General features: G+C 67.7%; 41 protein-coding genes and 2 pseudogenes (1 of these 43 running past the window's edge). 29 read left to right on the top strand and 14 right to left on the bottom strand.

From position 1 onward, the window contains the following. The 13 genes from HY699_00610 to HY699_00550 form a co-directional block, all read left to right on the top strand. Positions 1-1,361 carry the 3' portion of an AMP-binding protein gene (locus tag HY699_00610; protein MBI4514306.1) on the top strand. The gene continues 127 nt to the left of window position 1, outside the view, so only the last 1,361 of its 1,488 coding nucleotides appear in the window; its start codon lies beyond the left edge, outside the window; its stop codon occupies positions 1,359-1,361. A gap of 4 nt (positions 1,362-1,365) precedes the next feature. Then, positions 1,366-2,484, top strand: a complete 1,119-nt coding sequence (locus HY699_00605; GenBank protein ID MBI4514305.1) for an acyl-CoA/acyl-ACP dehydrogenase — start codon at positions 1,366-1,368, stop codon at positions 2,482-2,484. Between the two features lie 5 nt (positions 2,485-2,489). Continuing rightward, on the top strand, positions 2,490-3,641 hold the full coding sequence (locus HY699_00600; GenBank protein MBI4514304.1) for an acyl-CoA dehydrogenase family protein: 1,152 nt from the start codon (positions 2,490-2,492) through the stop codon (positions 3,639-3,641). A gap of 27 nt (positions 3,642-3,668) precedes the next feature. Continuing rightward, positions 3,669-4,217, top strand: coding sequence for an adenine phosphoribosyltransferase (locus tag HY699_00595; GenBank protein MBI4514303.1), 549 nt, complete (start codon positions 3,669-3,671; stop codon positions 4,215-4,217). Between the two features lie 85 nt (positions 4,218-4,302). After that, a complete protein-coding gene (gene lsrF / locus HY699_00590) occupies positions 4,303-5,088 on the top strand; it encodes a 3-hydroxy-5-phosphonooxypentane-2,4-dione thiolase (GenBank protein MBI4514302.1) in 786 nt (261 codons plus the stop codon). A gap of 68 nt (positions 5,089-5,156) precedes the next feature. Beyond that, entirely contained in the window at positions 5,157-7,256 is a 2,100-nt protein-coding gene (locus HY699_00585; GenBank protein MBI4514301.1) for a bifunctional aldolase/short-chain dehydrogenase, read from the top strand. Positions 7,257-7,329: 73 nt separating this feature from the next. Next, positions 7,330-8,280 carry a hypothetical protein gene (locus tag HY699_00580; GenBank protein MBI4514300.1) on the top strand — a complete coding sequence of 317 codons (951 nt, stop codon included), beginning with the start codon at positions 7,330-7,332 and terminating at the stop codon, positions 8,278-8,280. Positions 8,281-8,290: 10 nt separating this feature from the next. Then, positions 8,291-9,091, top strand: coding sequence for an SDR family oxidoreductase (locus HY699_00575; protein ID MBI4514299.1), 801 nt, complete (start codon positions 8,291-8,293; stop codon positions 9,089-9,091). 23 nt (positions 9,092-9,114) lie between these two features. Further along, complete coding sequence (locus tag HY699_00570) at positions 9,115-10,962, top strand: transketolase (protein ID MBI4514298.1); 1,848 nt, start codon at positions 9,115-9,117, stop codon at positions 10,960-10,962. A gap of 16 nt (positions 10,963-10,978) precedes the next feature. Continuing rightward, a complete protein-coding gene (locus tag HY699_00565; GenBank protein ID MBI4514297.1) occupies positions 10,979-11,758 on the top strand; it encodes an SDR family oxidoreductase in 780 nt (259 codons plus the stop codon). A gap of 186 nt (positions 11,759-11,944) precedes the next feature. Further along, positions 11,945-13,621, top strand: coding sequence for a hypothetical protein (locus tag HY699_00560; GenBank protein MBI4514296.1), 1,677 nt, complete (start codon positions 11,945-11,947; stop codon positions 13,619-13,621). Between the two features lie 19 nt (positions 13,622-13,640). Further along, positions 13,641-14,675, top strand: a complete 1,035-nt coding sequence (locus HY699_00555) for an alpha/beta fold hydrolase (GenBank protein ID MBI4514295.1) — start codon at positions 13,641-13,643, stop codon at positions 14,673-14,675. A gap of 3 nt (positions 14,676-14,678) precedes the next feature. Next, a complete protein-coding gene (locus HY699_00550) occupies positions 14,679-15,617 on the top strand; it encodes an LLM class F420-dependent oxidoreductase (GenBank protein MBI4514294.1) in 939 nt (312 codons plus the stop codon). Positions 15,618-15,626: 9 nt separating this feature from the next. Here HY699_00550 and HY699_00545 read toward each other — a convergent pair whose 3' ends face one another. Next, positions 15,627-16,262 (bottom strand): hypothetical protein, encoded by a 636-nt coding sequence (locus tag HY699_00545; GenBank protein ID MBI4514293.1) that lies wholly within the window; start codon positions 16,260-16,262, stop codon positions 15,627-15,629. Between the two features lie 274 nt (positions 16,263-16,536). Here HY699_00545 and HY699_00540 point away from each other — a divergent pair, with 274 nt between their 5' ends. The 9 genes from HY699_00540 to HY699_00500 all read left to right on the top strand — a co-directional run bounded on the left by HY699_00540 (position 16,537) and on the right by HY699_00500 (position 32,169). Further along, positions 16,537-18,624, top strand: coding sequence for a hydantoinase/oxoprolinase family protein (locus HY699_00540; GenBank protein ID MBI4514292.1), 2,088 nt, complete (start codon positions 16,537-16,539; stop codon positions 18,622-18,624). After that, positions 18,624-20,387 carry a hydantoinase B/oxoprolinase family protein gene (locus HY699_00535; GenBank protein ID MBI4514291.1) on the top strand — a complete coding sequence of 588 codons (1,764 nt, stop codon included), beginning with the start codon at positions 18,624-18,626 and terminating at the stop codon, positions 20,385-20,387. Before HY699_00540 ends, HY699_00535 begins: the two co-directional genes overlap by 1 nt. 161 nt (positions 20,388-20,548) lie before the next feature. Then, positions 20,549-22,627 carry an anaerobic glycerol-3-phosphate dehydrogenase subunit C gene (locus HY699_00530; protein MBI4514290.1) on the top strand — a complete coding sequence of 693 codons (2,079 nt, stop codon included), beginning with the start codon at positions 20,549-20,551 and terminating at the stop codon, positions 22,625-22,627. Beyond that, positions 22,624-23,091 (top strand): 4Fe-4S dicluster domain-containing protein, encoded by a 468-nt coding sequence (locus HY699_00525; GenBank protein MBI4514289.1) that lies wholly within the window; start codon positions 22,624-22,626, stop codon positions 23,089-23,091. Before HY699_00530 ends, HY699_00525 begins: the two co-directional genes overlap by 4 nt. Then, the gene (locus tag HY699_00520) at positions 23,088-25,046 is read left to right on the top strand and encodes a hypothetical protein (GenBank protein MBI4514288.1); all 1,959 of its coding nucleotides are present in this window, start codon (positions 23,088-23,090) and stop codon (positions 25,044-25,046) included. Before HY699_00525 ends, HY699_00520 begins: the two co-directional genes overlap by 4 nt. A 10-nt stretch (positions 25,047-25,056) precedes the next feature. After that, positions 25,057-26,196 carry a nitronate monooxygenase gene (locus HY699_00515; GenBank protein MBI4514287.1) on the top strand — a complete coding sequence of 380 codons (1,140 nt, stop codon included), beginning with the start codon at positions 25,057-25,059 and terminating at the stop codon, positions 26,194-26,196. A 91-nt stretch (positions 26,197-26,287) separates the two neighbouring features. Next, positions 26,288-26,833: a pyridoxamine 5'-phosphate oxidase family protein gene (locus tag HY699_00510; protein ID MBI4514286.1), complete on the top strand. Its 546-nt coding sequence runs from the start codon at positions 26,288-26,290 to the stop codon at positions 26,831-26,833. A gap of 19 nt (positions 26,834-26,852) precedes the next feature. Further along, positions 26,853-29,279 (top strand): CoA transferase, encoded by a 2,427-nt coding sequence (locus tag HY699_00505; GenBank protein MBI4514285.1) that lies wholly within the window; start codon positions 26,853-26,855, stop codon positions 29,277-29,279. Between the two features lie 10 nt (positions 29,280-29,289). After that, positions 29,290-32,169, top strand: a complete 2,880-nt coding sequence (locus HY699_00500; protein ID MBI4514284.1) for a molybdopterin-dependent oxidoreductase — start codon at positions 29,290-29,292, stop codon at positions 32,167-32,169. 158 nt (positions 32,170-32,327) lie between these two features. Here HY699_00500 and rlmD read toward each other — a convergent pair whose 3' ends face one another. Further along, positions 32,328-33,485, bottom strand: a complete 1,158-nt coding sequence (rlmD, locus tag HY699_00495; GenBank protein MBI4514283.1) for a 23S rRNA (uracil(1939)-C(5))-methyltransferase RlmD — start codon at positions 33,483-33,485, stop codon at positions 32,328-32,330. A gap of 124 nt (positions 33,486-33,609) precedes the next feature. On the opposite strand from rlmD, the gene amrB reads away from it, so the two are divergent. Both amrB and HY699_00485 read left to right on the top strand, forming a co-directional pair. Continuing rightward, positions 33,610-34,986 carry an AmmeMemoRadiSam system protein B gene (amrB, locus tag HY699_00490; GenBank protein MBI4514282.1) on the top strand — a complete coding sequence of 459 codons (1,377 nt, stop codon included), beginning with the start codon at positions 33,610-33,612 and terminating at the stop codon, positions 34,984-34,986. Positions 34,987-35,172: 186 nt separating this feature from the next. Beyond that, positions 35,173-37,269, top strand: coding sequence for a right-handed parallel beta-helix repeat-containing protein (locus tag HY699_00485; GenBank protein MBI4514281.1), 2,097 nt, complete (start codon positions 35,173-35,175; stop codon positions 37,267-37,269). A 12-nt stretch (positions 37,270-37,281) separates the two neighbouring features. Here the strand turns inward: HY699_00485 and HY699_00480 are convergent, their stop codons facing one another. The 11 genes and pseudogenes from HY699_00480 to mutS form a co-directional block, all read right to left on the bottom strand. Continuing rightward, complete coding sequence (locus HY699_00480) at positions 37,282-38,049, bottom strand: enoyl-CoA hydratase/isomerase family protein (protein ID MBI4514280.1); 768 nt, start codon at positions 38,047-38,049, stop codon at positions 37,282-37,284. Between the two features lie 55 nt (positions 38,050-38,104). Beyond that, a complete protein-coding gene (locus HY699_00475) occupies positions 38,105-38,908 on the bottom strand; it encodes an rRNA pseudouridine synthase (GenBank protein MBI4514279.1) in 804 nt (267 codons plus the stop codon). Between the two features lie 10 nt (positions 38,909-38,918). Then, a pseudogene (gene scpB / locus HY699_00470) lies at positions 38,919-39,518 on the bottom strand (SMC-Scp complex subunit ScpB). Then, positions 39,499-40,488, bottom strand: coding sequence for a segregation/condensation protein A (locus HY699_00465; GenBank protein MBI4514278.1), 990 nt, complete (start codon positions 40,486-40,488; stop codon positions 39,499-39,501). Before HY699_00465 ends, scpB begins: the two are co-directional and overlap by 20 nt. 16 nt (positions 40,489-40,504) lie before the next feature. Further along, entirely contained in the window at positions 40,505-41,512 is a 1,008-nt protein-coding gene (trpS, locus tag HY699_00460; GenBank protein MBI4514277.1) for a tryptophan--tRNA ligase, read from the bottom strand. A gap of 79 nt (positions 41,513-41,591) precedes the next feature. Beyond that, positions 41,592-42,254 carry a site-2 protease family protein gene (locus tag HY699_00455; protein ID MBI4514276.1) on the bottom strand — a complete coding sequence of 221 codons (663 nt, stop codon included), beginning with the start codon at positions 42,252-42,254 and terminating at the stop codon, positions 41,592-41,594. 104 nt (positions 42,255-42,358) lie between these two features. Further along, entirely contained in the window at positions 42,359-43,285 is a 927-nt protein-coding gene (locus tag HY699_00450) for a TIGR03619 family F420-dependent LLM class oxidoreductase (protein MBI4514275.1), read from the bottom strand. A 111-nt stretch (positions 43,286-43,396) separates the two neighbouring features. Next, positions 43,397-44,335, bottom strand: coding sequence for a site-specific tyrosine recombinase XerD (xerD, locus tag HY699_00445; GenBank protein MBI4514274.1), 939 nt, complete (start codon positions 44,333-44,335; stop codon positions 43,397-43,399). A gap of 3 nt (positions 44,336-44,338) precedes the next feature. Next, positions 44,339-47,029 (bottom strand): [protein-PII] uridylyltransferase, encoded by a 2,691-nt coding sequence (glnD, locus tag HY699_00440; protein MBI4514273.1) that lies wholly within the window; start codon positions 47,027-47,029, stop codon positions 44,339-44,341. An 11-nt stretch (positions 47,030-47,040) separates the two neighbouring features. Beyond that, positions 47,041-48,273: an N-acetylmuramoyl-L-alanine amidase gene (locus tag HY699_00435; GenBank protein ID MBI4514272.1), complete on the bottom strand. Its 1,233-nt coding sequence runs from the start codon at positions 48,271-48,273 to the stop codon at positions 47,041-47,043. Further along, a complete protein-coding gene (gene mutS / locus HY699_00430) occupies positions 48,270-50,858 on the bottom strand; it encodes a DNA mismatch repair protein MutS (protein MBI4514271.1) in 2,589 nt (862 codons plus the stop codon). Before mutS ends, HY699_00435 begins: the two co-directional genes overlap by 4 nt. A gap of 238 nt (positions 50,859-51,096) precedes the next feature. Here mutS and HY699_00425 point away from each other — a divergent pair, with 238 nt between their 5' ends. From HY699_00425 to HY699_00405, 5 genes are all read left to right on the top strand, one after another. Next, positions 51,097-52,497, top strand: coding sequence for a hypothetical protein (locus tag HY699_00425; GenBank protein MBI4514270.1), 1,401 nt, complete (start codon positions 51,097-51,099; stop codon positions 52,495-52,497). 182 nt (positions 52,498-52,679) lie between these two features. Further along, positions 52,680-53,348: an NADPH-dependent F420 reductase gene (gene npdG / locus HY699_00420; GenBank protein MBI4514269.1), complete on the top strand. Its 669-nt coding sequence runs from the start codon at positions 52,680-52,682 to the stop codon at positions 53,346-53,348. An 83-nt stretch (positions 53,349-53,431) separates the two neighbouring features. Beyond that, entirely contained in the window at positions 53,432-53,842 is a 411-nt protein-coding gene (locus tag HY699_00415) for a hypothetical protein (GenBank protein MBI4514268.1), read from the top strand. 84 nt (positions 53,843-53,926) lie between these two features. Then, complete coding sequence (locus HY699_00410) at positions 53,927-54,226, top strand: antibiotic biosynthesis monooxygenase (GenBank protein MBI4514267.1); 300 nt, start codon at positions 53,927-53,929, stop codon at positions 54,224-54,226. Beyond that, positions 54,226-55,059 (top strand): SDR family oxidoreductase, encoded by an 834-nt coding sequence (locus HY699_00405; protein ID MBI4514266.1) that lies wholly within the window; start codon positions 54,226-54,228, stop codon positions 55,057-55,059. The genes HY699_00410 and HY699_00405 overlap by 1 nt, the downstream gene beginning before the upstream one ends. A gap of 1,371 nt (positions 55,060-56,430) precedes the next feature. On the opposite strand, the pseudogene HY699_00400 reads toward HY699_00405, so the two are convergent. After that, positions 56,431-57,671 (bottom strand): annotated as a pseudogene (locus HY699_00400) (thrombospondin type 3 repeat-containing protein).

The following is a 57,671-nucleotide window of genomic DNA, read 5'->3' as shown; positions in this document are numbered from 1 at the left end:
TGGCGCAAGCACTGCGGGCACGCGGCTTCGGCAACGGCGACCGCGCCGGTATTCTCGCCGGCAATTCACCCGCCTGGATCGAAGCCTTTCTCGGCGTCCTCAAGGCCGGCGGCGTTGCCGTGCCCCTCAATCCGCGCCTGGCCCCGGCCGAGCACTCACGCCTGCTCGAAGATGCCGGCGCCGGCGTGCTGATCGCCGAGCCTCAATTGGCCGCGGATACTGGCTTCGCCGGCCAGGTGGTGCCGGTGGGCGAAATCGTCCCCCTCCCGGCAGCTGCGGCAGCCACCACCATCGCGCCCGACGACCTGGCCGTGGTCGCTTACACCAGCGGCACCACCGGACAGCCGAAGGGCGTGATGTGGTCGCACCGCACGCTCTTCGCCAGCGCGCGTGGCAACCCGTTCTCCGCCGAGCTGGCGGCGGGTAAACGCATCCTGCTGGTCACCCCGCTTGGCGTTGGCGGCTCGGTGGTGATGTTCGCCAACGCCCTCGCCGTCGGGGCCACGCTGGTGATCGCCCAGTTCAACCCGCAGACGGTCTTGCACCTGCTGGCCCACGACCACATCGAATTCACCGGCCTGGTGCCGACAATGATCGCCATGCTGGTCGACGCCGCACCGGCGGGCTACCGCGCCCGCTCCCTGCGGCGCATTTACTACGGCGCCGGCACCATGCGCCCGCAACTCTTCACCCGCGCCCGCCAGGTCTTCGGCTGTGAGTTCCAGCAGGGCTACGGCATGACCGAGACTTGTATCTTCGGTACCCGGCTCGACCCCGCCGATCACTCGCTGTTCACACCCGAACGGCTGGCGTCGGCGGGCGTGCCGATGCCCGGGGTCGAGATCAAGATCGTTGGCGATGACGGCGCCGAGGTGGCACCCAACACGCCTGGAGAAATCTGTATCCGCAGCCCGGGCAACATGCTGGGGTACTGGCAGCGGGAGGAGGAAACACGCCAGGCGCTCAGCGACGGCTGGTATCGCACCCGCGACATCGGCCGCTGTGACCGCGACGGTTATCTCCACCTGCTCGACCGTAAGGACGACATGCTGAAATCGGGCGGCTTGAACGTATCGCCGGGCGAGGTCGAAGGCGTGCTGGCCAGCCACCCCGACGTCGAAGAAGCCGTCGTGTTCGGCCTTCCCGATGAGCGCTGGGGCCAGCGCGTGACTGCCGTCGTCCGTAAGTCCGCGGGGGCTGACGTCGACGAGACCGAGTTGTTGGCGTTCTGCCGCGGTCAACTCGCCGGCTTCAAGATCCCACGCGCGCTCTTCTTCACCGACACGCCGCTGCCACGCAACGCGCTCGGGAAGGTCCTACGTCAAGCGTTGCGCGCGCAGTACGCCACGCGCCCCAGCTAGATGGATGATGGACCTCGAGTTGACACCGCGCCAAGACGCCCTGCGCCAGCAGCTCAAGGAATTAGTGACACGTCACTGCCCGCCGGCAGTGGCGCGCGAGCTGGATGAGCGGGGCCGCTTTCCCCACGAGTTCTTTGCGCAACTCGAAAGCGCCGGCCTGTGCGGTCTGCTCGTCCCTGCCGAGCATGGCGGTGCGGGCGCTGGGCTACCGGAGCTGGCGATCGCCTGCGAGGAACTGGCGCACGCCTCGGCGGCGATAGCGGTAGCTTACGGGACATCGGCGCTTAGCGGCGGCTGGGCCCCGGCCCGCTTCGGCACCGCCGGGCAACCGCGGGCGCTGGCCGCGGGCGGCCGCTACTTCGCCCTGGCCGCGCCCGACGAGCACGGCGGCACGACTGCCGCCGCACAGTGTGGTGAGAACCGCTACCGCCTGCGGGCCACGCAGCTGCAGGTTCCCGGGGCCGACGCCGCTGATCAGCTGCTGGTCGTCGCTCGCAGTGATGCGGGCGAACGGGGCGGCGAAGGGCTGTCCCTCTTTTATGTCCCGCGCGTTAGCGCGGGGGTGCGGGTAACTGCGGTGGCGCAAATGGGCGGACGCGCCGTGTCGCTGTGCGAGGTGGATCTTGACGATGTCGTCGTAACGCCCGAGTCCTTGCTGGGGCCGTTGCACCGCGGCGGTCCGATCCTCGATCAGCTGATGGATGCCTACCGCTTGGTGGTTGCTGCTGCCAGCGTCGGTCTGGCGCAAGAGACCTTTGAAAGCGCGCTGGCGCATGCCCGCCAGCCGCGCAACAGCGGGCCGCCGCCGGCCGCCCGCCAGGCGGTGCAGCACGCGCTGGCGGCGCTGCACACCCGCATCGAGGCCGCCCGCCTGCTGGTCTACCACGCGGCCTGGTGCGCCGAGTCGGGCAGCGACGCCAGCGCACAGGTCGGCCTGGCCAAGGGCTACGCCACCGCCGCCGCCAATCAGGCGGTCGAGGTCGGCATGCGCATCGCCGGGCCGGCGGCTAATCGGCTGGACTGTGACATGCAACGCTACTTCCGCGACGCCAGGCCGCTGGAAACACTCGCCGGCAGCCCCGAGGCCGACAAGGACCGCGTCGCCGGTAGTCTCGGCCTGTAGCCGTCATGGAATACACCCTGACCCCCGAGCAGGAGCTGATGGTCGACACGGTGCGGGCATTTCTGCGCCGCGAGTGCACGCGCGAGTACGTCCGCGGCATCGAAGAACGCGAGGAGTTCCCCTGGGAGCTTTACCGCAAGTTCGCCGCCCTCGGCATGATGGGCCTGCAGTTCCCGCCCGCATACGGCGGCGCCGGGCGCAGCTGGGTGGACTTGTTTCTGGTCGCCACCGAACTGGCCAAGATCAGCGGCTCGGTTTACATGGCACTGTATCAAACCCCGGTGTTCGCCGGCGAGGCCCTGCTGGTCGCCGGCAGCGAAGCGCAGAAGCGCTGGTTCTTGCCTCGGATCACGCGCGGTGAAGCGGTGATCGCTTTTAGTCTTACGGAAGCCAACGCGGGCTCGGACGCCACCGCGATTCGCACCACCGCCACCGCCGACGGCGATCACTTTGTCGTTTGCGGCACCAAGATGTTCGCCAGCGCCGCCGACGTGGCCGAGCGCGTCATCGTCGTCACCCGCAGTGATCCAGCGGCGCCGCCGCAGCACGGCTTTACGGTGTTCCTGGTTGATCCGGCCACGCCCGGCATCACCATCAAACCGATCAAGAAGCTCGGGCATCATGCCGTGCACACCTGCGAGATCGTCTTTGACGACGCCCGTGTGCCCACCGCCGATATCCTCGGCGAACGCAACCGCGGCTGGCAAGTCGCCCGCGCCATTCTCGATGCCGAACGCATCTGGGCCGGCGCCACCGGCTTGGGCGCGGCGTTGGGGGCCTTCGAGTTGGCGCTCGATTACGCCAAGCAACGCCAGCAGTTCGGCCGCCCGATCGGCAAGTTCCAGGCGATCGCCCACATGCTCGTCGACATGCGCGCCGAGATCGAAGCCGTGCGCCAACTGGCCCTGCTCGCCGCTTGCAAGAAGGACCGCGGCCTGCCTTGCTCGAAAGAGGCCGCGATGGCCAAATACGTCGCCGCCGAAACCGCTCAACGCGTCGCCACCCGCGGCATGCAGATCCTCGGCGGCTACGGCTACACCATGGAGTACGACATGCAGCGCTATTATCGCGAGAGTAAACTGATGGAGGTGGCCGGCGGCGCCACCGAGATTCAGAAAACGATCATCGCCGGCTACCTCGGCCTCGGCCGAGCCTAGCCCGCCTAACTAGAGTCGGAGCACACCATGGCAGAACCCACCGGCAACGCGCCCGTCGTCGAAGACTTGCGCACCGCGATTCGCGAAATCCCGGATTTCCCGAAACAGGGCATCCTCTTCTACGACGTCACCACGCTGCTGAAGGATGCGCGCTGCTTTCAGCGCGCGATCGACATCCTCGCCACCCCGCACATCGGCGAGCCGATCGACTACATCGTCGGCATCGACGCCCGCGGCTTCATCCTCGGCGCCGCGCTCGCCTACAAGCTCTGCAAAGGGCTGGTGGTGGTGCGCAAGAAGGGCAAGTTGCCGGCGCGCACCCGCACCGCCAGCTACGCGCTCGAATACGGCGTCGATGAAATCGAAATGCACCACGACGCCTTGCCGGCCGGCGCCCGCGTCATCGTCGTCGACGATCTGCTCGCCACCGGCGGCACGGCGGCGGCCGCCTGCCAGCTGGTGCGCGACTCCGGCGCCACCGTGGTCGAATGCGCTTTCTTGATCGAGCTGGAGTCGCTCAAGGGCCGCCAGCGCCTCGACGGCACCCGGGTGGTGTCGTTGCTGCGCTATCCCTAGGCGGCGGCGCTTCAGCGCCGGGAGCGGATGTACTAGAAGCGGTTCCAACCCTCGCCCTCAGGGCGAGGAGAAACAGGAGGCAAATATGGATTGGGGCATGCAGCACCGTTTGGCAGGAATCATCGTGCCGCAGACCGGCCGCGCCGTGATGTTGGCCGTCGATCATGGTTACTTCCTGGGACCCACCAGCGGATTGGAGCAGCCGCGCCGGACGATCGCGCCGCTGCTGCCGTACGCCGACTCGCTGATGTTGACCCGCGGCGTGCTGCGCCGGTGCGTGGACCCGGCTAGCCGCACGCCCATCGTCCTGCGGGTCTCGGGCGGCACCAGCATCCTCACCGAGCTGTCCAACGAAGAGATCACGGTGTCGATGGAGGACGCCATCCGGCTCGGCGTCTCGGCGGTGGCGCTGTCGATCTTCGTCGGCAGCGAGAACGAGCGCCGCACGCTCGCCAACCTGGCCAAGCTCGTCGATGCCGGCGAGCAGTACGGCATTCCCGTGCTGGCGGTCACGGCCGTGGGCAAGGACATGGCGCGCGATGCCCGTTACCTCGGCTTGTGTTGCCGCATCGCCGCCGAGTTGGGTGCCCACATCGTCAAGACTTACTACTGCGAGGGCTTCGAGGAAGTCGTCGGCAGCTGCCCGGCGCCGATCGTGATCGCCGGCGGCAAGAAGATCGAGGAGCGCGCCGCCCTCGAACTTTCTTACAACGCCGTCAAGCGCGGCGCCGTCGGCGTCGATATGGGCCGCAACATCTTCCAGTCCGACAACCCGGTCGGGATGATTCAGGCAGTGCGCAAAGTGGTGCATGAGAACAAGACCGCCGATGAGGCGTTCAAGTTCCTCACAGGCCTGCGCAGCGCCGCTTGAGCGCTCGCTGCCGATGATCCAAGCGCCGTTGAGCTGCCGCGCGCCCGGGTGCTGAAAGCCGTTGCCACATGCTCAGCCGCTGGAACCAAGCCGACGCCGCTGCCGCCATTGCGCGCTGGGCCGGATTGTACGGGTGTGACCTGGCGCTACTCAGCTACAGCTCGCGGCTCATCGGCGCCGACCACAGCCTGGTGCTCCACGGCGGCGGCAACACCTCGCTCAAGGCGCCGCTGCAGACGCTGGCCGGCGACCGCCTCACCGCCCTCTACGTCAAAGGCTCGGGCACCGATATGGAACGGATCGAGCCCGGCGGTTTCGCCGTGCTCAACTGGGCACCGCTGCTGGGGCTGCAACGGCTGGCCACGCTCTCCGAAGCCGACATGACCGTGCAGCTGCGCATCAATCAGCTCGATCCGTCGCGCCCGGCGCCGTCGGTCGAGACGTTGCTGCACGCCTTCTTGCCCCAGCGCTTCATCAACCACTCGCACCCCGACGTTTTGCTCTGCCTCAGCAACCAGCGCGAGGGCGAGCAACTGCTGCGCGCGGCGGTGGGTGAACGGGTGCCCATCCTGCCCTACATCACCGCCGGCTTTCCGTTGGCCAAGGCCGTGCTGCAGGCTTACGAGCAGCAGCCGGACGCCAGCGCCATCATCGTCGCGCGCCACGGCTTGTTCACTTTCGGTGATGACGCCCGCCGGGTCTACGAGCAACACCTCGAGATCGTCGATGCCTGTGCGCGCCTGCTGGCAGCGCGGCGGCCGCGCCAGCTGCTGACGCCGCAGTATCGTGGCACCGCGGCGCCGGCCGAGTTGGCGGCCCAAGCCGCCCCGCTGCTGCGCGGCCTGCTCGCCGAACCTAGCGGCAACGAAGATCAACCCTATCGCCGCTGGCTACTCGATTGGCGCGCCGACGACGACACCTTGGCGTTCGTCAACAGCGCCGAGGCCGAAGCGCTGGCGGCGGCCGGTCCGCTGACCCCGGATCACGTCATCCGCACCAAACCGTTCGCACTCTACCTCGCCGAGCCGGCTTGGGATGACGCCGCCAAGCTGCGCCAGCAGTTGCAGCAAGCCGTCGCCGACTTCGTGGCGCGCTACCAAGCCTACGTCAGCCGCTATACCGGCGGCGCCGGTAACCTCGACCCGCTGCCGCGGGTAGTGTTCCTGCCCGGGGCGGGGGCGTTCTGTTTCGGCCGCAGCAAGCGCGAGGCGCGCATCGCCGCGGACATCACGGTCCAAGGCCTCCAGATCAAGGCGCTGGCGCACGCCCTCGGCGGTTATGAATCGGCCTCGCCGCAACACCTCTGCGAAATGGAATACTGGAGCTTGCAGCAGGCCAAGCTCGGAAGCGCCGCCGCGCAGCCGCTCGAACGCCAGGTGGTGCTCATCACCGGCGGCGCCGGCGCCATAGGCTATGGCATAGCCAAAGTGTGCGCCGAGGCCGGCGCCCATGTCGTGCTCACCGACATCGACGAGGGGCGCCTGGCCCATGTGGTGGCGCGCCTGGAAGAGGCGCACGGGAGCGGCAGTGCCACCGGCATCACCATGAACGTGAGCGATCCGGCCTCAGTGCGGGCCGGATTCGATGAAGCCTGCCGCCGCTACGGCGGCATCGACGTTGTCGTGCCCAACGCCGGCGTCGCCCACGTGGCGGCAGTGGCGGAGCTGAAAGCGAACGACCTGGCGCGGGTGATGGCGGTCAACTTCACCGGCACCTTTCTTACTATCCAGGAAGGCATTCGCGTGCTGCGCGCGCAGGGCTTGGGCGGCAACATCGTCGTCAACGCCTCGAAGAACGTGTTCGGCCCGGGCAAGGACTTCGGCGCCTACAGTGCCTCCAAGGCCGCTGGACATCAGCTCGGGAAAGTGTCGGCGATCGAACTGGCGGCTGAAGGCATCCGCGTCAACATGATCAACGCCGACGCGATCTTCTCCGAGGATGAGGTCCAGTCGGGCCTGTGGGCGACGGTCGGACCCGAGCGCGCCCGCAGCCGCGGCCTGAAGCTGGAGGAGCTGCCCGAGTACTACCGCAGCCGCAACCTGCTGCACGCCAAAGTCACCGCCCGCCACGTCGGCAACGCGGTGGTGTTCTTCGCCAGCAACCAAACCCCGACCACCGGCGCCACCTTGCCGGTCGATGGCGGCGTCGTCGAGGCGTTTCCGCGATGACGGCGCAGAAACGGCAGCGGCTGGTCCAGGACCGGCCGGGGGCGAGCGCGCCAAGCTCAAGGGAGGCCGAGCAATGACCGCTACACTTGACCCGCGCTGGGGCACACGCACGCTGGTGCGCGCCTTTACCCCCGGCGCCGAGACCTATTTTCGCACCCATCGCCCGCACGGCCTGACCCATCAGGGCAGCTGGGTGTGGTCGTGCGTCAGCGACGACAGCGGCCAGCAGTACGCCGTCACCCGCGAGTTCAAGGTCGAAGCCTCAACACTGGCTGTGATCTCACGTCTGGAACAAGGCACCGGCACCGACTCGCCGCGCCTGTACCACAACCTCTACCTCGGCATCCTGCAACACACCGTCGATCGCGAGCACGGCCGCGTCCTGGTCAGCTCCTATCCGGCCAAGGGCACGCTGGGCTTTTCCGTCGCCATCCAGCCGCAGCGCTATCACCACCTCGAGGCCAACGGCGAAGTCGACCTCCACTTCAACGCGCTCGGTCCGGCGATGGAGTATTTCTGCCCCGGCGAACTGGAAGACGGCTTGTACGCCTCCGAGTTCTGCGAAGTCACTGGTAGCGTCCAAGGCAAACCGGTGCGCGGCTTCGGCGGCATGGACATTGCCTGGGGGCCGCCCGGGATCGGCTGGACGCAGAGCAAGATCTACTCACTGCTCGAAGAGTACTGGGTGGTTTTCGTCAATGAATTCGAGGACGGCAGCCGCGAATACGGCGTGGCGGTCGACGGCACGGGGGATTTCTCCGTCGGCTTTCTGGTTCGCAACGGCGCGCCGCAGCATATGGGCGGGGCCGAGATCGCTATGCAGCGCAGCGCCGACGGGTTCCCGACGGCAGCGGAGATTACACTCGGCAGCGCACGTTACCAGTTCACCACCAGCGCACGCGTCGCCCAGATCAAGGGCCTGATGCAGTGGGCCAACGGCGCGATGGTGCAAGCTGACGGCCCACCGGCACGCCGGCGCTTTGCCTGGATCGAGTATTTCGCCAAGCAACAGGGGCGGGGATAATGAGGCAATCATGAGACTAGCAGGAAAAGTCGCGATCATTACCGGTGTCGCCTCCGGCATCGGACGCGCAGCAGTCCAACTCTTTGCGAGTGAAGGCGCCCGCGTGGTCGGGGCCGACATCAACCCCGAAGGCGAAGCCGCCGCGCGCGAAGCCACCGCGGCCGGCGGCCGGGCCACCTTCGTTGGCGGCGACGCCAGCGACGCCGGGTTCGCCGCCCACGCGGTCGCAACCGCGCTCAAGACCTACGGCCGTCTCGATATCCTCTACAACAACGCCGGCATCGCTCCGCTCGGCCGCGACGGCATGATCACCAACATCGAAGAAGCCGACTGGGATGACATCCTGCGGGTGAACCTCAAGAGCGTCTTCCAATGCTGCAAAGCCGCCATTCCAGCCATCGAGGAGGGTGGCGGCGGCGCGATCGTCAACACCGCCTCGGTCGCCGCCCTACTCGGCCACATCGGCCAGGACGCTTACACCGCCAGCAAGGGCGCCATCATCGCGCTCACCCGGGCACTGGCGGTGGAATACGCGCCACAGAAGATCCGCGTCAACGTCATCTGCCCCGGCGTGGTGCGCACCGGCATCACCGAGATCATGTGGTCGGACATAATCCCCAAGGAGGTGTTCGATGGCATCCAGCGCGCCCACCTGACGCGGCTGGGTCAGCCCGAGGACATCGCCCGCGCCGCGCTCTTCTTGGCCTCCGACGAGGCCGCCTTTGTCACCGGTGGTGTGTTCCCGATCGACGGCGGCTTCAGTGCCAACGCCGCCCTCAACGCCACCCTGTCCACGGTCAACCAATTCTAGGCCCGAGTGGAGAATAGAAACCCATGGCTGCTCTCATCGAGGAACTGCAAACCCGCGCCGCGCTGCTGCGCGCCCACAGCTTGCGCGCCACCGCCCAAGCCGGCTCCGGCCACCCGACCACCTGCTTGTCCGCCGCCGACCTGGTGGCGGCGCTGTTCTTTCACACCATGCGCTATCACCCCGAAGATCCGGGGCATGCCGACAACGATCGCTTCGTTTTGTCCAAAGGGCACGCCGCCCCGCTGCTGTACGCGGCCTGGGCCGAGGCTGGCGCCTTCGCGCCCGAGCGCCTGCTGACGTTGCGCCGCATCGACAGCGAGCTCGAGGGCCACCCCACGCCGCGCTTTCCCGGCACCGTTGCCGCCACCGGCTCGCTCGGCCAAGGGCTGTCGGTGGGCGTCGGCACTGCCCTGGCCTTGCGTCTCGACCACAGCCCGGCCCGGGTTTACGTGATGCTCGGCGACGGCGAGACGGCCGAGGGCGCGGTCTGGGAGGCGGCGGCGCTGGCGGCGCACTACCGGCTCGATAACCTGGTGGCGATCGTCGATGTCAACGGCCTCGGCCAGAGCCAGCGCACCATGTACGGCTTTGATCTCGAACCCTACCGGGCGCGCTTCGAGGCCTTCGGCTGGAAAGCGCTGACGATCGATGGCCATGACATGAGTGCGATCCTCTCCGCCTTGGCCCAAGCGCAGCAAGTCACCGCGCAGCCCGTGGCGATCGTTGCGCGCACCAAGAAGGGCAAGGGGGTCTCGTTCATCGAGGACAAGGACGGCTGGCACGGCAAGCCGCTCAAGCAGGGCGAGGAACTCGAGCGTGCGCTGAAGGAAGTTTGCGCCAACTTGAACGGCTCGCTCGGGGCCCCGGCAATCAAGCGTCCGGCCCCCGCCCAGCCTGGTTCGGCTCCGGCCATCGGCACGGTTGCGCCGCCGGCCTACACAGTCGGTGACATGGTGGCCACACGCGAGGCCTATGGCACTGCGCTGGCAAAGCTCGGGGCCGCGGCCGCCCACGTGGTCGTGCTCGATGCCGACACCAAGAACTCGACTTTCTCCGAGCGCTTCCTCGCCGCCTATCCCGAGCGCTTCTTCGAGAACTTCATCGCCGAGCAGAACATGATCGGCGCCGCGGTGGGTCTGGCCGCCGCCGGCAAGATCCCGTTCCTCTCCAGCTTCGCCTGCTTCCTGACCCGCGGCTTCGACCACTTGCGCATGGCCGCGATCTCGCAAGCCAACATCAAGGTAGCGGGCTCGCACTGCGGCGTCTCCATCGGCGAGGACGGGCCGTCGCAAATGGGCCTCGAAGACTTGGCGATGATGCGCGCCATCCCCGGCGCAGTCGTGCTCTACCCAAGCGATGCGGTGTGTACCGAACGCCTGGTGGAGGCGGTGGCGCGCCGGCGCGGAATGGCGTACCTGCGGCTGAGCCGGCCGAAAACCCCGGTGCTGTACGGCGCCGGCGAGGATTTCCCGATCGGCGGCTCGAAGGTGCTGCGCTCGAGCCCGCATGACGTTGTCACCGTGATCACCGCGGGCGTCACGCTGTTCGAAGCGCTCAAAGCCCACGAGCAACTGCAACAGGCCGGCATCGCCATTCGAGTTATCGATGCCTACTCGGTCCGGCCGCTCGACACCGCCGGCATCCTTGCCGCCGCCGCCGCCACCAACGGGCGGGTGCTGACGGTTGAGGACCACTACTACGACGGCGGCCTGGGCGACGCGGTGCTCAACGCCGTGGCCGAGGCCGACGTCAAGGTTCGCAAGCTGGCCGTGCGCGCGGTACCGCGCTCGGGCAAACCCGAGGAATTGATCGCCGCGCACGGCATCGGCGCCAGTGCCATCGCTGCCGCGGTACGCCAGATGATCGGCTAGGCAAGAGGCGATAACGATGTTGCACCCGGAAATCGAAGAGCTCTTCAGCTTGACCGGCCAAGTCGCCGTCGTCACCGGCGCCGGCGCCGGCATCGGCCGCGGCATCGCCGTACGCTTGGCTCAGGCCGGGGCCGAGGTGACGGTGGCGGATCGCGACCCGCAGGGCGCAGAGCAGGTGGCGGCCGAACTGCGCCGGCTCGGCGGCCGTGCGCTGGCACTTACTGCCGACGTCAGCGATGAAGCGGCGGTCGGCCAGATGGTGGAGCGCACAGTTGCCGAGTTCGGCCGGCTCGACATCCTGATCAACAACGCCGGCATCTACCCGGCGCGCCCACTGGCCAAGTTGACGGTCGAGGAGTGGGACCAGGTGATGGCGGTCAACCTGCGCGGGGTCTTCCTGTGCACGCGCACGGCGGCGGCGGCCATGCGCGCCGGTAACCGCGGCGGACGAGTGGTGAACATGTCGTCGATCGAGTCCTTCCGTCCCTCACTCGTCGGAGTCTCGGCTTACAGCACCTCGAAAGGCGGCCTCAACCTGTTCACCCAGAGCGCCGCGCTGGAGCTGGCGCGCGACGGCATCACGGTCAACGCCGTCTGCCCCGGGGCCGTGCTCACCGAAGGTACGGCCGCGGCCTTTGCCGCCGGGCTGCAGAAGATGATGGAAGCCCGTATCCCGCTCAAGCGCGTCACCACGCCGGCCGAAGTCAGCGCCGCGGTTCTTTTTCTCGCCAGCAAAGCTGCCGGCTACATCACCGGCACCACCCTGCTGGTCGACGGCGGTTACCTCTTGGCGTAAACGCAGAATGCGCACCGCGCTACAGACACCAGCACAAGGCGTGCGCCGCGGTGGCCTGGGCGGAACTGAATCGAGGTTCAGTATTGCCCTCTTCGGTCATCGAGATGCCTGACGCGCATCATCATCGGGCGGCGGCCGGCCTTGCCTAATACGTGGTATAAGCTCGTCGAGTAGAAGGAGGCCCGCGTGCGTATCTTGTTTGCCAGCCCTTATCGCCCTTTCCAGCTCGTTGGCGGCGCCGATCCCCTCGATCCCTTCACCGGGCAGCTTTCACCCACCCAAGGCCCGTTCGCCATGACCATGCACAGCCACTACTGGGCCTTCTACATGATCGCGGAGAATCTCAACGCGGACAGCTGCGTGCTCGAACACCCGAGCATGGCGGAGTTCGAGCAGGAGCTGCGCAAGGGTTACGACTACCTCGGTTTGCAGGTGAACTGGAACACGCTGCGCAAGACCGCCGAAATGATCGAGCGCGCCCGCGCGCTGGCGCCGGACACCAAGATCGTCATCGGCGGCTACGCCATCGCTCAGATCATGGATCCGTTGCCGCCCGACGAGGACATCGCCGCGTTCATCCGCACCAACACCGACTACATGTGCCGCGAAGAAGGCGTGCGCTTCATGCGCCGGCTGATCGGCGATCAACCGCTTTCGCGCGCGATTACCCAGTACACCATGCCGCGCTCGGGCTCGTACCTGAACGCGATCGGCCCGTCGTTGCAGGCCATCGGCGGGCGCCCGATTCTGGCCGCGCTCGGCTGCCCCGCCGGCTGCGATTTCTGCAACACCTCGGCCTTCTTCAAGCAGCGCAAGCTCCAAGTCGCCGAGCCCGACGAGGCTTACTCGTTCATGCGCCACCACCTCGTCGCCGACGGCACGCCGCGGGCGCAGTTCGAGCTCTTCGACGAAGATCTCTATTGGGACGCGCAGTACTCCAAGAGCCTGGGCCAGCGACTATGCGACGATCCCGTCACTCGCGGCCGCATCGGCTACTTCACCTTCGGCACCGTGCGTACGCTCACCCGCTTCGACCCCGAGGAGCTGCTCGCCAACGGCCTCGGCACGGTGTGGATCGGCGTCGAATCCACCCTCGACGACGTGCTCAAGCCGAGCGTGCACATGGGCAAGCGCAAGGGGCGCGAGGTCGAGGCGCTCTTCCGCGAGCTGCACGAAGTCGGCATTCACACCGCCGGCTCGATCATCCTCGGCTTCGATTTTCACACGCCCGAGAACGTCCAGAGCGACGTCGAGGCCTTCCTGCGCCTCGATCCGACGATCTCGCAGGTGACCCCGCTGGTGCCGTGCGCCGGCACCAAGCTGTACGAGCGCATGAAGCAAGAACAGCGGCTCAACCCGCAGTTCGGTTGGACCACCAGCGGCGGCTTCCAGGCCTATCCGCCGGTGGCACCGCGGCACTTTACGTGGGCAGAGCTGCAGGCGGTGATCGAGCACGCCAACCGCCGGCTTTACAACGAGACCGGCCCGTCGGCTTTGAAGGGCACCGACACCACCCTGCGCGGTTACCTGCGGCTGCGCCACCATCGCGACCCGGTGCTGCGCGCTCGCGCGCAAACCATGGGCGAGACGGTCAAGGGGCACTATCCGATGATCCAAGCCTGCGTTGCCAACGCGCCCTCGAAGGTGGTGCAGGAGAAGGCGCTGGCCACCCGCGCGCGCTGGCTGGAAGCCTTCGGCGAGCCCGACGAGCAGATGGTGGCGCTCGGCGGCTTGCTCGCCGATCAGATTCGCCGCTACGCCGACAACCCGCCGCCGCCGCCGGAGTGCGTCGATCCGCCGACGCGCTGGACCTACTACCGCCCCGGCACCTCACCCGAAGTGATCAAGCAGGCGGCGGCGTGAACCCGGCGTAACCACCGTGATGGCGGCCCCGCAGCGCCAAGCGCCCGTACCTGAGTCCGCGCCCACCGGCCGCGCTCGGGTGGAGTTCGCCCGCACGGCTGATGCCTGGGACATCGCCCTGCACCGCTATCGCGGCCAGCGCCGTGATCTGCCGCCGCTGATCATCTGTCCGGGCTACGCCTGCAACCGCCATTTCGTTGATTTCGACGAGCGTTACTCGCTGGCGCGCTTCTGCGCCCGGCGCGGCTTCGACACCTGGGTGCTCGAACTGCGCGGGCGCGGTTACAGCGAGGCGGTGTTCGGCGGCGGTAGCCGCGGCTGGAACTTCGACGACCTAGTGCGCTTCGACGTGCCGGCGGCGATCGCTTACGTGCGCGGCCGTTGCGAAGAGCGCCGGCCGGTCTGGATCGGACACAGCATGGGCGGCATGGTCGTCTACGCCGCGCTCGGTCAGGATCCCGAGCTGGGCAAGTCACTGAGCGGCCTGGTGACGATCGCCTCGCCGGTCGGCTTTCCAGCCGTCGCCTCGCCGCTGGCCCGCGGCCTGGGCTCGCTGCTGCTGGCGCTGCCCTTGCCGCAACGGCTGCCGCAGCGCTCGGTGCTGGTGGCGCTGTGGTCGGTGATGGCTCACTCCGGTCGCTTTCCCGAGGTCGGCATGAATCGCCGCAATCTCGATCAGGCCGCCTTCGGCCGCGCCTTGCCGCTGTTCATGTGCAACGTGGCGCGCGCCAAGGTGCAGCAGTTCACCCGCTGGTCGCTGACCGGGCAATTCCGCTCCAACGACGGCGCCACCGACTACCGCGCCAACCTCTCGCGCATCACCACCGCGGCACTGATCATCGCCGGTGCCGCGGATCAGCTGGCGCCGCCCGAAACCGTCGGGCTCGCCTTCGATCGCCTGGGATCGGCGGAGAAGCTGTACCGCGAGTTTGCCCGCCGGCAGCAGGACAGCGCGGATTACGGCCACGTCGATCTGATCTTCGGCCGGCGCGCCCCGGAAGAGGTCTTTCCCACTATCAGTGACTGGATCGAGAACGGGCTTTCGCGGAGGTAGAGGATGGCCGCCACAGGTGTTCGCTTCGGCATTCAAACCGGACAGCAGTTTGCCTCGTGGGACGAGATCGTCCGCATCTGGCAGCGCGCGGAAGACTTGGGCTACGACACCGCCTGGACCTTCGACCACTTCGTCGCCGTCATGATGGATCCGTTCGATCCCTGCCTGGAGGCGTGGAGCTGCCTGGCCGCGCTGGCGGTGAACACCAAGCGCATTCGCATCGGCGCGCTGGTGACCGGCAATACTTACCGGCACCCGGCGATTCTCGCCAAGATCGCCACCACCGTCGATGTCATCAGCGGCGGCCGGCTCGAGTTCGGCATCGGCACCGGCTGGTTCGAGCCCGAGCATCAGATGTTCGGCATCCCGCTCGGCACGCCGCGCGAACGCTGCCAGCGCCTCGACGAGGCGCTGGCGATCATCCGCTCGCTGTGGCGCGAGCCCTACACGACGGCGAACGGCAAGTACTACCAGCTCAGCGCCGCCACCTTCGAGCCCAAGCCGGTGCAGAAACCGCACCCGCCCATCGTCATCGCCGGCGCGGGCGAGAAACGTATGCTGCCGATCGTCGCCCGCCACGCCGACGTTTGGAGTTCCTTCGGCTCACCGGAAGTGTATCGCCGTAAGATCGAAGTGCTGCGCGGCTATTGCACCCAGGAGGGGCGGGACTGCGATGCCATCGAGAAGCAAGTGCTGGTGCCGGCGTTCATCGGTGACGACCTCGAGCCGGCGGCGCCGATGGTGATGGGCTATGCCATGTACCAGAACATCAGCGAAGACGAGGCGCGCAAGTGGATGCTGCTGGGCAACGCCGGCGAGGTCTGCCGGCAGATCGACGCCTTCATCGCCGCCGGCGTCAGCCACTTCGTGCTGACGTTGAACCCGTACAACATGGACGTCTTCGAGCGCTTCGCCGCCGAGGTGATGCCGCGGTATCGCTAGACTGGCGTGCTAGCGGGTGAAACGCGCCAGCAACGCCCGCGCCTCATCCACTTGTGCCGGGCGGCCGGCGGCGCCGGCGCTGGCTAGGGCGCGCTGAGCTTCGGCGCGCGCCGCCTCCGGCGCCTCGAGAGCGAACAGGGCCTCGGCCAGGTAGAGCCGGGCACTGATCCGGTCTGGCTCCACCGCGAGCACGCGCAGCAGCAGCTGTTGCGCCGCCGGCACGTCGCCGCCGAGCAGGCGCGGCAGATTGAGCAGAAACGCCGCCTTCGCCACCAAGGCATCGCTGTAATCCGGCGCGAGCGCGAGCGTGGCATCGATCTCGCGGTGGAGCCGGCGCACGGCGAACAGGCTGCCGAGGCTGTAGCCGGCGAGATAAGTCCGCTTGGCGAGCGCACAGAAGACGGCGAAGTGCGCTTTGGCGTCACCCGCGTCCGCCGTCACTGCCTGTTCAGCCAGTTCTAGGGCGCGCGCCAGCTGCGCCTGCGCCCCGGCGCTCGGCCGATCGTCGAGCGCATCGCACAACGCCAGTGCCCGCTCGGACGCGGACGATCCGGCGGGCTCCACCGCCAGCGCCACAAGCGGGGCGGCCAGCGCCAGCAGCAACAGCATCACGCCCGCCCCCTGTGCCTGCTTCGGTCCCTGCATAGCCTTGCCGCTGCGCCAACCCACTTCGACCAGATACACCCCGCGGCCAAGAGCGCCAAGCTCAGCGCGGCCGTTGGCAAGCACCGGCCGCTGGCGCAGACTAGCTCCTCGCCGTGGGCTTGGGGCCGACCGAGGCGGTTGACGCTGCTGGTCAGACCAGAAGCCCAACGATTACGTTCGGGCTATTTCCTTGTGCGTAGGCCAATTGGCCGAACTTGACTCTATTTCAGGACGCACGATATAGAGCTGGTCAGACCAGGAGAGCTGTGCGCGCATGTATCGGATCGGTTGCGATATTGGGGGAACGTTCACGGATGTAGTGGTGTGGGATACCGAGCGCGGCGAGGTCCACGCCGGCAAGGTGCTTACCACCCCGGACGACCCGGCCCGGGCCGCCATCGACGGCATCCGCACGGTCTGTGCGGAGCAAGGCATCCGCCTCGACAGCGAGGTCCGCCACCTCATCCATGGCACCACACTGGTGATCAATACTTTGATCCAGAGAGTGGGTGCCAAGACGGCACTGTTGGTGACCGAGGGGTTTCGTGATTTTCTCGAAGTCGGCCGCGGCAGCCGCTACGACAACTATGACATCAACATCGACATGCCGGTACCGTTGGTCCCGCGGCGATGGCGGCGCGGTATCCGCGAGCGAGTCGATGCCGGCGGCGTGGTCCGCACCAAGCTCGATGAAAGGCAGGCGCGCCAGGCGGTGCGGGCGCTGGTGAAAGACGGCGTCGAGGCCATCGCCGTCTGCTTCCTGCACTCCTTCCGCAACCCGGCGCACGAGCACCGGATGCGCGAGCTGATCCGCAAGGAGGCGCCACAGATCGAAGTCAGCCTCTCGTGCGAAGTGGTGCCGGAAATCCGCGAGTACGAGCGCGCCTCGACCACGGTCGCCAACAGCTTCGCGTTGCCGCCGACGCGCCGCTACCTGGCCAACTTCGGCGAGCAGCTGGGCAAGCTGCGCTTCGGCGGCGAGTTCCTCATGATGCTCTCGCACGGCGGCATCACTACTCCCGAAGTGGCGGCGCAATTCCCCATCCGCATCCTCGAGTCCGGACCGGCCGCCGGCGCGGTGCTCGGCGCCTTTCTCGGCGAACAGCTCAACTATCCGCACATCCTCTCCTTCGACATGGGCGGCTCCACCGCCAAGAGCTGCCTGATCGACGACTGTAAGCCGCAGGTGACCAAGGAGTTCGAGGTCGCACGCATGGCCCGCTTCAAGAAAGGCAGCGGGTTGCCGGTCAACTTGCCGGTGATCGACATGCTGGAAATCGGCGCCGGCGGCGGCTCGATCGCTGGCCTCGACCAAATGGGCTTGCTCACCGTCGGACCGCTCAGTGCGGGCGCGGCGCCGGGCCCAGTATGCTACGGGCGGGGCGGCACCCAGCCGACCGTCACCGATGCCGACCTGGTGCTCGGCTACCTCGACGCCGGCTACTTCCTCGGCGGCGGCATGGCGCTCGATCGCGCGGCCGCCGAGACCGCGCTCGGCGAACAGATCGCCAAGCCGGCCAAACTGACCGTGCTTGCCGCTGCTTGGGGCGTCCACAACATCGTCGATGAGAACATGGCCAACGCCGCCCGCGTGCTGGCGGTCGAGAAGGGCATCGAACTGGGGCCGTACACCATGATCGCCTTCGGCGGTGCCGGCCCGGTGCATGCTTTCAACGTCTGCCGCAAGCTCGGCATCCGGCGCTTCCTGGTCCCCCACGTCGCCGGCGTCGCTTCCGCCTTCGGCTTCCTGGTGGCACCGCTGTCGTTCGATTTCATCCGGACCTACATCCTCAAACTCACCGACTTCGAGCCCAACACGCTCAACCGCATCTATGCCGAGATGGAGGAGGAAGGCCGCCGCCTGCTCAGCCAGGCCGGCGTGCCGCGCGAGCAGGTGACCATCACGCGCTCGGCCGATATGCGTTACGCGCTGCAGGGACGCGAGATCGACGTGTCGATTCCATCCGGCCGCCTGGGCCCCGAGCACCGCGAGCAGATTCTCAATGCCTTCTCCACCGCCCACATGCAGAAATACAACTGGAGCCACCCCGACCTCGAAGTCATGGGCGTGAACTGGAAGATCGTCGCCGCCGGCCCGCGCCCGCAGCTGACGCTCAACCATCGCCGCAGCGCCGCCACCGGCTCGGCGCGCAAGGGCGAGCGTCCGGTGTACTTCCCCGAGTTCAACGAACTGCGCCCCTGCCCGGTCTACGATCGCTATCAGCTCGCGCCCGGTTTCAGTTGCGACGGACCGGCCGTGATCGAGGAGCGCGAGTCGACCGTGGTGATCGGCCCTGGAGGCACCGCCACGGTCGATCAACTCGGAAACGTGGTGGTGTCGGTACCAACGGGAGCCGTGTGATGAGCACCTTCGATCCGGTCACGCTCGAGATTCTGTGGAACCGCTGCCGCACCATCCTCAACGAGGAGATCGCCGGCCTCATTCGCGCGGCTTTCTCGCCCATCATCCGCGAGGCTAAGGACTGCTCGGCCGGTCTTTACGACCGGCAGGGCAACTTCATGACCCACGCCGACGAAGGCGAATGTCACATTCGCCAAACGGTGAAGTGCCTGCTCGAGAAGTTCTCCCCCGATGAGTTGAAACCCGGCGACGTGTTGATTTCCAACGACCCGTGGAAAGTCGGCGGCCACATCAACGACACCGCGGTGATTGCGCCGATCTTCTTGCGCGAGCAGCTGGTCGGCTTCGCCGCCTACCTCGGCCATCACATCGACATGGGCGGGCGCGGCTTTTCGGCCGACAGCACTTCGCTGTACGAGGAAGGCATCCTCATCCCGCCGGTAAAGCTCTTCGCCGCCGGCGAGCCCAACCTCGACATCTTCGAGATGGTCTCCAGCAACATCCGCCATCCGGAGGTGGTGCTGTCCGACATTCGCGCGCAAATGGGCGCCGCCGAAGCCGCCGCCAACAAGATCGCCCGCATGATGGAGGAGTTCGGCCTCGCCGATCTCGACGGCCTTTCGCAAGCGATGATCCGCACCAGTGAGGAGGCCACGCGCGCCGCCATCGCGCTGATCCCCGACGGCACCTACCGTTACGCTACCTTCACCGACGGTTACGATGCCAAAGACCCGGTGAAGATGGCGCTGGCGCTGACGATCAAGGGCTCCGACATCACCATCGACTACTCCGGCAGCTCGCCCCAAAGCATGTACGGCATCAATCTGGTGTACAACCACACCCTGGCGCTGACGCACCAGTGCCTGATGTGCACCATCTTCCCGCACGTGCGCGACAACGAAGGCAGCTACCGGCCGCTCACCCTGGTCGCGCCCGAAGGCAGCATCATGAACGCCAAGTACCCGGCCCCGGTAATGGCCCGGCACCTCACCGGCTTCTACATCCCGTCGGCCGTCTTCGGCGCACTCGCCAAAGTGATCCCCAACCGCGTCGTCGCCGACTCCGCCGCGGTCTCCAACTTCGGCGTCATCGGCACCAACGAGCGCGGCGATCCCATGGTCGGCATCTGCACCTGCCTCGGCGGCATGGGCGCACGCCCGACCAAGGACTCGCCGACCACGCTGTTCCCGTTCGTCATCTCCGACATCCCGATCGAGGTGATCGAGAACGAGTTCCCGCTGTTCGTGCGCAAACGCGAAATGGTGCGTGACTCCGGCGGCGCGGGTAAGTATCGTGGGGGCCTGGGTCAGGAAATCGAGGTCCAGGTGCAAAGCAAGAAACCGGCGACCTTCTTCTGCATGCAGGAGCGCATCAATCACCCGCCGCTGGGCCTGCGCGGCGGGCTGCCGGGCGCTACCGCCGACTTGGTGATCAACCGCACCATCCGGCCGCATCCGAAAAAGGGCTACATGCTGCAGCCCGGCGACAGCGTCCGCATTCGTGCCAACGGCGGCGGCGGTTACGGCCTGGCGCATCAACGCGATCCCGAGCGGGTGCTGGCCGATGTGCGTAACGACTACGTCACGGTGGAACAAGCCGCCAAGGTCTATCGCGTGGCCATCGACGCTAAGAAGAACCAGATCGACTGGGCCAAGACCAAACGCCTGCGGGCGAACAAAGCCGCTCCCGCCAACAACTCGAAAGCCCCCGGCAAGCGCCGGGCCAGCCGGCCAAAGCGCGCGTCAACCGCCGCGCGCGGATAACTTCGGATTGGACCACCACAGAGACAGAGAACCGACACGGAGGCCGCTACTGCAAGACCGCCAACGCGCGAACGTGCCATCGCCGACAAGCTTCCCGCGCTCTAGCCTTTGCCTCCGTGGGCCGCTGCGGTGAGCAATCCTGTGGTGAGCAATCCGAGTTCATGCTGCCGATCTACCTCAGCGAGCCCAGTAACGAGCCGGCCCGGCAACGCGCTGCCGCCAGCCTAGTGCGCCGCGCACTCGCGCCCGCGCCGGCGCTCTCGGCGCTGCGGCGCGATCGTGAGCACGCCGCGGCCCACAGCGACGAACTGCAACAGCGCTTCGTGGCGGCACTGGCTCGCAGCGGCCTCACCGTGACCCGCGCTGCCACCGCGGCGGCGGCGGCTGAGCGCATCGCGGCGGTGGCCGCAGGCTCGCCGATTGCCGCCACCCGCGCCGCCGTCATCGGCGAGCTGCAAGCCGCTCTCACTCAGCGCCGGCTCAGCGTCGTCCCGACCTACGGGCCCGGCAATGACGATTTCACCGGCCGTTACCAGCGCTTCTGGCAACTGCCGCCGCACCGCGACACCGGCGGGTGGGCGAGCCGGGCAGTGGCGGTTGGCGAGGCCGGCCGGCAACGCCGCGCCGTCGTCGGGCTCTTCGGCGTCAACGCCGCCTCGGCCGCCACCGGCGCGCTCTACCTGCTGCAACATTCCGCCAACATCGGCGAGCTGCTCGGCGCCGCGCGGCAATTGATCTTCGTCGTCGCCCTCGACAAGCTCGCCGCCGATGACGCCGCCGCGCTGCGCCAGGTCAACGCCGCCGGCACCTACGGCGCCGACAGCGTTCTGCTCGACCTTGCCCGCACGCGCCCGCTCGGCAATCCGCTCGAGCGCTTTCTGCCTGCCGGCGATGCCCCCGCCGCCATCGAGGTCATTGTGCTCGACAACGGCCGCCGTGAACTTCTGCGCGGCCAGTATCACGAGTTGTTCATCTGTATTGGCTGCCGCGCGTGCGCCACCCGCTGCCCGACCTACCCCGAGTTTCGCGGGCCGCGGGGCTGGAGCCCGAAGGACTACCTTTGGAGTCACCTCTGTGGTGATAACCCATCACTCGAACTCTGCACCCTGTGCGGCAACTGCGAGGTCGACTGCCCGCTCGACATCCCGATTCCCAACCTGATCGCGCAGCGGCGGGCGCAAGCGCTGGCCCAACACGGCCGCGGCCCGGCCGGCTGGCGCCGCCGCCTACAAGGCGAAGTCGAGCTGCTGGACAAAGCCTTCTCGGCCACCGCCCCGCTGAGCAACTATGCGCCCAAGCTGCCGCTGGCAGCCACGGTGATGGCGCAGGTGTTCGGGCTGGCCTGCGAGCGGCCGTTGCCGGCCTTTCGGCGCGATACTTTCGCGCGCTGGTACGCCCGCCGCGAACACCAGTCGGCCTCCGCACCGCAGCGGAGGGTTCCCGCTCCCGCGCCACCCGCAGGTCAGGGTGAGGGTACCTCATCCGGTGTACGCCCTCGGCTGGTGTACTACTTCGGCTGCTTCGCCAACTACAACAACCCGGAGGTCGGGCAAGCGCTGGTGCAGTTGCTGGAGGCGCTCGGCTACGAAGTCGTCGTGCCGGCGTGGAAGTGTTGCGGCATTCCACTCTATGCCAAGGGTGAGTTCGAAGCCGCGCAGCGGCTGGTCGAGTTCAATGTCGCGGCGTTGGCCCAGCACGTTGAAGCCGGTGATGAGATCATTACCAGCTGCCCGAGCTGCCAACTGGCGCTGGCACGCGACTACCCGCGGCTGTTCGCCTCGCCCGCCGCCGATCGCGTCGCCGCCCACACGCATTTCTGGTCGCGCTTTCTGCTCGAACGCGGCGGCCTCGCCGGCCGGCTGGGCGGGTGCTCGCAAAGCGCGGCCTATCATCTCCCCTGTCATCTGCGCGCGCTGGGGATGGAGAACGACACGGTCGAGCTGCTGCGGCAGCTGCCGGGGTTTGCGGTCCGTGACATCGGCCGCGGCTGCTGCGGGCTGTCCGGCACCTTCGGACTCGAGCGCGCCCATTACCGGCAATCGATGGAGATCGGCGCCGGCGTGTTTGCCGCCGTCAAGGACAGCGCGTTCGATACGGTGCTGACCGATTGCGGCGCCTGCAAAATGCAGCTCGAGCACGGCAGCGGCCGCGCGGTGGCGCACCCGGTTGAAATGCTGTGCCGGGCGCTCGCCGGCGCCGCCGCGAGTGCACCCCCTGAGGTCAAAGGAGCCGCCGCATGAAGATCCTCGCGGTAGATCACACGCGCTGCACCGGTTGCCGGCTGTGTGAAATCGCTTGCTCGCTGCATCACGACGGCGTCGCCAACCCGGCGGCGGCGCGGCTGGCGATCGTGCGCTGGGAAGAAGAAGGCCTGCACGTGCCGGCGGTCTGCCAGCAGTGCGACGTGGCGATGTGCGAACTCGTGTGCCAGCCCCACGCCATTCGGCGCAACCCGGCTACCGCTGCACTGGTGGTGAACTACGAGCTCTGCATCGGCTGCCGCATGTGCGTGATCGGCTGCCCGTACGGCGCCATGTCGGTGCATCCGTTGGGCCGGCCGGTACTCAAGTGCAACCTCTGCGACGGCGAGCCGCGCTGCGTGCAGTTTTGTGAGACCGGCGCGCTGCAATACCTCGAGCCGCAAGCGGTCTCGTTCGCCAAACGCAGCGCCACGGCCCGCAAGCTGATCGGGGGTGAGTCATGAGGTCTTGTGGCTGGGCGGGCACCATCTTGCGTGTCGATCTGAGCAGTGGGGCGATCGAACGGCAGCCGCTCGAAGCCGGCTTCGCGCGCGCGTTTCTGGGCGGCCAAGGCTTCGCCGAAAAGCTCATCTTCGACGCTTGCGACTTCAGCGAGCGCGATCCCTTCAGCGCCAAGAACGTGCTCTGCGTTGCCCCCGGCGCGCTCTCGGGCACTCTGACCCCGGGCTCGGGGCGGCTGACGGTCGCCGTCGGTTTGAGCCCTTCACTCGGCGGCTACCTCGACGCCAACGCCGGCGGCGGCTTTGCCAGCGAACTCAAGTGGGCCAACTACGACGCCATCGTCATCACCGGCCAGGCGCCGCATCCGGTGTATCTGCGCATCGCCGATGACCAGGTCGAGCTGCGCGACGCGCGCCAGCTGTGGGGCAAACGGGTGCGCGAATGCGATCACCTCTTGCAGCATGAAGTCGCCCTGACCCAGTACGCGCGGCTGATCATCGGCCCCGCCGGCGAGAACCGCGTCCACGGCTCGATGCCGACCTGTGATCTCTTCCGGGCGCCCTCGGCCGGGTCCACCGGCGCCGTGTTCGGCGCCAAGAACTTGAAGGCCATCGTGGTCAAAGGCACGCGCGGCGTGCCGGTGGCGCGTCCAGCGGAGGCCTTCGCCGCTTTTCGCGCAGTCTACGAAAAGAACCGCGCCGAGGCCCGCTTCAAGCGCTTCGGCGAGCAGGGCACCAAGTGGCTGGTCGAACTCTCCGGCACGCTCACCTGCCAGTACAACATGCAGGTGCGCGATTTCCCGTACGAGCATCTGAGCATCGAGCGCTTCCGCAAAGAGTTCGCCAGCGGCTCCAAGGCCTGTCACGCCTGCTTCCAGCATTGCGATCACCACTGGCAGATCAACTCCGGCGACTTCAGCGGCGAGCAGGGTTCCGGCGGCGAGGCCGGTACCATCATTCCGCTCGGCCCCATGTGCGGGGTGTCGGACTACGCCACCATTCTCCACCTCACCAACCTGGTGAACGATCTCGGCCTCGACAGCATCACCGCCGGTTGCGCGGTGGCCACCGCGATGCACTGGTGGCAGGAAGGCCTGCTGACGGCGGCAGATACCGGCGGGCTGCGGCTCGAATGGGGCGACGCCCAAGCCGAAGAGCAGCTGATTCTCCAGATCGCCGAACGGCGCGGCTTCGGCGCGGTGCTGGCGGAAGGGACGTTTGCTGCCGCCGGCGAACTTGCCCGCCGCCGCGGCTTGGAACTTGCCCGCCTGACCAGCTTGATCCGCTCCAACAAGAAGCGCCGTGAGGTGCCGGCCGACTTCCGGCCGCTCAAGGGCATGGCGTTTTCACGCGCCCTCGACATCCGCGAGTGCGACGTGCTCAACACCGACACCCTCATGGCCGAGGGCAACGTCGACTACGAACGCTACCGCCACATCGGCGTGCCCGAACCGGTGGCGCGGCAGTGGGCCGACTCCTACATCTGCAACCCGATGGTGTTCGACGATAAGTCACTCGCCAAGTTCTACTCCGATAACCACCTGTCGGTCTGTAACAGCCTCGGTATCTGCCAGCGTTTTACCACCTGGGCACAGATGCGCATGGGGTTGGAAGACATCGCCCGCTGCTTCAGCGCGGTCACCGGCATCGACGTGACTTGGGAAGACCTCCATCAGGCCGGCGACCGCATCCGCCAGCTCGAGCAGGCGATGCAGCTGCTGCACGGGTTTCGCAAGGCCGACGATTACTTCCCCGACGCTTACTACAACAGCCCCGTGACGCAGGGCCGCTTCGAGGGCGCTGAACTCGATCGCGGCGAATACACCACCGAGCTGGAAAACCTCTACCGCCTGCGCGGCTGGGACAAAGACGGGCGGCCGACCGCAGCCCACTTGCATCAAGCCGGCCTCGACGACGTAGCGGCGAAGCTGCGCGCGGTCGAGCTGCTGGCACCATAGCGAGGAATTCATGACACCCGCACGCTTGCACACCACACTTTGTGACCTGCTCGACATTCGCCATCCGGTCATGCTCGCCGGTATGGGGCGGGTCTCCTGCCCGGAACTGACGGCGGCAGTCTCCAACGCCGGCGGGCTCGGCATTCTGGGCGCGGCGCCGCTGCAGCCCGACACCCTCAACGAATGGATCGAGCAGACGCGCAAGCTCACCTCCGCGCCCTTCGGGGTCGATACCCTGCTGCCGCTGGGCGTACCGAAGAGCGGCTCGAAGGGCAGCATGAAGCAGAAGATTCCCGAGGCCTACGCCGAGTTCGCCCGCCGCTTCAAAGAGCAGCACGCCATCCCCGATCCGCCGCCGCGCGGCGAGGTCAGCCAAGAGCTGTTCGGGGTCTCGCAGGAGTTGGCGTGGGACTGGACCCATGACTTCTTCGAGAAACAACTCGAAGTCATCATGGATCAACGGGTGCCGGTGTATGCCGCCGGGCTGGGTGATCCCTCGCCGATGCTGGCTGAGTTCCACGCCCGCGGCACCAAGGTCATCGGCATCGCCGGCAACGTCAAGCATGTCCGCCGCATGCGCGACGGCGGCGTCGACATCATCGTCGTGCAGGGTACCGAAGCCGGCGGTCACAACAGCCGCATCGGTACGATGGCGCTGGTGCCACAGGCGGTCGACGCGGCTCCGGGCACGCCCATCGTCGCTGCCGGCGGCATAGCCGACGGCCGTGGCTTGGCGGCGGCGCTGGCACTCGGGGCCGCCGGTGTGTGGTGCGGCACGGTGTTCTGTACCACCGAGGAAGCCTGGCTCTCGGGGTTCCTCAAGCAGGCCATGCTCGACAGCGACGAGGAGGGCACGGTGGTGAGCCGCGCGGTTACCGGCAAACCGATGCGCCAGCTGAAGAACAAGTGGGTGGAGGAATTCGAGGCCTCGGGGCTGACGCCGCTGCCGATGCCGTTCCAGATGATCCTGTCCACGCCGGTCATGGCCGGCGCCGGCCGCGCCCACCGCGGCGATATCTGCGCCACCGCGGCGGGACAAGTGGTCGGCATGCTCCACGAACTCAAGCCCGCGGCGCAGGTGGTGACGGAAATGGTCGAGCAGGCGGTGGCGGTCCTCGGCCGCTGCGCGCAGCACGCGGTTGCCGACTAGCCGATGAGCCGCCCGGCCCCAAGAACAAGCAGCCCGGCGCACGTCACTTGTCCGCTCGTTGGCGGCGCCGGCCTTGCGATCGAGGCCCATCATGGCTGACGATCTGCTCGACAAGATTCGCCCCGAGGTCGTCGATCGCTGGGGCGACCCGGCCAAGCATCCGGAAACGACGATGACCGCCGCGGCCATCGCGGAGCTGCTCGCGACGGCCGGGGAGCTGTATCTCAGCCACCACACCAGCGACGACTTCCCGATGGTAACGGTGCACTTCTTTTGCGTGCTCGACGGCGTGGTGTGGACCACGACCGTGCGCGGCCGCGCCAAGGAGAAGGCCTTCCGCCGTGATCCCCGCACGTGTCTGTGTGTCTCTAACGGTGATCTGACGATGTCGAAAACCGCCGGCGTGGCGATCAAGGCGCGGGCCCAGCTGGTCGAGGATCGCGACGCCGTCCGCCGCGTGTGCCAGGCTCAGGTGGAGAAGTATTTTCCCGGTGATCGCAAGCGCCAGCAGACATTTATGGCCGCACTCGATACCCCCAACCGCGTCGCCGTGCGCTTCGAGCCGATCAAGGTCATCAGCTGGGACCTCCGCCGGTCGATGCGCCGGCAGCCCGGCGCGCCCGCCGCCCAGGGTTGAGCGCGCCCGGGGAGCACCCATGTCGGAGCTGCTTCTGCGCCCCTATCGCATTCTCGACCTGTGCGGCATCGCCGGCGCTTTCTGCGGCAAGCTGCTCGGCGACCTCGGCGCCGAGGTCGTCAGAGTCGAGCCGCCGGCGGGTGATCCGGCTCGCTCCAAGCCGCCGCTGGGTGCCGAGCGTAGCACCAGTCTCGATTTCTTGGCGTTCAACACCAACAAACGCTCGATCACGCTCGAACTCTCCGATCCACAAGGGCGCGCCCGTTTCCTCGAACTGGTGTGCAACGCCGATGCGCTGATCGAGGATCGGCCGCCGGGCACGCTCGATGCGCTCGGACTGGGTTATCGCCAGCTGCACGAAATCAATCCGCGCCTGGTGCTGGCCTCGATCACGCCCTACGGTCAGAGCGGACCACACCGCCACCATCGCTCCTCTGACCTGATTGCGATGGCCACCAGCGGTTTCATGCAGATAACCGGTGATCCCGAGCAGCCGCCGATGCGCCTGGGCAACGAGCAGTCACGCTTCGCGCCGGCAATGTATGCGGCGCTCGGGGTGGTGGCGGCACTCTGCCACCGCGACTGGCACGGCAGCCCGGGCCAGCACCTCGACGTCTCAATGCAGGAAGCGCTGCTGAGCTTCATCCTCGAACAACACCCGGTGCTGCTCTGGCGCACCCGGGGCAAGAACGCCACGCGCGTGGGGCCGGTGTCGGCGCTGGCCGTGCCCGCGGGCGTCTTCCCCTGCCAGGACGGCTGGGTGGGCTTGGGCATCATCAAACCGCAGGAATGGGACGCCCTGTCGCATTGGCTGCACGAAGTCACCGGTAGTGAGGAGATTCTGGCGGAGGCCCTGCGCGGCGGCATTCATGCCCGCGCCGCCCATCGCGATCTGATCGAGACGGTCTTGCTGCAGTTCACCACCTGTCAAACCCGGGCGCAGCTGTTCCACGAAGGCCAGCGGCGCAACCTCGTGGTCACCCCGGTTAACACCGTGGCGGACCTGCTCGCCGACGCCGGCCTGGCCCAGGGCGACCTCTGGCGGGAGTTGCGGCACCCCGTGGCCGGCTCGCTACAGTATCCGCTCAGCCTGCTCGGGCCAGGTGTCGCGGCCGCCACCCGCGCCGCGCCGCTGCTGGGTGAGGCGAACGAAGAGATCCTGTGCGGCGAACGCTGGCAGGAGGCGGCCACCGAGCCGTGCCCGGGCGCGGGTTGCAGCACGGGCCCCGCGGCCGTGCTTGCCGGGGTACGCGTAGTCGAGTTCGGCCCGTTCATCGCGCTGCCGCTCACCGGCCGAATCCTGGCAGCTCTGGGTGCGACGGTCATCAAGGTCGAGAGCAACAATGCTCTCGATCAGCTCAACTGGGTGCCGCCCTGGGGTCACGGCATGGGGCAGCCCGAGTACCAGGCGCTCAAGCTGCGCGTGACCCTCGATGTCCGCCGGGCCGAGGGCGCGGCCGTGCTCAAACGGCTGATCTTGGCCAGCGATGTCTTCATGACCAACTTCCGCCGTGATGCTCTGGCGCGCTGGGGTCTCGATCTCGACGAGCTGCGGCGCGCCAGGCCGGAGTCGATCATCGTCCATCAGAGTGGATTCGGTGCCGGTCCCTACGAGCGCTACAAACTCTACGGCATCATGGCTCAGCACCTATGCGGCATCTCGTTGCTCTCGGGCGAAGCCGGCGCCCCGCCCTGCTGCCTCAACTCGGCGTACTCCGACTACCACACGCCCGTCCTCCAATCACTTGCAGTGATCGCGGCGCTCGAGCGCCGCCGCCGTACCGGCGCCGGCGCTTTCATCGAAGGCTCGATCTTTCGCTCCGGCGCCAGCACCGTCGCCGCGGCGCTGCTCGAGTTGCAAGCATCCGGCGCGCTGCCGGCGCGCCGCGGCAACCATGATCCGGTGGCCGTGCCCCACAACGTCTACCCCTGCCGCGGTCAGGACCAGTGGTGCGCGATCGCGGTGTGGGATGACGCCCAATGGCAGGCCCTGTGCCGAGTGCTCGCTCACCCCGAGTGGGCCGCGCAAGCACGCTTTGTCAGTCCCGGCGAGCGCCGGGCGCACGAGGACGAGCTCGACGCCTTGCTGGCCGGCGTCACCCGCGCTTGGGACAAGCACGAGCTGATGCGCGCATTGCAGGCCGCCGCCGTTCCGGCCGGCATCGTGGCCAAAGGGCAAGACTTGGCCGAGGATCCGCAGCTGCAGCACCGCGGCCTGTACAGCGAAACCACTTACTACGTCCCCGATCCGCAGCGCCCGGGGACGGCGTGGGAGCGTGGTCCGGATGTCCCGCTGGCGCGCTTGCCGATCGCATTCTCCGACACCCCCGGGTTGGTCGGTCCTTACCGGCGCATCGGTGAGGACAACGACTATGTCTTCGGCGAGCTGCTGGGCATGTCGGCCGGCGAGCTGGCGCGCCTGAGCGAGCAAGGCGTGTTGCAATGAGGCGGGCACCATGAACCCTGCGCTTACTCGGCGCCGCTTTTTGCAAGGCACCGGCGCTGCCGCCCTGGTCTTGTCGCTGGACTACTTGCGGCTGCCGGCGGCGGCCGACAGCGGCGGCAGCGGGTCGATACCGCTGCCCTCCGACTACCGCGGCTGGGAGGACGTCTACCGCCAACACTGGCAGTGGGATAAGGTAACGAAAGGCACCCACCTGCGCGCCAACTGCGCCGCTGCTTGCAGCTGGGACGTCTACGTCAAGGACGGCATCGCCTGGCGCGAGGAGCAGGCAGCGGTCTATTCACAAACCAACGCCGGGCTGCCGGACTTCGGCCCGCGCGGCTGCCAGAAGGGCGCCTGCCACAGCGCGCTCAGCTACGGCCCGGCCCGGCTCAAGTATCCGCTCAAGCGCGTCGGCCCGCGCGGCTCGGGGCAGTGGCAGCGGATCTCTTGGGAGGCCGCGCTCAACGAGATCGCCGACGCGGTCATCGACACGATTGCCGCCGACGGCCCGGGGGCGATCGCTTACGACTTCGGCACCAATATCGACTTCGGGCCGAGCTCCTCCGGCGAGTTACTGCTGTTCTCGCTGCTCGGCGCGCCCACGCTCGACACCCTCTCCGGCGTCGGTGACATGCCCATGGGCGCGGTGCAGACTTGGGGCCTGGTGAACGTCGACGGCACCGCGGACGACTGGTTTCACTCCGACTACATCATCGTCTGGTCGATGAACCCGAATTACGCCCGTATCCCTGAAGCTCACTTCTTGTGGGAGGCGCGCTACCGCGGCGCACAGGTAGTGAACATCACGCCCGATTACAACGCCACCGCGATCCATTGCGACGGCTGGCTCAACCCGCGCCCCGGCACTGATGCCGCCCTGGGGCTGGCGATGGCGCAGGTGATCGTGAGCGAGCAGCTCTACGATGCGGCCTACGTCAAAGAGCAGACCGATCTGCCGCTGCTGGTACGCGACGACAGCCGCCGCTTCCTGCGCCAGAGCGACGTGCAACCCGGCGGCAAGGACGACATCTTCTACTGCTGGGACGAAGCCAGCGGCGGTGCCGTCGAAGTGCCGGGTTCAATGGGGCACTCGCTGCAGTCGCTGCGCTTGCGCACCGGCCGCTTCTTCGGTGTCGAGATCCGACCCGCGCTCACCGGCTCGTACACGGTGCCGCTCGCCGGCGGCCAGCTGGTGGCGGTACGGCCGGTGTTCGAGCTGCTGAAGGCCCAGTTGGACAGCTACACGCCGGAGCGCGCCGCCCAGATCACCGGCGTCGGTCCGCAGAGCATCCGGCGCGTGGCGCGGGAGTTCGCCAAAGCCCGCGCCGGGCTGATCTTGGCCTCGTTCGGCTCGTGTAAGCACTACCACACCGACCTGATGCAACGCGCCATGATTCTGTTGCTGGCGCTGTGCGGGCACCAGGGCAAACGCGGCGGCGGGCTGCGCCTGAGCGCGATGTGGAGCATGTTCGGCTTCGAGTCGCTGGCCAGCGGCTTCGAGATGAATCCGCTGTACCGGCTGGCGCTCAAGTTCTATCGCCCGAGCGTGCGCATGGTTGAAGGCGTCATGCGCCAGGTCGCGCGCAGCGAGCGGCCGTTTCAACCTTACGCGCTGTGGCTGTGGTATCACGCCGGTATGGCGGAGGTGGCCGGCAAAGCCGGCTGGAGCGACCCGTCGCTGCCGCGCCCGCCGCAAGAGTACCTCAAGGAGGCGCTCGGCAAGGGCTGGATGCCGCTGCACTTGCAGCCCGACAAGGAGCCCAAGATCTTCTTCGCCACCGCCGCCAACCCGTTGCGGCGCTGGGCCGCGCCCCAGGTGGCCGAGCGCGTGCTGTGGCCCAAGCTGCAGTTGATCGTCAGCACCAACTTCCGCATGTCGACCACCGCGCTGAAGTCCGACATCGTCCTGCCGGCGGCGGCATACTACGAGAAGCGCGGCATCAAGTATGGGCAGAGCTATCTTCCCTACATCGTCTTCGGCGACAAAGCCGTCGAGCCGCTCGCCGAGGCCAAGAGCGAGTGGGAGATCTACGGGCGCCTGGCGGAAGTCATTCAGCAACGGGCGCGCGCGCGCGGGCTGGGGCCCTACCGCGGCGTCCTCGGCGAAGAACGCGACCTCGCCACCCTCTACGAGCGCTGGACCTTCAACGGCCGGTTCGACTGGCGCGACGATGTCACAGCGCTCGAGCACATCGTCAGCAACTCCTCGCAAACCCAGGGGCTCACGTGGAGTGATGCGGCGCAGCGGGGCGCCGTGCGGATTCAGGACATCGGCCTATACGGACCGGGCACGGCCGTGTGCAGTGATTTCGAGCCGGGCCAGAGCGTCTACCCCTCGCAGTGGTTCGTCGAGCACAAGGAACCGTGGCCGACGCTCACCGGCCGCCAGCAGTTTTACTTGGATCACCCGTGGTTTCTCGAAATGCGGGAGGCGCTGCCGGTGCACAAAGACCCGCCGCCCGCCGGCGGCCGCTATCCGCTCCAGCTCAGCGGCGGGCACACGCGCTGGTCGATTCACGCCATCTGGCGCGATCAGCCCTTCATGTTGCAGTTGCAGCGCGGCGAGCCGGTCATCTACATGAACGACGAGGACGCCGCGGCGCGCGGCCTGCGCGATCACGACCGCGCCCGCGTGTTCAACGACCTCGGCGAGTTCGAGGTCATCGTCAAACGCAGCCCGGCGGTGCGGCCGGGGCAGATCATCAGCTATCACGCCTGGGAGCCTTACCAGTTCCGCGGCTGGCGCGGCCATCAGGAAGTGGTGGTGTCGCCGCTCAAGCCGCTGCATCTGGTCGGCGACTACGGGCACCTCAGCTACCGCATGTATTACGCCTCACCCTGCTACAACCCGCGCGGCACTGCGGTTGAAGTCCAACGGGTGGGCGATTAGAGGCTCCAGGCAAGCGCGCGAGCTGGTCGAAGACGGGGGCGGCGGGGCGCAGGCAAGGCTTAGCGGGGCCGCACGCGGCAAGGTCTCCGGTGCAGAACCCGACAGCGGGTGAGGGGCGCTGTGCTTTCGCGATCGACTACGGCGTTTTCAACCGGCGATTAGGTTCGCGACAGCAGCGCCACGCACTCGACGTGCTCGGTCTGCGGCAGCATGTCGTAGGGCTGGATCGCGGTGGTGTGATAGCCGTGGGTGGCGAACCAGTCGAGGTCGCGGGCCAGAGTGGCCGGATCGCACGAGACGTACACCACCCGCCGCGGGGCGCACGCCAGCGCGGCCCGGCGAGTGGCCTCGCTGGCGCCTTGGCGCGGCGGGTTCAGCGTGATCAGGTCGACGCGCTCGCACTGCGCGGCGATCGCCGGCAGCAACACCGCGGTGTCGCCGGCGTGAAAGCGCACGTTGTGGTAGCCGTTTAGCCGGGTGTTGGCTTTGGCGTCGAGCACGGCGAGCGGCGACTCCTCGATGCCGGCCACCCAGCTGGCCGCGGTGGCGAGCTGGAAGCTGATGGCACCGACCCCACAGTAGAGATCAATTGCGACGTCGTCGGGGGCCGGGTCGGCCCACTGCCGCACGCGTTCGTAGACCTTGCGGGCCACCGGGATATTGGCCTGCAAGAAGGCGCCGGCCCGGCTCTTCAACTTCAACTCGCCGATGCGTTCGAGCAAGTCGAGCGGGCCGTCCAGGGCCACGAATTGCGGCCCGATGATGACGTTACCGGCGGTGGGGTTGATGTTCTGGACCACGCTGGCGACGCCGCGGATGCGCCGCAGGGCGCGCACCAGCTCCCGCCCGGCGGGCAACGCGCGCTCGCTGGTTACGAGAATGACCTGGACCTGCTTGGTCCACAGCGACGCGCGCACGATCACATAGCGCAGCAGCCCTTGCCGGCTGCGCTCGTCGTAGATCGGCAGCGCGTGCCGCTCGAGCAGCTCCGCCAGCCGCGGCAGCACCGCGGCAATCAACGGGTGGTGGACCGGGCAGTGGCGGATGTCGATGACACGATGGCTGCCGGGCTGGTAGATGCCCAGTAGCAATCCGCCGCGCGTGTGCCGCACCACCAGCTTGGCCTGATTGCGGTAGCCGAAGGCGCTGGGAGAGCCCACGACCTCCAGCACCTCGACCGCCGCCAGGCTGGGATAACGCGCCAGTGCGGCCTGCACGCTGGCGCGCTTGTGTACGAGTTGCGCGCCGTAGGGCCGGCCGATCAAGGCACAGCCGGCGCATTCGGGATAATGCGGACAAGGCTTCTGCGGCACCATTGCCAGAGCCTTCTAGGGTTCAAGCCGGTAACGGCGCAAGGGCTCGCGGCTATGTCCTACCCTACTTGAACCCGTCGCAACCCTGCGCCATTGTCGGCCAATGCGAGCTCCGCCGGGGTCGGCAGTGCGCGCGACGGTGGTGGTGATCACCGCCGCGGCGCTGTGGCAACTGCTACAGCCACCGCCAGCGGACGATGACGACGAGGTTCTCATGCGCTATCCGCTCCACCACCGCGAGACCCTGCGGGCTTTCGAACAGCTCAACCGTGCGGCGCGCCGTTCTGAAGCTGCCCCCGAGCCCCCGCGCTTGCGCCGGCTCGATCTTACCCCCGTAAGCGATAACGGCACGGTCTCCTACGTGCTGACCGATCCGGAACGGATCAGCCCGCGCGCGCTGGCGCTAACAGCGGCGGGGGTCAAGGTGTTGCAATTGCTCGACGGCAGCCGCTCGCTCGACCAGATCGCGGCGCAAGCGGCCGCGATCGTCCCAGCCAGCGATACCCCCGAGCGCGTGCGCCAACTGGTGCAGAATCTCTCCGCCAGCCTGTTCTTGTTCGACACTGCTTACCGCAGCGCGGTGATCGAGTTGGTCGGCGATTTCGCGCGCCTGCGCGAGCGTGCGCCGATTGCGATGGGCAGCAGCTATCCCGATGACGGTGCCGCCGCGCGGGAACAGGTCTTGGGATACCTCGACGGCCACCAGCCGCCGGCAGGCAAGCTGCGCGGCCTGATCGCGCCTCACATCGACTATCAGCGCGGGCACCTCACCTATGGCAAGGCGTACGGCGCCTTGCGCGGACTCACCGGGGTGCGCCGCTTCGTCATTCTCGGCACCGCCCACAACCGCAGCTTTCGCCGCTTCACCGCCACCCGCAAGCACTACCGCACGGCCCTGGGCACGACGGTCACCGACAGTGACTTCCTCGGTCGCCTGGCGCGCACCTACCCGTATCCGCTGTTCGAGGACGAGTTTCTCCATCGCGGCGAGCATTCCATCGAGCTGAACCTGCCGTTTCTGCAGGCGCTGTTCGGCCCCGATGTTGCGGTCGTACCGATCCTTTGCGGTTCGCAACAAGACCTTTTCGCCGAGCGCCGTGATCCGCTGGCCGATCCGGAGACCGCCGCCTTCATCGCCGCGTTGCGCCAGACGATCGCGGAGTCGGCCGGCGACAGCGTGGTGATTGCCGCCGCCGACCTGTCGCACATGGGCCCGCACTTCGGCGACCAGTTCATCATGGACGAAGAGCGCCTGGCGCGTTTGCGGCGCGACGACCAGGCCCTGATCGACCGGCTTGCGGCCGCCGACGCCGCCGGATTCTTTGCCGCACTGAGCAAGAGCAACAACGCCACCCGCGTCTGCGGCGCGGCCCCGATCTATGCGCTGTTGCAGGTACTGGGGCCGGATGTCCGGATCGAGGTGCGCGGCTACGAGCAGTGCACCGACCCGGAGCGCTTCACCACCGTGACCATCCCGGCGGCGGCGGTGGTGGACGGCGATTGAGGGGTCAACGCCTCGCTCTCGGCCGCGGCGCGACTTCCGCTGTGTCGTAGCCGCACAGGTGGCCGATGCGGCTACGGGCGAGAACGCCCGCTTTCGTCCTGCTCTCCCGACTTCGCTCCCTGAGAGCCTTCGCCTGCCGCGTGCAGCCGTTTGACTCGCCTGCGCAAAGATGGGCAGCCTGCACCCGTGCGTGGGCTGCTTGTGGGCCGCTGGCTGGCCGGCCCTTCGATCCCGTTTCAGGTCGTGGCATTGCTGCTGAGCGCTTTGTGCCTGGCGGCCCCGAGCCCGGCGGCCGCAGACTTCTCCGACACCGCGGCCGTCATCGACGCCATCTTCAACGACCCGTTTGGAGGATCCGATCGCAACGGCGACAGCCGCGTCAACGCCGCCGACGTGGTCGCGGTGCTGCTCCAGCTGCCGACGCCGACGCCGTCTGCCACGCCCTCGCCCAGCCCGACGGCAACGGCGACCACGCGGCCTTGCCCGACCGCCGGCGCGGCGCTGGCAATCGCCGTCGACAATCTGAGCGGCCTGGAGGAGATCTCGATTCTGGTCAGCGGCGAACGCCTCGCCGGTGAGTGCGCCGCCGGCACGCTGGCGACGGCCTACACCCAAACATTCGTCTGCTCCGGCACCGGCACTACCACCTGCGGCCAGCTCGCCGCGCTCGCCCCTGGCAGTTGGCGCCACTCACTCCAAGTGCTATTGCCCGACACCGGCCAGCTCCAGCATCAACGCCTGCTGCTCATCGCCGGCGAGGTTGCCAATCGCGCCGACCACACCGTCTTCGCCACGGTGTGGTCGATCACGACCACCGCCAACGCCGGCGACGGCTCGCTGCGCAAGGCGCTGCAAGATGCCGCCGGCGCAGCCAAGCCGCTGCTGCTGCAATTCGATCCGCTGGTCTTCCCGCCCGGTGTACTCACAGCCGTCGGCCTGGAGTTCGCCCTGCCGGCACTGGCAGCGGATGATGTGACCATCGACGGCACCGACGAGACCGGTGCCTCCGGCAACCGCGTCATCGACGCCAACGCCTTGCCGATCGGCGCGCTGGCCATCACCGGCGCGCGCAACCGCCTCATCGGCCTGCGGCTGCGCAACGCCGGCAGCAATAACCGCGACGTACTCAACATCAACGGCCCGGCCGCCGATGGCAACGTCGTCGAGCGTACGCTGATCGACACCGCCGGCAGCGCCGACGGCATCGGCGTCGATCAACAGGCCGGCAAAGACTTCGCCGCCGGCGCCAACGTCATCCGCGACTGCGAAATCACCGGTGCGGCCGACAAGGGGATCAAAGTCACTACCGGTGCTTATGCCCGGATCGAGCGCAGCTGGGTGCACGACAACGCCAACGGCGGCATCCAGGCCACGCTCGGCGGGCACGTGCAAGCGATTCACAATCTGGTCGAGCGCAATCGCGGCGCCAGCGCGCAAAACGGCCTGGCGGCCAACGCCATGGATGACGACGGTACCCCTACCGCCGCCTCCGAGTTGGTCACTTGGGGCAACCTCGCCCGCGGCAACGGCGCCAACGGCATTTCCGTGCGCGCCTTCTCCATCGCTCGCCTGCGTGATGATTATCTCGCCGCCAACGGCAGCTCGGGGTTGCGCGTGTTCAACGACGTCGGGCCGGCGGCCAGTGCGGTGGTGCAGGGTACCAGCATGGTCTGCAACGGGGTTGACGGCGCGGTGGTGGCCAACGGCTCGACCGCCGACTTCGGTGGCGGCGGCAGCGGCAGCCCCGGCCACAACGCCTTTACCCAGAACAACCTGCCCGCCGGCGGCTCCAACCTGCGCAACGCCAGCGCTTCCTTGGTTAACGCAACTAACAATCAGTGGGAACACTGCGGCGGCGGCAGTGCTTGCGCCGAAGAGCAGATCGCCGCCGACGACCTGAGCGACCACGGCCGCAACACCGCCTTCGCCCCCGCTCAAGCGCATCGCGCCCAGCTGCCGGTCATCACCGCCGTGGCCCCGGCCAAGGGCGAGCGCGGCGAGCTGTTGCGCATCTTCGGCAGCGGCTTCAACGTCATCGACGGCCACTTCGCCGAGGATAACTGTGCCGACGTCGCCGGGCGTAACCGCTGCATGCCGGTGCGCGGCAACTGCGTGCAGATCGGCGGCGTCGCCGCCACGGTCGAGGCCGTCACGCCGACAATGCTGGTGGTGCGCTGGCCGTTCACTTGCGTGGAACCGGTTACACTGGTCGTGAAGGTGGATCAGGGGCCGACCGTCGCGATCAGCGAGCCCTTCAGCGTTTGCACCAACGATGGTTCGTGAGGCGGCGCCCCGTTACTTCCCTTTCGATGAGATGCCGGAGAGCTGCTGGTTCAGCTTCTGCACCGTCTCCGGCGAGGTCCACACCGCAAAGGCGGCGCGGCGCTGCTCGTCGGTTTCGTTGAGCACCAACTGCACCGCGTCGTGCTGCAGCGCGCGCTTGTTGTAGGCGTAGGCAGCTTGCGGGTAAGCGGCCAACAGCCGCGCCTTGGCCAGGCAGGCTTCTTCCAGCTTTGCCGGTTCCACCACCTCGTCGAGGATGCCGAGCTCGCGGGCGACGGTGGGCGGATAGAGCTCGGCTTCGAGACAAACGCGGCGGGCTTGCTGATTGGTCAGCGCCAAGCCGGTGATGGCCAGCGCGCCCGCCGGCAGCGGTAGGCCGATGGCGGTCTCGTTGAGGCCGATCTTGGCGTTGCCGTGCGCCCCGATGCGCACGTCGCACGCCAGGGTCAAGATGCCGCCGCCGGCGATGGCGTGGCCGTTGACCATGGCGATGGTCGGTTTTGGCAGCGTCCACAAGGCGAAGACACCGTCGTTGCGGCCGAACGCGCTCAGCTGGCGGCCCTCCTGCGGCGAGCCGGTCAGCGCCCGCAGATCGAGACCGCCGCAGAAGAACTTGCCGCTGCCGGTGACTACCACCGCGCGCACCGCCGGATCACGCGCGGCCGCCGCGCAGGCGTTCTCAAGCGCGTTCATCAGCTCGGAGTTGATGGCGTTGGCGGGCGGGCGGTTGAGCTGCATGATGCGCACGCCGCCGTCCAGGTCGCGAATCTCAATGGCCATGGTCGTTCCCTCCACAATCAGTCGCACGGTGGCCGGGCGCGCCGGCGGCGCCAGGTCACGGGTTTCTCGCCAGCCCGGCAGCGGCCCGCAGTGCCGCCAGTTCACGTTCCGTGAGTGGCCGAAACGCCCCGGGTGCGAGCTTGCCGAGCTGCAAGGGCCCGAGCTGGATGCGGGTGAGCTTCTCGACTGACAAGCCGACGCGCTCGCACATCTGGCGCACCTCGCGCTTGCGCCCCTCGCGCACCGTGATCTCCAGCCACGCCTTTTCGCCGTGTTCATCGAGCACCCGCGCCTGGGCCGGTGCCGTTCTGCCGCCGGCGATGTGCACGCCGGCGCGCAGCCGTTCGAGCGCGGCCTGGTCGGGCACGCCCTTCACCTTGACGTGATAGGTCTTGGGCACGCCGTAGCGCGGGTGCATCAGCCGCTGTGCCAGCTCGCCGTCGTTGGTCAGCAACAACAACCCGGCCGAGTGATAATCCAGCCGGCCGACCGGAAATACCCGCACGCGCACCCCGTGCAGAAGGTCGCGCACCGTCGTGCGCCCTTCCGGATCCGAGAGCGTGGTGACCACGCCCGCCGGCTTGTGGAGCAGGAGATAGAGCGCCGGGGTCGCCGGCAGCGGCCGGCCGCTAACCGTGATCCGGTCCCGGCGCGGATCGGCCTTCGTCCCCAGCTCCTTCACCACCTTGCCGTTGATCCGTACCTTGCCAGCCCGGATCAATTCCTCCGCCGCCCGGCGCGAGCTCACCCCCGCTTGGCTGAGCAGTTTCTGCAGCCGGACCGGCGCCGGCACCGGAGTCGATGGCTTCTTGCGCGCCTTCGGCGCCGGTGGTGGGTTCGGGTGCGACAGTGGTTGCATCGGCGGATGGCAGCTCCTTCAACGTCGGTAGATCGCTCAGGTCCTTGAGGCCGAACGCTTCCAAGAACTCGGCAGTGGTGGCGTAGAGCAGCGGGCGCCCGACGGTCTCCTTGCGGCCGGCGATCTTGATCAACCGGCGCGCCAGCAGCGAGGTCAGCGCCGCCTCCACGTCCACGCCGCGGATGGCCTCGATCTCCGCGCGCGTGATCGGCTGTTTATACGCGATGATCGCCAGCGTCTCCACTGTTGCCCGCCCCAGCCGCGCCGGCTTTTCCCGCAGCAGCGCCCGCACCCACTCGGCATTCTCCGGCGCGGTGCGGAATTGATAACCGCCGGCGACTTCGAGCAGCCGCAGGCCGCGCCGGCCGACGCTGTAAGTCTGCTGCAGCCGCCGCACCGCCGCGGTCACTTCCTTGTTGCTGGGGCCGTCGAGAATCTGCACCAGGCGGCGCAGCGGCACCGGCGCGCCGGCGGCGAACAGCACGCTCTCGACGATCGACTCCAGGCGCGACAAGTCGGTGGCGGAATCGCTCACCGCCGCTGCGCCGTCCGCGTCCGGCTCGAGGCTCAGCTCATCGCCAGCGGGGGTATCAGTGCTCGTCTCCTCCATCTCCTGCGTCTCCACCGCCGGCGCCGGTAGGGAGGCCGCCCCGGTCGCTGTTGCTGTTGTTTCCGCTGTCGCCATCTCCGGCGCTGCTTGTGGCTCCATCGGCCCCGCCTCCATCCTTTACCTCCTCCAGCACGTGTCCGTCGTACTCATCGGATAAATCCAGTGACACCGTCGAGATGTCGGCCGCGATCAGGGTGATGACGATGCGATCGAAGTGGCGCTCCTGCACCGCCGTCACCGCCTGCATGCGGCAGAGCTCGAGGACGGCGAGAAAGGTGACGATGATCTCCAGCCGGCTGGCGTCCTCGTCGAACAAGCTCTCGAACTCGAGTGCCTTTGCCTCGCTCAACCGGCGCAGCACCTGCTGCACCCGCTCGCGCAGCGAGACGCGCTCCATCATGACCTCGTGGACGGCCTCGGGGCGGGCGCGGGCTAAGACCACGCGGAAGGCCTCCATCAGATCCCAGATACTGGCGCGCAGCTGCGGCAAGGCCTGCGGATCGGCCGGGACCTCGTCCCAGGCCGGCTCGCGCACGAAGACGTCGCGGTTGAGCAGCGGGCGCTCGGCCAACTGCTGCGCGGTTTCGCGGAAACGCTGATATTCCAGCAGCTGGCGCACCAGGTCGGCGCGCAGATCGGTTTCCTCGCTGTCCTCGCTCTCGCCCTCGGCTTGCGGCAACAGCGTGCGCGATTTGAGCAGCGTGAGGGTGGCGGCCATCACCAGGAACTCGCCGGCGATGTCGAGGTTGAGGTGGCGCATGAGGTCGAGATAGGCGACGTACTGATCGGTGATGGCGGCGATCGGGATGTCGGCGACCTCGACCTCTTCGCGCTTGATCAGGTGCAGCAACAGATCGAGCGGCCCCTCGAAGACCTCGAGTTTGACGCGATAGGGTGCGGCCCGGCCGGCACCGGTGCCGGGCGCATCCGGCTGCGAATCGGCAAGCAGCTCTGAACCGTCGTCACTCATAGTGCTGGGCTCCGGCTCACGCCTCCAGGTGCATGGCCGAGCGCACTTCCGCCATGGTGGCGGCGGCCACCGCGCGGGCGCGCTGATTGCCGTATTCGAGCACCTCGCGCACGCGGCTGGGGTGACTCAGTAATTCGGCCCGCCGCTCGCGCATCGGCGCCAACTCGGCATTGACGTGCTTGATCATCACCCGCTTGCACTCCAGGCACCCGATTGCCGCCGTGCGGCAGCCGGCGGAGACATACTCGATTTCGGCCGGGGTGCAATAGATGCGGTGCAGGTTGAAGGCCGGGCAATCGTTGGGCTCGCCGGCGTCGCTGCGCCGCACCCGGCGAGTGTCGGTTATCATGCGGCCGAGTTTGCCGTCGACCTCCTTCTCGGAGTCGCAGAGGTAGACCGCGTTGTTGTAGCTCTTGCTCATCTTGCGCCCGTCGGTGCCGGGCACCTTGGGAACCTCGGTGAGCAGGGTTTCCGGCTCGGGGAACACCGGGCGGTAGAGATGATTGAAGCGGCGGACGATCTCGCGCGTGATCTCGATGTGCGGCGCCTGATCGACACCGACCGGGACGGCGGTGGCCTTGTAGATGATGATGTCGGCAGCCTGCAACACCGGATAGCCGAGATGGCCATAGTTGATCTTGGTCATCTCGCTTTCGTCCTCGCCCTGGATCAGCCCGAGGTCGCGCGCTTGTTCCTTGACCGTCGGGTTGCGCAACAGCCAGGGCGTCGGGATGATCATCGACAGCAGCAGGTGCAGCTCGGCGTGCTCCTTGATTGCCGACTGGCGGAAGATCACCGTCTGTTGCGGATCGAGCCCGGCCGCCAGCCAGTCGATCACCATCTCGCGGGTGCGTGCGGCCAGGCCCTCACTTTCGCTGGTGGTGGTGAGGGTGTGCCAGTCGGCGACGAAGAAGAAGCAGCGCCGCTGGTGTTGGAGCTGAACCCAGTTGCGCAGCGCCCCCAGCCAGTTGCCCAGATGCAGCTGTGCGGTTGGCCGCATGCCGCTGACCACGATGTCCGGCATTGCTGAATGCTGCGATTGGTTCACGGCCGTCTCCGCCACCCCACCCGTTTTGCCCTGCTGGAATAGCGAGGACCGGGCCTCACAACAAGGCCCGCAGGAACAAATTCACCACCGGGCCGATCACGGCGCTGAGCGTGTGGGTAGCCAGCAGGGCGAACACGATCATCATGCCGAAGGGTTCGAGGCGGGCAAAGGCGATCGCCTGCGCCCGCGGCAGCAGCCCGACCAGCACGCGCCCGCCGTCGAGCGGCAGCAGCGGCAGTAGATTGAAGACGGCCAGCACCACGTTGATGATCACGCTGTTGCGCGCCATCAGCGCCAGTGGCGTCAGCGTGGCAACCGCCACACCGGTAAACGCGCTGTCGCGCGACAACGAGATCGAGAGCAGCAACTGCAACCCCACCGCACTGACAACCGCCAGCAGCAGGTTGGTGGCGGGACCGGCCGCGGCCACCAGCACCATGTCGCGGCGCGGGCGGCGCAGTTGGCCGAAATTCACCGGCACCGGCTTGGCGTAGCCGAACAGGAACGGCGCCTGGAGCACCAGCAGCAGCAGCGGCAGTGCCACGCTCCCGATCGGATCCACGTGCGCCAGCGGGTTGAGCGTCAGCCGCCCGGCGCGGGCCGCCGTCTGGTCGCCGAGCCAATAGGCCACCAACCCATGCGCCAATTCGTGCAGCACGATCGCCGCCAGTACCGGCAGCGCCCAGACCGAGAGACTTTGCAGGAACGACTCAACCACGCTGCGACCGTAGCAGAAAGGCCCCGCAGCCGCCACGTGCGGCCCCGCCCGCCGACACGCTGCCCCAGTTGACGCGCGGGTGGCTCAGACGGCAAACGGCATCCCTACGCGAACGACGGCAGCACTTCGCGGGCGAACTGTTCGAGCTTGCCGGCGTACTCCGCGGGTGTGCGAAACGGCATGACGATGGTGAGGTAGTTGACCCCGGCGCTGCGGTAGCCTTCGATCTCGGCGATGGTCTCGGCCGCGGTGCGCTCGCGGGCCACGGCGGCGGTGTCGCCGGCCAGCCGCCTGGCCTTCAAGACGGCCTCGTCAACGCCGACGGCCAGACCGTTGAAGCCGAAGTGGAAGCTATCCGGGTCGCGCCCGGCCTCCTGGGCTGTGCGGCGGATCCACTGAATTCCGTCGCGCACCTGCTGCAACGTTCCGCGCATGGGCGTCCAGCCGTCTCCAAGTTCAATCACTCGCCGCAGCGGGCGTGGTCCGCTGCCGCCGATCAGCAGCGGGATGTGCGGCTGCTGCACGGGTTTGGGGCGGAAGCTGACGTTGGAGAACGAGAAGCGCTCGTCCTTGAATGCCGGCGTCTCGCTGGTCCACAGCTCCTTCATCACTCGTAGGTGCCGGTCGAGGCGGCGGCCGCGTTCGTCGAAGGGAATGCCCAACTGCTCGAACTCGTCGCGGTGCGCGCCGACGCCGACGCCGCAGAGGACGCGGCCGGCCGATACCACGTCCAGCGTCGCCAACGCCTTGGCCAGACGGAAAGGGCTGTCCCACGGGACCACGCGAACGTTGAAGAGAAACCTGATCGTGCTAGTGGCTGCGGCCAGGTACGCAGCCAAGGTGATGCCGTCGGGCCAGCTCTCGTTCATGAACCGCTTGCCGGCAACGCGCGGCAGCAGCAGCCGGTCGGCCAACTCGACGGCGTGGAACCCGCAAGCCTCGCCCACCTTCGCCACCTCGACGAAATCCTGGGGTCGCTCGAACCGGTCGAACGGAAAGAGCATGAATCCGAAGCGCATCTTCTGTGGCATGGCTACACCTCCTGCGCCGGCCCAGCCGCGCGTTCTGTCAACCGCGAGGGCTTATGTTTCCGACCGCGCAGAAAAGCAAGCGGTTGCCCAAAGTGCCGGGCAAAGGCGGGCTCATCCGCGCGGGTGGAACTTGCGGTGAACCGCGCGCAAGTGCTCGCGGGCAACGTGGGTATAGACCTGTGTGGTCGAGATGTCGGCGTGGCCGAGCATCATCTGCACCGCGCGCAGGTCGGCCTGGCCTTCGACCAGGTGGGTTGCAAAGGCGTGCCGCAAAGTATGCGGACTCATCTTGGCGGCGACGCCGGCGCGTTGGACGCGCTGGCGCAGCAGTAGGCCGAACGCTTGGCGGGTCATGGGTTTAGCGCGGCGGGTGACGAACAAGAAGGCGCTCGCCCGCTGGCGCAGCAGCGCCGGGCGCGCTTGCTCGAGGTAGGTCTTGAGCCGCTCGCAGGCATACTGGCCGACGGGCACCGCGCGCTCCTTGCGCCCCTTGCCGATGACGGTCAGGAAGCCGGCTTCGAGATTGAGCTGGTTGACCTTCAGCGACACCAGCTCGGAGACACGCAGGCCGGTGGCGTAGACCAGCTCGACCATCGCCGCGTCGCGCTGCGCCAGCGCCTCGTCCCCGGCGCGCGCCCGCTGCCGCTGGCGGGGCGGGGCCTCGATCACCTGCTGGATGTCACTCTGCGAGACCGAGCGCGGCAGCCGTTGCCCCAGCCGCGGCAAGTGGAGATCGCGCGTCGGGTTGACCGTCACCACTTGCTCGCGCAGCAGAAAGGCGAAGAAGGCCCGCACCGCCGCGAGCATGCGCGCCCGGCTGCGGGGCGAGAGGCCGCGCTCGGCCAGGCTTTCGAGAAACGCGATCACGTGGCGGGGACGCACGTCATCGGCTGCGCTCACGTGCTGGCGTTCGAGGTGGTCGGCCAGTTGGGCCAGATCGGCGCCGTAGGCGGCCAGGGTGTTGGGCGACAGGCCGCGCTCGGCCGCGAGATAGGCGATGAAGCGATCGATGTCGCGGTCGAGCCCGCTGCGATTGTGCTGCGCGGTCATAGCTCACGCCGCCGCCTGCGCGTCGGCTTCCAAGCGCTCTACCAGCTGGCCGCGGATCTCGGCCAGGCGCGCCGGGTCGACGATCTTGCGTCCGCTCTCGCTGACGTAGAAGACGTCGAGGACCTGATCGACGTTGGTGGTGATCTTGGCCAGATCGATCGACAGCCCGAGATGGAACAAGCTGTTAGTGATGGTGAAGAGCAAGCCGACGCGATCCTGGGCGTAGACATCGAGAACGGTGTAGTCGGCCGAGACCTCGTTATCGACGCGCACGTCGGTGCCTACCCGCGGCACGAACTTCTTCTTGATACTGGAGGGGCGGCGCGACTTGGCCACCAACTGCTCGACGTCCACCGTGCCCGCGATCACTTGGCCGAGGGTGACCTGGATGCGTTCCCAGCGCTCGTCGTCCTGGGCCATCTCCGCGCGCTCGAGGTGGGAGACGCGGAACACATCGAGGGCGACACCGCTATCGCTGGTGCTGATGTTGGCGCCGACGATGTTCATGCCGTGGGCCGCCAAGACCCCGGCGATGCGGGCGAACAGGCCCGGCTGATCAGCGGTGATGACGGTGAATTCGCTGAACTCGCGCTCGGGAAAATGGCGCACGGCCGTCACCAGCGGTTCTTCGCGCAGGTGGCCGACCAAGGTGAGGTGACGCGGGATGTCTTCCTCGGGCGTTTGCAGGAAGTAACGATCGGGCATGTCGGCGAGGAACGGGGCGGCGCGCTCGCGCTGAGCCGGCTCGAGCGCGGCCGCCACCCGGCGCCGGATGCGGGCGACCCGCTCCTGCTGATCCGAGGGGACGAACTCGCCCTTCTCCAACACCCCGAGGGCGTTGAGATACAGTTCGCTCAGCAGCATGTCCTGCCAGCTGCTCCACACCTTGGGCCCGACCGCCTTCATGTCGGCGAAGGTCAGCAGGAAGAGCTTCTTGAGATTGCCGGCATTGCCCACGGTCTTGGCGAAATCGACCACGAGTTTTTCGTCGCGGATGTCACGGCGCTGCGCCAGATGCGTCATGGTGAGGTGGTGGCGCACCAGGAATTCGAGCTGGGCCGCGGCGTCGGCGTTCAGGCGCAGGCGGGCGGCGATGCCCGGCATCATGCTGGCGCCCTTCTCCGAGTGGCCGCCGCCCTTGCCCTTGCCGGAGTCGTGGAAAAGCATGCCGAGAAACAGCACCTCGACCTGATCGACCTCGCGCATCACCTCGGTCAGCAGGGGCACGCTGGTCTTGTAGTGGCCCTCGCGCAGCCGTTCGAGCTCGCGCACGCCCATGAGCGAGTGCTGATCGACGGTGTAGATGTGATAGACGTCGTGCTGCGCCAGGCAGAGCAGGGCGCCGAACTCCGGCAGCAGCGCGCCCAGTACGCCCAGCCAATGCATCTCGTAGAGGGTTTCGTAGACGCCGTATTTCCAGCCCAGGATCTGCAGAAAGGCCTCGGCCACCGCCGGGTCAGCGCGCACGGTGTCGTCGATGAGGTCGGCGTGGGCGCGGAGGTGGCGGCGGGTGGCGTGTGAGAGCTTGACGTCGTGGCGTTGGGTGTCGAAGAAGACGCGGATCAACTCGGCCGGCTGCTCGCGGAACAGCGCCGGATCACCGACCGAGATCTCGCCGCCGGTGATGCGCACGCCCGGGCGAATCTCGCGCCCGGTGTAGCGGCCGATCAGCGCCGACACCCGCGCCCGCCCGGTGCAACGTTCGATGATCTCGGAAGCGAAGCGGTTCACGGCGGCGGCTTGCAGGTAGTAGTCGCGCATGAAGCGCTCGACGCCCTTGAGCTCGCGGGTGTCGGCGTAGCCGAACTCGGCGGCGATGCGCTCCTGGTACTCGAACGTCAGCTGGTCCTGGTGCTGGCCGGAGAGGAAGTGCAGGGCGTTGCGCACCCGCCACAGGAAATCGCGCGCGGCCTCGAGTTCTGCCCGCTCACGCTCGGTGATGACGCCTTTGTGGACCAACTCGGAGACCTCGTTGGTCTTGTACTTGACCTTGGCCAACCACATCGCGGTGTGGAGATCGCGCAGGCCGCCTTCGCCCTCCTTGATCTGGGGCTCGAGCACGTAGACCGAGTCGCCGTAACGCTGGTGGCGCTCGGCGTTCTCCGCCAGCTTGTCCTTGTAGAAGCGTTCGGCGTTGCGCTTGAGCACTTGCGCTTCCATGGTCTGGGCGAACTGTGCGTAGAGCGCCTGATCGCCGCAAATGAAGCGGGCATCGAGCAAGGCGGTCTTGACCTTGAGGTCGCTGGCCGCCAAGCGCACGCACTCGCTGACGTTGCGGGTCGCCTGGCCTACGGTCAGGCCCGTGTCCCACAAGGTGTAGAGCATCTTCTCGGCGACGGTTTCGACGTAGGGTTCGCTCTTGTGGGGGTGGAGGAAGAGCAGATCGATATCCGAGCCGGGATTGAGTTCGCCGCGCCCGTAGCCGCCTTGCGCCACCACCACGCAGCGCTGGGTCAGCATGGCGTAGCGGCTGGCGTACGCGGCCGTCGCGGCCTCGAACAGGGCCCGGACGAGATGATCCATCACGCCGGTGTAGCCGCGCACGATATCGTGGCCGCTGGCGCCGGCGAGGTGTTGCTGGCAGAGGATCTCGCGCGCTCGCAGCAGATAGTCCTTGGCCTGCCGGCCCCAGTTGCCGTCGGGGGCGAACGGCCCGAGTCCGGCCAGCGGTTCGCCGCCGTCCGGCGGCATCATCGCGCTCGCCATCACAACGTCCCGGCCGCGCGCTGGCTGTCGACGAACTGACGAATGCCACGCATCAGGCCCTCGGCGAGCGCCTGACGATATTCAACCTGGCCCAAGCGGGCGCCTTCAAGCGGGTGAGTCACGAACGATATCTCCGCCAGCACGCACGGCATACCAGCCCCCACGAGTACGTAAAAGGGGCCCTGCTTCACCCCCAAATCGACGATGTTCGGCCACTGGGCGGCAAGCGTGCTGACCAGCCCGCGCTGCACGGCCGCGGCCAAGGCGGCCGACTCGGCGACCTTGTAGTTCTGAATCAGCGCGCTCAAGATCAACGCCGCGTCACGATCCTTTTGCCGCCGTCCGGTAACCGATGCCAGGCCGTTTTCCATCGCTGCCAAGCGCAGGGTGGCGCGGTCGTCGGTGTTGTTGAGGTAGTAAGTTTCGATGCCCGAACGCTCCGAGTTAGGGCTGGCGTTGGCGTGCACCGAGACGAAGAGATCGGCGTGCTCGCTGTTGGCCTTGGCGGTGCGCTCTTCGAGCGAGAGAAAGACATCGTCGTCGCGAGTCAGCACCACCGCCACGCCCGGTAGCGCCTGCAGCAGGTCGCGCAGCTCCCGCGCGATGGCAAGCACGACGTCTTTCTCTCGTATACCGCTGCTACCGATGGCGCCGGGATCTTTACCGCCGTGGCCGGGGTCGATCACGACCTTGAACGGTACGGCGGCCGCAAGGGGCTCGGCCGGCGGGCGCGGTGGGATCGGCGCGCGGCGGGCGCGGGCCGAGACTGCCGGCGTGGACGGTGGCGCCGGCCTGGCGGCGGCCACTTCGACATCCACCACCAAGCGGAACAGATCCAAGAAGGGGAACACCCGCACCGCGCTAGTGCTGGCCACGTCGAGTACCAGCCGCACGCCGCGATCGGTCTGAGCCAGCTGCACGCGAGTCAGCGGCCCGGCCGTGGCGCAGGCCGGGGGCGGGCTGGGCGGCAGGCGTGCCCCGAGCAAGTCGAGATGGACACGTGCGGGCGCCGTTGGGCTTGCCGGCAGCCGCTGCATCCGGTGCTCCACCGGCTGTGACAGCTCGAGGACGAGGCGGCTGTAATCGCGCCCGCCCAGGCAGCGGACGACTTGTAGCTGCGGGACACCGGCAGCCGCGACGGGTGTCGCATGCAATAGGAAAGCGCCGATGAGCCAGAGGATGTTGCCGGCTGGGATGGTGCTCCCGCCGCCGGTCTGCCGGCCGCGCCTCACGAGCCCTCGCCGCGTGCCAAGCGCACGAGCTGGTTGAGCCGCATCAGCGCCTCGAGCGGGCTGAGGCGATCGACATCGATATCCGCGAGCTCGGCGCGCAACGGGTCGCGCGCCGGCGGCGGGCCGAACAGCGGGAGCTGTCCGTTGGCCGTACCGTCCTGCTGGGCCAGGCGTGGTACGCCGGCATCGGTCAGCTCGCCCTGTTCGAGGTTGTGCAGGATTTCCTTGGCGCGGCCGATGACCGGCACCGGCACTCCGGCTAGCTGCGCCACCTGGATACCGTAACTCTGGCTGGCCGGGCCCGGTACGATTCGGCGCAGGAATACGATCTCGCCTTTCCACTCGCGCACGGCGACGGAGAAGTTGCGTACCCGCGGCTTGGTGCGCGCCAGGTCGGTCAGCTCGTGGTAGTGGGTGGCGAACAAGACCAGCGGCCGGCCGGTGGCGGCGGTGTTGTCGTGCAGATGCTCGGCCACCGCCCAGGCGATCGAGATGCCGTCGAAGGTGCTGGTGCCGCGTCCGATTTCATCGAGGATCACCAGGCTGCGCCCGCTGAGATGGCCGAGGATGTGGGCCGTCTCTTTCATCTCGACCATGAACGTGGACTCGCCGCCGGCCAGGTTGTCGGAGGCGCCGACGCGGGTGAACAGGCGATCGACCACGCCGACGGTGGCTTCGGCCGCGGGCACGAAGCTGCCGATCTGGGCCAGCAGCACGATCAGTGCGACTTGGCGCAGGTAGGTCGATTTGCCGGCCATGTTCGGGCCGGTGATCACCAGCAGTTGCTGCTGTTCGGGGTCGAGGTTGCAGTCGTTGGGCACAAAGCCGGCGCGGCCTGCCATCAGCTCCACCACCGGATGGCGGCCATCACGAACGGCGATACCGGGGTCACGCGTGAGCCGCGGCCGGCAATAGCGTTGCCGCTCGGCGACGGCCGCGAGCGAGCATAGGGCGTCGATCTGCGCCAGCGCGGCAGCGGTGCGGCCGAGGCGGGTTTGCTCGGCACCGATGTCCGCCACCAGCGCGCTGAACAGCTCGAACTCGCGCGCCCGCCCACGCTCCTCGGCATTGAGCACCTTGGCCTCGTAGGCTTCCAGCTCGGGGGTGACAAAGCGTTCGGCCCCGGCCACGGTCTGTTTGCGGCGATACTCGCTCGGCACCAGGTGCAAGTTGGGTTTGGTCACCTCGAGGTAGTAACCGAACACTTGGTTGAAGCGCACTTTCAGCGACTGGATGCCGGTGCGGGTACGCTCGCTGGCCTCGAAGCGGGCGATCCAGTCCTTGCCGCTACGCGACAGCTCGCGCAGCTCGTCGACCAGCGGATCAAAGCCGGCGCGAATGACCCCGCCGCTGCGGGGATTGAGCGGCGGCTGGTCGGCGATGGCGGCGGCAATGCGGGCTTGGACTGCCGGCAGATCGTCGAGGGCCTCGCGCCCGGCCGCCAGGGCGGTGGCCGGCACATCCTGCAGTAGTGCGCGAATGGTGCCGGCGGTGGCGAGGGCGGCGGCCAGCGCCAGTAGATCACGCGGCGTGACGCGGGCGGCGGCTAGCCGTGCGGCCAGGCGTTCGAGGTCGCCGACGGTGGCCAGCGCGGCTGCGATCTCTTTGCGTTGCGACGGCCGTTCGAGCAACGCTTCCACCGCCTCGAGCCGGCCGCCGATGGCAGCCACGCTCGTCAGCGGCGACAGCAGCCAGCTGCGCAGCAGGCGGCCGCCCATCGGCGTCTGGGTGTGGTCGAGCACCCACAGCAGCGAGCCGCGGCGCTCGCCGCGCAGCGTGCTGAGCAGCTCCAAGTTGCGCCGGGTCGCCTCATCGAGCACCAGCCGCCCGCTGCCGTCGTCGAGGGCGGGCGGGCGCAAATGCGCTACGCTGGCGCGATGGGTGCGCGCCAAGTAGGCCAGCACCGCCCCGAGCGCGGCCGCGGCTGTTGCCGGCGGCGGCTCTGTGGCGTGATCATGCAGCCAGGCCGCGCCCGCCGCCCCACTGAAATCGGCGGCCGGCAGCCGGCTCACCAGCGCTTGCACCGCCGCGGCCTCCAACACCGCTGTTTGAGCCACGCCCTCGGGTAACAGCAGCTCGCGCGGCAACAGTCGGCCCAGTTCGTCGCCGATCGCGGCCAGATCGGCCGTCGCCAACAGGCGCATCTCACCGGTCGACAAGTCGGCTGCGGCCAGCCCATAGCCGCCTTCCGCATAGGCAACTGCCGCCAGAAAATTGGGTGTCTTTGGATCCAGACACTCCTCTTCGGTAACCGTCGCCGGCGTGACCACGCGCACCACCGCACGATCGACCAGGCCCTGCGCCGTCGCCGGGTCCTCGACCTGCTCGCAGATGGCGACCTTGACGCCGGCAGCCAAGAGTTTGGCTATGTACGGCTGCACCGAGTGGTAGGGCACGCCGCACATGGGGATGCGGACGTCATCCTTCTTGCTGCGCGAGGTGAGCGTGAGGTCGAGCATGCGTGCCGCCCGCTCGGCGTCTTCGAAGAACAGCTCGTAAAAATCGCCCAGGCGAAAGAACAGCAGCGCATCCGGGTGCTCGCCCTTGACGCGCAGGTACTGCTCGAGCATCGGAGTCAGTTTCATCGGCGTTCCACAACGCCGGCGGCGGGCGGCTGCATGGCGGCGGATTCTGGCACCCCGGGGCGGGCGCGGCAACTCTCGGCCGGCGCAAGGCACGGCCCGCGCGCCACCCGCCTAGTGCTCGTCCAGCATCACTTCCGAACCCGTGCAGATTTCGCTTGACGCCGGCAGCAGTTATCCCTTAGGCTCGGTCACTATCGAACAAAAAACCCGGCACCTCGGCGGTGCCCAGGAGGGGAGAATGAAGCGAGCAGTTCTCGGATTCCTTATCACTGTGTTGGTAACGCCCCAAGCGGCACAGGCGAGCGGCTTCATGTACCGCGCGGCCAGTACGGGTCGTTGGCTCGGTCTGGCGGTGCAAGGCGACACGCGCGCGACGGGAACGTTCTCGGGGCGGGTGTTTCAGAGCTTTCCGGGCACCGTTAAGGCACCGCTGGCCTATGCCGCCGGCGGCGGCGCCTGCGGCGTCAATCCGCTTTCGGTCGCCGCCTTCTCGGCCGAGCTGAGCGGCAGCGCACCGAACACCGGCATCTTTCTCTATGACGGCGGCACAGACACGATCTACGACGGCATCCTCGAAGGTGCCACCACCCCGGCCGGCGGCACGTTTGCGCCCCTCGATGGCCGCAATCCGGCCATCGTGATCGAGACCGGCCCGGCAACGTGCAAGGTGCACGTGTTCTTCGTGTCAAAGATCACCGGCCTGGGCACCGACACCGGGATCTTTCACGCCGTCTTCGATCCGGCCGCCAGTTACGGCCTGCTCTCACTCACCGCGATCGCGGTCGAAGGTGCGACCGCGGCACCGGCACCGTTCCCCGGGAGCGCGACCTTTGGCGACTTCCCCGCTACGGCCAAGGTGTCGGCCAGGGGCTACCCGATCTCCGGCGGGGCGTTTATCCCGCACATTGCTTTTCGCGCCAAGATCACCGGCGGCGGCATCGTCAACAGTAACGATACCGCCATCATGGTTTGGAGCTCGGTGCTCGGTTTTTACGTGGTCGCCCGTGAAGGCGACCCGTCGTGCGCGCCCAACTGGGCGTTCGGCGGCTCGGTGTACGATAAATTCTCGGCTTCGATGGAAATCGCCGCCGGGGGTGGGTACTTGCCCGAGGTGCCCTCGGCAATGTATCGCGCCAAGGGTCGCGGCGGCCCAAGCACCAGCGACACGGCTATAGAGCTGGGTATTGCCGATGGCTGCGGCGCGCCCCACCCGGTGCCTTGGGGCATCGAGGGCAGCGCCACCCCGATCGGCGGTACCTACGCCGACTTTGCACCCTCCACCCCGTTTGACGCGGCCAGTGGCGATCCCTATCCGGCCTTCCACATGGCCTTCCAAGGCAAGATCACCGGCGGGCCAACCACGAAGGCGCTCTTCCTGATTGGCAACTCCTACTGGGATGTGATGCGTCAAGGCTTCACCGACACCGCGCTCAGCAGTGGGAAGCTGACATTGGCTGCCAACCTCGGGCCGGCGCTCAACGCCGGCGGGACACTGATTTATCGCGGCTCGGTGGCGGGCCTGACCTCGGGGCTGTTTGCGTTCAAGGATACCACCATCAGCCCATCACAACTGGTGACCTTCGCCGGCTCGATGGCGCAGATCGACACCGCCGGCAACATGACGGCGCGCTTCCCGTAAGTCACGGCCGCCGGCGGTCGTTGGTTGGTTCTGCAAGGGGGGCGGACGTTGCTACGGTCCGCCCCCGTGTCTTGTCCTCTGCGTTACCCGACGCGATCAGCAGCCACGCCGTGTCTTGCTCCGGGCGGGCAGTGTGCTAGGCGTTCGCTGCCAACGTACCAGTGAGCGTTCCCGGGGGAGCCATGGGTCGGATTGCGTTTATTGGGGGCACGGGTCCCGAAGGAATGGGGCTGGCGCTGCGCTGCGCGCTAGCGGGTGAGAGCGTCATCATCGGCTCGCGCCAGCAAGCCCGCGCCGAGGCCGCCGCCGAGAAAGAACGTTACCGCTTGCACTTGTTGCGGCCGGGGGCACACATCGAAGGTTGCGAGAACGCCGCGGCCGCAGACCGCGCCGAAATCGTCGCCATGTGCGTCCCCTTCGCCGGCTTGGAGCACACCCTGCACGAGCTCCGCCCGCAGCTGGCCGGCAAGATCATCCTCGACGTCGTCAACCCGCTGCAGGTAAGACACGGAGTGTTCAAGCTCGAACCCGTACCCGCCGGCTCGGTCGGCGAGCTCACCCAGCAGATGGTGCCGCAAGCGCACGTGGTCAGCGCCTTCAAGAACTTGAGCGCCGAAGAGCTGCTGCACTTGCACCACCCGCTGGCGGGCGACGTGATTCTGTGTGGCGACCACGACCAGTCCAAACAGCAGATCGTCGATCTAGTACACCGCATGCCCAACTTGCGCCCGATCGACGCCGGCTCGCTGGTCAACTCGCGCCGGCTGGAGAGCATCACCGCGCTGCTGCTCAACCTCAATCGCCGCTACCACGCCATCACCTCGATCCAGATCATCGGCCTGAAGATCTAGTAAGCGCTGAGGACTGCCCCCCCGCGCCTGACTTGCCCGCGCCGCCGCCGCGTGTCATTCGAGACCGCGGGCTGGAGGATGACATGCGTGAGCGCTGGGTCGGGGCAATTGTCGGCTTGCTGGTGGCGGCAGTGATTTGTTCGCCGCCGGCGCGGAGTGAGGACTCGGTATTTCGCCACCTGAGCACCGTGACACTGAGCGGCGCGGCCGCGCTACCGGCCGGCAACCTGCACCTGGTTGCCGACGTGGTGGCGGCCGGCACCGCCAAAGACGGGGCCTGGCTCGACCTGGCCGACCCCGGCGACCCAGACCAGCACTTGTTGCTGGTGTACGGCCAGGCCGCCGATGGGGTGTACGGCAAGTACCTCAGTGGCCGGCGCGTGGAGCTGCAGTTCCGCGCCGCCGGGCGGACCAAACTGCCCGACGGCCGCGATGCTCTGCGGGTGAGTTTGGGCGGCATGAAGGCGGTGGCCCAGCCGACGCCGTCTCCATGACGCCTCGGTTATGGGGTATTGGCAGCGCTCGGCCGACCGTGTATCGAGTCGGGCCGGTACCGACCAACGCCAGGAGGGAATGCCATGATGACCGTAATCGCGAAGTTAAAGGTGCAGGCCGGCAGCGAGGGCGCCTTTCGCCAGGCCGCCGACAAGATGATTGCTCACGTCAAAGCCAACGAGGCCGGCACGCCGGTGTACATCCTGCACCGTTCGACCGGCGACCCGAGTGAGTTCATGTTCTACGAAGTCTACGCCGACCAGGCCGCCTTTGCGGCCCACGGTGGCAGCGAGGCGATGCAGCAGTTCTTCGGCGCCGTCGGCGGCCTGTTGGAGGGCCGGCCGGAGATCACCATGTGGGAGGAGCTGGCCGGCAAGAAGTGATGCCGGCGCACATGCGCGCGTTTCGGGAGGCGGTGGCGGTTGTCACCGGCGGTGCGTCGGGGATCGGGCAGGCTCTGTGCAAAGAGCTGGGCCAGCGCGGGGCGACGGTGGTGGTCGCCGATCGCAACGGCAGCGGGGCCGCGGAGGTGGCGGCCGCGATTGCCGCCGCCGGCGGCCAAGCGCAGGCGCACGCCGTTGATGTCACCAGTTGGGAGGCCGTCGAAGCGCTGGTCGCCGGCGTGGTTGAGCAGCACGGGCGGCTCGACTACCTGTTCAACAACGCCGGCATCGGCGTGTTGGCCGAAGAGCGCGACGCCACCTTAGCCGACTGGCACAAGGTGCTGGCCGTCAATCTCTGGGGTGTGATCCACGGTGTGCGCGCGGCCTATCCGCGCATGCTGCGGCAAGGTTTCGGGCACATCATCAACACCGCCTCGCTGGCGGGACTGACGCCGGCACCGATGGAAGTCTCCTACACCGCTTCGAAGCATGCGGTGGTCGGGCTGTCGTGCGCCCTGCGGGTCGAGGCTGCCGATCTGGGTGTGCGCGTCAGCGTGGTATGCCCCGGGCTGATTGATACCCCGATCCTCCACACCACCGAGATGCGCGCCGTCGACGGCGAGGGCGTGCGCGCATTGATAGCCTCGGGAAAACCGATGGCGCCCGCCGCCTGCGCCGGTGTCATCCTGCGCGGCGTGGAGAAGAACAAAGCGATCATCGTGGTTGGACCGCTCGGCCGCTTCGGCTGGTGGCTGACCCGCCTCAGCCCAGGGCTGGCGATGTGGTTCTGGCGCACACAGTTCTTGCGGCGCTTGCGAGCCCTGCGGCACTAAACCGCGCGCATCATCTTCGCCCTACTTCTCATTTCAAGGGGTGATCTCCAAGGCCGCTCCGTCTGGGCCTCTTGGGACCGGACACACACAAGCCCCTCCCCCCGACCACCCCGACCCTCTCCCCGCGAAAACATGCGGGGAGAGGGAGGCACTTTTTCCGGCTCTGCCCCCTGACCTGAAGCTCGGCCGCTGTCCCTTGTCGCAGACGCGGGGGCATCGCTCTCATGGCGATTCGTTTATCGCTCGCGTGACAGTGGGCGTCGGGGTGCGGGTCGGGCGCCGTGTTGAAGTCGGGGTACGCGTCGGGGTGCGGGTCGGCGTGCGGGTCGGGTTCAGGCGTGGTGTTGCGGTCGGGGTCGGGGTGTGCGTCGGTGTCGGCGTCGACTTGCTTTGACATACTCCGGTTTGGCAGATGCGCCCGTCGCCACAGGGCGCGCCGTCGGGTCGCCGCGGATGCCGGCACAGCGCGCTGCTGCCGTTGCAGATATCCTTGGTGCAGAGGTTGTCGTCGGCCGTGCAAGCGGCGCCTTTGTCCTTGAAGCGGTCCGCCGGGCAGTTGCGCCCGCTGCCGGTGCAGAACTCGGCCACATCGCATTCGCCCGCCGAGGCGCGGCATTGCTTGGTGGCCGGCGCAAAGCCGTCGGCCGGGCAAGCGCCGCTGTTGCCGGTACACATCTCCGCTACGTCACAAACGCCGTCCGCCGCACGACACACGGTGGCGGTGGGTTTGAACCCATCCGCCGGGCAGGTGGCGCTGGTTCCGCTGCATACTTCGGCGACGTCGCAGCCGCCGGCGGCGGCGCGGCAGACCGCGCCGCCGTTGCCCGCCGGATGCCGGCAGGCGTTGCTCGTGCCGTTGCAGATGTCGCGCGTACAGGCGTTGCCTTCATCCGTGCAGAGGGTATTGCGTGGCTTCTTCACGTCAGCCGGGCACTCCCGGCTGGTACCGCTGCACACTTCCGGCTGGTCGCACTCGCCGCCGGCTACACGGCAGACCGCGCCTTGGTTGCCGGCGGGGTGAGCGCACTGGCCGTTGCCGTCGCAGACGTCCTGCGTGCAGACGTTGCCGTCATCTGTACAGGCGACGCCGGGAGGCTGCTTGGTGTCGCCGGGGCAAGCCGCGTCGTAGCCGGTGCAGAAGTCCGCCACGTCGCATTCGCCCGCCGCCTGCCGGCACTCGGTGGTCGGCGGCGCCAGGCTGTCGTTGGGGCAGAGCGGGCTCTGGCCATCGCAAACCTCGGCGACATCGCAAGCGCCCGCGGCTTGGCGGCACTCGACCCCGGCCGCGAGCACGGTGCAGTTGGCGCTGCAACACGAGCCCGGCGCGCCGTTGGCGGCCCCCAGGTCGCACAACTCCACGTCTTGGAGCAGCACGCCGTCGCCGCAGACGTTCAGGTTGCAGTCATTGCGGCAGGCATCGTTGTCGTTGCCGTTGCCGTCGTCGCACTGCTCGGCGGCGGGGTTGACGAGACCGTCACCGCAGACGTTCCAGGTGCAGTTGTTCTTGCAGGCGTCGTTATTGCTGGTGTTGCCGTCGTCGCATTGCTCGGCGGCGGGGTTGACGGCGCCGTCGCCGCAGACGTTACGGGTGCAGTTGTTCTTGCAGGCGTCGTTGTTGTCGCTGTTGCCGTCGTCGCACTGCTCGCCGTAATCGCGGCTGCCGTTGCCGCAATGGTCACAGGTGTCGCCGAGGCCGTCGCCATCGGCGTCGGCCTGATCGGGGTTGTAGGCGCAGTTCCAGTCGCCCCACCAGCACTCACGCCGGTAGCGGCAGTTGTCGGCGCCGTCGCAGACGCCGTCGCCGTCGTCATCCCTCGTTCCTGGTCCAACGCAGTTATCACAAGCATCGCCAAAGCCGTCACCGTCGCTGTCGGCTTGGTCGGGATTCCACTGCCAGGGGCAGTTGTCGGCAGCGTCGCAAACGCTGTCGCCGTCAGCGTCCAGCCCTGGGCCGACGCAATTGTCACAAGCGTCGCCGATACCGTCGCCGTCGCTGTCGGCCTGATCGGGGTTGGCGTCGGTGGGGCAGTTGTCGCAGGCGTCGCCGACGCCGTCGAAGTCCCAGTCGTACTGTTCCCAGTTGTGGGCTCGCGGGCAGTTGTCGCAGCCGTCGGCGATACCGTCGCCGTCGCTGTCGACGGTGTCCGGGTCGCAGGTGTCACCGCTGCCGTCTCCGTCACAGTCGCTCTGGTTCGGGTTCCAGTTCGGGCAATTGTCGCAGGCATCTGCGGTGCCGTCGCCGTCGCTGTCGACGGTATCCGGATCGCAGGCATCGCCCGCGCCGTCGCCGTCGCAGTCGGTTTGCGCCGGGTTGTACGGACAGGGCCACCACCAGCAGGGATCGTTGTAAGTGCAGTTGTCGGCGCCGTCGCAAACGCCGTCGCCGTCATAGTCGGTGCCGCCGGCTCCCGGGCAACCATCGCAGAGGTCGCCGACGCCGTCTTGGTCGGTGTCGGCTTGGTCTGGGTTGAAGTGATCGCAGCAGTTGTCTGCCGGCTGGTTTACGTCGCCGCAGCAGATACCGTCGCCGTCCCAGTCGTAGCGGCCGGCGCCGGCGCAGTAGTCGCAAGCATCGCCTAATCCGTCGCCGTCGCTGTCGGCCTGATCGGCAT

It is taken from the genome of Deltaproteobacteria bacterium, from assembly GCA_016210005.1.
Taxonomy (GTDB): Bacteria; Desulfobacterota; Binatia; order HRBIN30; family JACQVA1; genus JACQVA1.
The sequence above is the reverse complement of the archived record's forward strand: the minus strand, read 5'-3'. Positions and strand labels throughout refer to the sequence as shown.

What these genes read in the sequence shown, in the direction of transcription:
- npdG (MBI4514269.1), top strand. Translation starts at nt 52,680, where the DNA reads ATGGGTCGGATTGCGTTTATTGGGGGCACGGGTCCCGAAGGAATGGGG.
- HY699_00570 (MBI4514298.1), top strand. Translation starts at nt 9,115, where the DNA reads ATGGCTGCTCTCATCGAGGAACTGCAAACCCGCGCCGCGCTGCTGCGC.
- HY699_00540 (MBI4514292.1), top strand. Translation starts at nt 16,537, where the DNA reads ATGTATCGGATCGGTTGCGATATTGGGGGAACGTTCACGGATGTAGTG.
- lsrF (MBI4514302.1), top strand. Translation starts at nt 4,303, where the DNA reads ATGGATTGGGGCATGCAGCACCGTTTGGCAGGAATCATCGTGCCGCAG.
- HY699_00530 (MBI4514290.1), top strand. Translation starts at nt 20,549, where the DNA reads ATGCTGCCGATCTACCTCAGCGAGCCCAGTAACGAGCCGGCCCGGCAA.
- HY699_00405 (MBI4514266.1), top strand. Translation starts at nt 54,226, where the DNA reads ATGCCGGCGCACATGCGCGCGTTTCGGGAGGCGGTGGCGGTTGTCACC.
- HY699_00525 (MBI4514289.1), top strand. Translation starts at nt 22,624, where the DNA reads ATGAAGATCCTCGCGGTAGATCACACGCGCTGCACCGGTTGCCGGCTG.
- HY699_00520 (MBI4514288.1), top strand. Translation starts at nt 23,088, where the DNA reads ATGAGGTCTTGTGGCTGGGCGGGCACCATCTTGCGTGTCGATCTGAGC.
- HY699_00480 (MBI4514280.1), bottom strand. Translation starts at nt 38,049, where the DNA reads ATGGCCATTGAGATTCGCGACCTGGACGGCGGCGTGCGCATCATGCAG.
- trpS (MBI4514277.1), bottom strand. Translation starts at nt 41,512, where the DNA reads ATGCCGGACATCGTGGTCAGCGGCATGCGGCCAACCGCACAGCTGCAT.
- HY699_00500 (MBI4514284.1), top strand. Translation starts at nt 29,290, where the DNA reads ATGAACCCTGCGCTTACTCGGCGCCGCTTTTTGCAAGGCACCGGCGCT.
- HY699_00600 (MBI4514304.1), top strand. Translation starts at nt 2,490, where the DNA reads ATGGAATACACCCTGACCCCCGAGCAGGAGCTGATGGTCGACACGGTG.
- HY699_00465 (MBI4514278.1), bottom strand. Translation starts at nt 40,488, where the DNA reads ATGAGTGACGACGGTTCAGAGCTGCTTGCCGATTCGCAGCCGGATGCG.
- HY699_00415 (MBI4514268.1), top strand. Translation starts at nt 53,432, where the DNA reads ATGCGTGAGCGCTGGGTCGGGGCAATTGTCGGCTTGCTGGTGGCGGCA.
- HY699_00575 (MBI4514299.1), top strand. Translation starts at nt 8,291, where the DNA reads ATGAGACTAGCAGGAAAAGTCGCGATCATTACCGGTGTCGCCTCCGGC.
- HY699_00580 (MBI4514300.1), top strand. Translation starts at nt 7,330, where the DNA reads ATGACCGCTACACTTGACCCGCGCTGGGGCACACGCACGCTGGTGCGC.
- HY699_00510 (MBI4514286.1), top strand. Translation starts at nt 26,288, where the DNA reads ATGGCTGACGATCTGCTCGACAAGATTCGCCCCGAGGTCGTCGATCGC.
- HY699_00555 (MBI4514295.1), top strand. Translation starts at nt 13,641, where the DNA reads ATGGCGGCCCCGCAGCGCCAAGCGCCCGTACCTGAGTCCGCGCCCACC.
- HY699_00475 (MBI4514279.1), bottom strand. Translation starts at nt 38,908, where the DNA reads ATGCAACCACTGTCGCACCCGAACCCACCACCGGCGCCGAAGGCGCGC.
- HY699_00605 (MBI4514305.1), top strand. Translation starts at nt 1,366, where the DNA reads ATGATGGACCTCGAGTTGACACCGCGCCAAGACGCCCTGCGCCAGCAG.
- HY699_00505 (MBI4514285.1), top strand. Translation starts at nt 26,853, where the DNA reads ATGTCGGAGCTGCTTCTGCGCCCCTATCGCATTCTCGACCTGTGCGGC.
- HY699_00550 (MBI4514294.1), top strand. Translation starts at nt 14,679, where the DNA reads ATGGCCGCCACAGGTGTTCGCTTCGGCATTCAAACCGGACAGCAGTTT.
- HY699_00535 (MBI4514291.1), top strand. Translation starts at nt 18,624, where the DNA reads ATGAGCACCTTCGATCCGGTCACGCTCGAGATTCTGTGGAACCGCTGC.
- HY699_00410 (MBI4514267.1), top strand. Translation starts at nt 53,927, where the DNA reads ATGATGACCGTAATCGCGAAGTTAAAGGTGCAGGCCGGCAGCGAGGGC.
- xerD (MBI4514274.1), bottom strand. Translation starts at nt 44,335, where the DNA reads ATGACCGCGCAGCACAATCGCAGCGGGCTCGACCGCGACATCGATCGC.
- HY699_00585 (MBI4514301.1), top strand. Translation starts at nt 5,157, where the DNA reads ATGCTCAGCCGCTGGAACCAAGCCGACGCCGCTGCCGCCATTGCGCGC.
- HY699_00425 (MBI4514270.1), top strand. Translation starts at nt 51,097, where the DNA reads ATGAAGCGAGCAGTTCTCGGATTCCTTATCACTGTGTTGGTAACGCCC.
- mutS (MBI4514271.1), bottom strand. Translation starts at nt 50,858, where the DNA reads ATGAAACTGACTCCGATGCTCGAGCAGTACCTGCGCGTCAAGGGCGAG.
- rlmD (MBI4514283.1), bottom strand. Translation starts at nt 33,485, where the DNA reads ATGGTGCCGCAGAAGCCTTGTCCGCATTATCCCGAATGCGCCGGCTGT.
- glnD (MBI4514273.1), bottom strand. Translation starts at nt 47,029, where the DNA reads ATGATGCCGCCGGACGGCGGCGAACCGCTGGCCGGACTCGGGCCGTTC.
- HY699_00545 (MBI4514293.1), bottom strand. Translation starts at nt 16,262, where the DNA reads ATGCAGGGACCGAAGCAGGCACAGGGGGCGGGCGTGATGCTGTTGCTG.
- HY699_00515 (MBI4514287.1), top strand. Translation starts at nt 25,057, where the DNA reads ATGACACCCGCACGCTTGCACACCACACTTTGTGACCTGCTCGACATT.
- HY699_00450 (MBI4514275.1), bottom strand. Translation starts at nt 43,285, where the DNA reads ATGCCACAGAAGATGCGCTTCGGATTCATGCTCTTTCCGTTCGACCGG.
- HY699_00565 (MBI4514297.1), top strand. Translation starts at nt 10,979, where the DNA reads ATGTTGCACCCGGAAATCGAAGAGCTCTTCAGCTTGACCGGCCAAGTC.
- HY699_00595 (MBI4514303.1), top strand. Translation starts at nt 3,669, where the DNA reads ATGGCAGAACCCACCGGCAACGCGCCCGTCGTCGAAGACTTGCGCACC.